The organism is Myxococcales bacterium, from assembly GCA_016703425.1.
Classification (GTDB): Bacteria; Myxococcota_A; Polyangia; order Polyangiales; family Polyangiaceae; genus JADJCA01.
The window spans coordinates 474,387-530,372 of the sequence record JADJCA010000008.1 but is presented as its reverse complement, the minus strand read 5'-3'; the positions used below and the strand labels follow the sequence as shown (position 1 = coordinate 530,372).

Below are 55,986 nucleotides of genomic sequence, written 5' to 3'. Positions count from 1 at the left end.
TTGCCTGAAACGTCCGGCACGTCTTGGTCGGTCCATCCGCTGCCGCTCATCGCCTGGATGTAGCTCGTTTCGACCGTGGGGTGGCGCCTCTTCGTCTGTCGCGCCGCGGTGACGAGGCGACAGCAGCCCGATCCTGTCGGTCCGACGGGCCGCGTGTTTCTCGGCGAATTGCGACGCCACGCGCGGGGCAACGTGGGTACGTCCCTTGCTGCGCCCACGGCATGCGCACCGCCTGGATCCTGGTCTTGTCGTCCGCCTGGGCCTGCGGCGGCTCGGCTGCCTCGACCGAGCTCGCGACATCCAGGCAGCGCATCGTGGGGGGCGCGCCATCCGACGCCACGCAGGAGAGCGTCGTCCGCCTCGACGTCGATGGCGAGTTCGCATGCACCGCCACGCTCGTCGCGCCCAACCTCGTCTTGACGGCGCGCCATTGCGTGGCCGACATCGACGAGACCCGTGGGGACTGCGGCGTGTTCAGCGCGAGCTTGAGGCCGGAGCGACTCACGATCTCGGTGGGCCGCGACGCGAAGGCCACGGGCGTGATGGGAAAGGCCATCTTTGCCGAGGCGAGCTCCGACGCGTGCGACACAGACCTCGCTCTCTTGCAGCTCGCCGCCGATGTGCCGGCGGCGAAGGTCTCGGCTGTACGACTCGACGTTGCCGTGCTCGGTGAGACGGCGAGTACGGTGGGCTACGGGGACGACGGCTCCTTCGTGGGCATCGAGCGACCGCGCGCGCAACGCGCCAACCTGCTCGTCGACGCGATCGGCCCGGCCTCCTACGACTACAAGGCCAAGGACGGCAGCGTGATTCCCGTCGACATCTCGGCCGGCGAGCTCGTGACCGGTGAGTCCACCTGCTCCGGTGACAGCGGGGGACCGCTCTTCGACGCGAAGAACGCCATCATCGCGGTCACGTCGCGCGGCGTCGACGACGAGTGTGTGGACCGGCCGAGCGTCTACGCTGCCGTGTCGGCGCATCGCGAGCTCATCGAGAAGGCCTTCGAGGCCGCCGGGCATCCGGTCGGCGCGACGCCAGCACCGAACGAGCCGCCGGCGGGATCGCCGCAAGCTGCTCCTGCGGCGCCACCGGCTCCGCCCGTCACGACCGGCGGCGAGATTTCCGTCGAAGCGAGCGGCTGCTCCGCGTCGCCCCGCTCGACTCCGCCTTTCGCCATCTGTTCGACGGTGCTCGCGATGACGTTGCTGGTGCGTCGTCGTCGCCGCTAACCGTTCGGTGGCTCGGTGCCGCGCCCAGCGGTGAGCCCCTTGCTCGCCGCGAGGCTCCAGAGCGAGAGAACCCTCGCATCCTGAGGCGCTGAGCTCCGCGCCGCATCGAGAAACTCGCGAACCTTCTCCTTGTCCGGTTCGAGCGCCGCGACGGCCTCCTCGAGTCCCGTCAGCAAGAGGTCGAGGGGCCAAAGCTTCGCAGGCAAGCCTGACAGGTACGCGGTGGCGCGGACGGGTTTTCGCACCTCGAGCCACGTGAGCAGATCGTTTGCCAGCGGCACCGTCGCGCTCTCCGCAAAGCGACGCGAGAACTGTTCAAAGACGTCCCGCACGTCAAGGGACGTGACGCCAGGCGCGGCCAAGAGGAGGCGCAGATCGGTCGTCGAGCCCTCGAGATCACCTGCGCCGATGCGTGCCGACGCGCGAGCGATGAGCAGCGTTGCGTCGCCCCGCACTTCGTCTTCGCCCACGGCTGCCAGCGCCGCGAGCGCTCTCTCGTATTCGCGCTTCTCGACCAAGGCGCGGATGCTGGTGCGCGGCGAGGGCTGTGAATACGCCGTCACGGCGAGGATCTTCTGCGCCCGGAGCCCGAGGCCTGCGACGTATTCGCAGTCGACCTGGACGTAGGTGCCCGCGGCGACGGCTGCGAGGGCCGGTCCGAGGTCGCCCACGTCGACGTCGCCATGGTGGAACACCAGCCTCACATCGTTGGCCGTTCGGTCTACCCGCAACGTGAGCGTCACCATGTCCGCATCCGAGAGGCCGGCGCCGTGTGAAAAACGCTAGCCTTGGCCGATAGTAACAAGGGGCCGAAAGGGGGGGCGGTTTACTTGCGCCCTCGCCCGGCAACGGCGTACCAGGGAAACATGACGCTCCTAAGCGGTGGCGACGAGCTCGGCTCTGCCGCACCCCATGACGCCGCCGCGCCTGCCGCGCCGGCATCGCGTTCGGCGTACCGGGTCGCACCGCTCCTCTTCTTCTCCGGTGCCTGCGCGCTGGTCTACCAGGTGGCGTGGCAGCGGGAGTTTCGGCTCGTCTTTGGGGCCTCGACGGCGGCATCGGCCGCGGTCATCGCGATCTTCATCGCGGGGCTCGGGGCCGGTGGCCTCAAGCTCGGCCGGAAGGCCGACGGTCATCCGCGCCCGCTCGAGCTCTACGCACACCTCGAGATCGCCATCGCGTTGCTCGCGGCGGCGACGCCGGCGCTCTTCTGGCTCGTGCGCAAGGTGTACACGGCGACCGGCGGCAGCTTCGCCATGGGGCAGGCGTCGGCGTCGCTCTTGCGGCTGGCGTTATCCACCCTCGTGCTTGCGGCGCCGACCTTCCTGATGGGGGGCACCTTGCCGGCGGCGGCCCGCGCCGTCGAGCGCGACGCCGACGCCAGCCGTCGCGACGTGGCGTTGCTCTACGGCATTAACACGCTCGGTGCCGTCTCCGGTGCCGTCTTCGCCACGTTCCTCTCGCTCGAGGTGTTCGGGACGCGCATGACGCTCGTGCTCGCTTGCCTCGTGAACGCGCTCCTGGGCGTCACGGCGCGGGCCGTCGCGCGCACGCTGCCGGAGACGAGCGTCATGCCGCAGGCGGAAGGCGCGAAGGCAGGCCCGACCACCGATCCCCGCGTCGCGCGCTTCGCGCTGGTGGCCGCGTTGCTGGTCGGCTTTGCGTTCTTCCTGATGGAGATCGTCTGGTACCGGATGCTCGGCCCGCTCCTCGGCGGCACGGTCTTCACCTTCGGGCTCGTGCTGGCGGTCGCGCTCTTCGGGATCGGTCTCGGAGGCGCTCTCTACGGTGTCTTCGGCGAGCGGCGCGAGGCCAAAATCAGCGGCTTCGCCGTGACGTGCCTCGTCGAGGCGTGCGCCGTCATCGTGCCCTTTGCGATGGGGGATCGGCTCGCGCTCCTGGCGCTCCGGTTGACCCCGCTCAGCGCCTTCGGCTTCTTGGGCCAGGTAGCCTCATGGGCGGTCGTCGCGGGCATCGTGATCCTCCCGGCAGCGGTGGCCGCCGGGTACCAATTCCCGCTGCTCATCGCCCTCGTGGGGAAGGGAAGGGAGAGCGTCGGCGAGCAGATCGGACGCGTCTACGCTTGGAACACCGTTGGAGCCATCGGCGGCTCGGTGGCTGGCGGCTTCGGCCTCCTGCCGCTCCTCTCGGCGACCGGATCGTGGCGACTCGTCGCGGTCGTGCTCGCCGCCTTGGGCGTCGCCGCCTTGGGACTGTCGCTCGTAAGCGAACGAGCGCCCATGTCGGCGCGTTTGCGAGAGCTCGTTGCACCGTGCCTCTGGCTTGGCGTCACGCTTCCCTTCTTTTGGGCCGACGGTCCGTCGGCGCTGTGGCGGCACACATCCATCGGCGTGGGCCGCGCCGACATGGCCGCGGCGGCGACACCCAACGACAGGAAGTCCTGGGCGACCACGACGACGCGCCACATCGTCTGGGCAAAAGACGGAGTCGAAAGCAGCGTCGCCATCGACAACCGCAACGGCATCGCGTTCATCGTCAACGGAAAGAATGACGGCAATTCGAGGAGCGACGGCGGCACGCAGGTCATGTGCGGCTTGCTCTCGACGCTGCTTCATCCGGCGCCCAAGAAGGGGCTCGTGATCGGGCTCGGAACCGGCAGCACCGGCGGATGGATGGCGAGCGTTCCGGAGATGGAGCGCGTCGACGTCATCGAGCTCGAGCCGCTCGTCCTCGAGATGGCGCGCCGCTCGGCGCCGGTGAATCAGAACGCCCTCCAGAACCCCAAGCTCCGCGTCCTTCTGGGTGACGGGCGCGAGGCCATGCTCACGCTCCCCGACCGCTACGACGTCATCGCCTCCGAGCCGTCGAACCCGTACCGCGCCGGCATCGCCAGCCTGTACACGAAAGAGTTCTACGAGTCGGCCTCGAAGCGGCTCACCGACACCGGCATCTTCGCCCAGTGGCTCCAAGGCTACGAAGTCGACGCGCAGACGGTACGAACGGTCATCGCGACCATCGCGAGCGTGTTTCCTTACGTCGAGATCTGGGAGCTCAAGAAGAACGACATCCTTCTCCAAGCGTCGATGAAGCCGCTGGTGTACGACGTGGAGCGATTGCAGAAGCGGACGCGCGAAGAGCCGTTTCGCTCGGCGCTGCGCGTCGCGTGGCGCACCGAGGGCTTGGAGGGCCTCCTCTCGCACTACGTGGCGCGGCCCACGCTCGCCGCGTCGATTCGAAAGGCCGAAGGCGACGCGCTCAACACCGACGACACGACGCTCGTGGAGTTCGGCTTCGCGCGTGGCCTCGTGCGCTCCTACGATCTCGCGCAAGAGCTCCGGCGTCTCGGTCGACAGCGCAAAGAGGACATGCCCGAGCTCGTGGGAGCCATCGACCCGGTGCGTTCCGCGGAGGAGCGCGCCGCGATGGTGACGACGGGAGGGAGCGGCGATCCGATGTTTCCGCCGGGGTTGCCACCGGCGGTGCTCGCGCGGCAGCGGGCGCGCAAGGCCTCGATGGATCGGGTCTACGGCGTCGCCGTTGAGGAGTGGAAGCGGCAAGAGGACGAGCCAAAGACCTATACGGACATCTGGCTCATGGCCGAAGCGGCGGCGGAGGTTGGAGCCCCGGAGGTCACGGCGCTCATCACGAAGCTCCGTGCTCTGGACCCGCTCGAGGCAACCTGCGTCGAAGCGCGAGCCGCCTGGACCGCGAAGAAATACGACGAAGCCACCGCCAAGACCGTCGAGTTTTTGCACGGCTTGCGCCGCGATCCATGGAGCGATCTGGCCCTCGGGTCCCGATGCCTTCAGCTCGCCGGCCTCTTGCCCAAGCGCGCGCAGCAGCCGGCGGCCCTCGAGGCGCTCGCCGAGGCGGTCTCGCAGCCCTTCGCCGTGAGCCTTCACGAGGTGCAGCGCCTCGCCGTGGCGCGTGAGATCGCCCTCGCGAGGCCGCGCGAACGTTGCGCCGCCGCCTTCGAGTTGAGCGAGCCGTTGCCCGAGTGGACCCTCAGCTCGCTCGAGCAGCGCGCGGCGTGTTACGGGACCACCGGTCATCCGCTCGCGGCGCAGGCGGCCGTCGACCTCCGCGCCTTCCTTCGCGAGGAGCCGCCGCGCTTGGGGCAGGGCCTCGACTGAGCGGCGCGTCTACTTCCCCTGGGACAAGAGCGCTCGGATGCGGCGGCTCGCGCCGTCGTCGGTGTGGTCTCTGAGAAAGGACGCCGACGCGCGCTTCGCGTCGTCTTCGCGGCCTGCCTTCATCAGCGCTTCGACGCGAAGCACCAGCGCTTCGCTTCGGAGCGCGCCCGCTGGGAAGGTCTTCGCGTAGCCATCAAGCAGGGCGAGCGCCTTGTTCGGCTGCCCTGCGCGAACGGAGCGTCTCGCCTGATCGAGCGCACCCAGCTCACCGGCGAGGTTGTCGTCCGCGGGTTTCGGCGCGGCCGCCTTCGGTGCCGAGGTGGCAAGGACTCCAACGGACCCGGTCGAGGTCGAGGTCGGGGTCGGGGTCGGGGTCGAGGTCGAGGTCGAGGTCGAGGTCGAGGTGGCTAGGGTCCTAGCGGACCCGTCGACATGCCTTTCCTCCGTCCCTTCGGGACTCCGTCCCGTCATGTTCGAGGTCGAGGTCGGCGCCGCCTTCGACTCGTCAACAGGAGGCGTCGGCCCCGACGCGGCCCAATAGAGGACCGCGCCCGAAACGAGCGCCGCGCCTGCCACCTTCATCAAGAGGCCACCGCTGCCGCCACCGCTTCCGTTGGCGCCTCCTTTGGCGGGTCCCGGCTCCGGCGGCGGGCCGCCACCGCCGAGGCCGAGGGCGTCGAGCGCTCGCGCCTTGCCCTCCGCCGGCACGACCTCGTCGTTGCCCGCATCAAAGAGGCTCCGCGCTCCGCCGTCGAGCGTGCCGTCGCCCGTGTCGTCATCCGTGCCGCGCCGAGCTGTCACTTGGCCCTCCCGCGAGCGAGGCGTCGCGCGAGGCGCTCCTGGAAGTCTTCGCGCGCGCGTCGCAGACGTGACGCCGCCGTTCCTTCCGGGATGCCGAGGAGCGACGCGAGCTCGCGCTTTCCGTATCCGTCCATTTCCGCCAAGACGAGCACGACGCGCAGATCGTCTTCCATTTCGGCGAGCAGCGAGTCGAGCAGCTCCCGCTGCTTCTTTTTGTCGAGGAGATCCTCTGGCGACGGCTTGTCGGAGGGCTCGCGCCCGGTCACGGGCGGCGCATCACGACGTGCACGCTCCTTGCGCAACCGCGAAGCGATCCGCACGGCGGTGCCCGCGACGAACGCCCGCTCTTTGCCCTCGTCGATGTCGCTCAGCCGCTTTGCCGCAACCATGAACACCTGCTGTGCACCGTCGTCTGCAGTGGCTCCGTCGAGGCCGAGTCGACGAAGGAGTCGCCAGGCGAAGTCGTAGTGGGCGTCGAAGATGGCTCGGAGCCGTTTCTGGTCCGCCCCCGCAAGAGGGCGAGCGGTCGGGCCCTCGTCCTGGTCCGCCTCGTCGGCGGAGTCGGAGGGCGCAGCGAGGCCCTGGACGGTCTCGCCGAACGATGCGTCCTGCGGAAGGCTGCTTTCGACGGGCTTCATGCAAGCGGGTGGGGCGGCGGATCAGGGAATCGTTACGGCCCCGGAAATCCCACCGGAAACGTACACGCTCGGCAGGCGAAACACCTCTCCTTGTAGCTCGATGCGAAACCGCTCTCGCAGCAGGTGCGCGTGACCCGACACGTCGGCCGCCAACACGAAGAGGCCGAAGTGGCGCTCGAGGCGTAGGCCCGCGCCGACGGCGACGAGCACGCGCAGCGCCGGCACGTCGAGCGCCGCGGACGTGGCGTGAACGCCCAAGAGCCACGTGGCCGCCGAGAGCGAGGGAACGAAGAAGAATCCGGAGCCGAGGTCGACGGCGTGCGGACTCGCATCGATCACCGCGCTGCTGCCACGGGCGCGAACGCTTCCCGCGGCGCGCGCCACCTCATGTCCAACGATCACGTCGACGTGAAGTGCGAAGACCGGGCGAAGGAGACCACGCCCTTGTCGCACGTCGGCGCGCGCCGAGAGCGGGAAGTCGACGCCTTCAATGGCGGTGGTCGCGCCGGCGCCCGCACCGACGGCCAACTTCCAACGTGGACCTTCAGGCGTGGCGGGCGGGCGCGCGACCGGTACGAGCGGGAGTGCTGGCGGAGCCGGGGCTGGCGGAGGAGCGGGAGTTGGCGCTGGCGCGGGCACGGGCAGGGCAGGGGCCGCTGCGGGGGGAGGAGGCAGCGAGGCTTCCGTACGCGCGCCTTCCGGATCCAGGAGGATCGCGGCCGTCAGCGCCGAAGCGCCGACGACCGACGCACACTGAGAGCCCTGAATCGTGCGCAACGTCGTTGCGCCCTGCTCGCGGATCACGAGCTTCGCGGTGAATCGACCCTTGGCCTCAGTGATGGTGACGGTGACGCGTCCGGCGGCCCTCTCCGTCTCGCGCACGAGTCGAACGCGCCCGGTTCGTTGGCTCAGCTCTTCTTCAAAGCGCGCGCCGTCGGGACAGCCCGCGGGTGCGGCAAACGTCACCGCGGTGTCGAGAAACTCTTCGGCGGCGGCGGTGCTTGCGCCGAAGACCGCGGCCACGTGCGCCACGAGCGCGAGGGACGCGCGCTTTCGGGCCACCCGTCGCATCGCGCGGCACGTTACCTCGGGCCGAGCTGCCACGCACCGCAACTCGCTCCAAAGAAAAACAGTCCAAAGGCATGGCGCGCCCTGCACACCGGCAGGATATCCTCGCGCGCCGTGGCCCAGCCGCTCACACAACCGTCCGCCGAAGACGTCGCGCGAAGCCAGATGACGGCCTTTGCGCGCTCGTTCGGTCGCGCGCTCGGTCGCGATGTCACCGACGCCGACGCGCTTCACCGGTCCTCCGTTGAGCACGCCGACGTCTTCTGGGGCCATCTCTTGCAGTTCCTCGAGCTCGACGTGGAAGGCTCGCGCGAGCCCGTCCTCTCGGGCACGAGCTGCGAGTCGGCGCGCTTCTTCCCGCGGCTGGCGCTCTCGTTCGCGCGGAACCTCCTGCGCGGCGAGGTCAGCGATCAGGAGCGCCCCGCCGTTGTCGCCGTCGATGAGACGGGGCGCCGTCGCACGCTCACGCGCGCAGCCTTGGCGAGAGACGTGGTCGCTGTCGCCTCGGCGCTCGCCACGCGTGGCGTCGGCGCCGGCGATCGCGTTGTGGCGGTGGCGGCCAATACGCTGGAGAGTGTGGTCGCGTGCCTCGCGGCGGCGGCCGTCGGGGCCTCGTGGTCGTCGGTGGCTCCGAACCTCGGCCTCGACGCGACGCTCGATCGCTTCGGCCAGCTATCCCCCAAAGTCCTCTTCGCGTGTTCGCGGTATCCCTACCAGGGCCGCGTCCACGATGTGAGCGAGCGCACAGCGGCCCTCGCTGCCCAGTTGCCGTCGCTCGAGCTGGTCGTCTCTCTGGACGACGCTCCAGCGACCTCGTCCGTCGACGCGCCGCGTTCGACCCGACTTCCTACCGTCTCGCTCACCGCGCTGGCGGACGAGACCGGCGGCCCCTTCGCGGCGCTCGCCGATCTGCCCACGTTTCCTTTCGATCATCCGCTCTACGTCCTCTTCTCGTCGGGCACGACGGGGCGACCCAAGTGCATCGTGCACGGAGCCGGCGGGACTCTCCTCGAGCACGCGAAGGAGCATCGCCTCCACTCGGACCTTCGCCCCGGCGATGTTCTCTTCTTCCAGACGGCGGCCGGCTGGATGATGTGGAACTGGCTCGTCAGCGCCCTCGCGTCGAAGGTCACGGTGCTCCTCTACGAAGGCTCGCCGACCTTCCCCACGGCCGACGCCCTCTGGCGCCTCGTCGCTGCGGAGCGCGTCACGGTCTTCGGGACCAACCCGGGGTTCTTGCAGCTCTCGCGCGACGCCGAGGTCGAACCGCGGCGCCTCGACCTGGGCGCGTTGCGCGCTGTGCAATCCACGGGGTCCGTGCTGGGAGACGACCTCTTTCGGTGGATCACGTCGGCAGTGAAGTCGGTCCCCGTGCAATCGATCTCCGGCGGTACCGACATCGTCGGCTGCTTCCTGCTGGGCCATCCGAACCTGCCCGTCTACGCCGGTGAGCTTCAATCAAAGAGCCTCGGCTACGACGTCGACGCGTTCTTGCCTGACGGCTCATCGGCCGGCGTTGGCGCCATCGGCGAGCTCGTGTGCAAGAGGCCCTTTCCTTCGCGTCCCGTGGGCCTCTTCGGAGACGACGACGGGTCGCGCTTTCACGCGGCCTACTTCGCCGATCACGACGGCGTCTGGACGCACGGCGATCTTCTCGAGCCGACGGCGAGCGGCGGCGGACGCATCCATGGTCGCTCCGACGGCATCTTGAACGTGCGCGGCGTGCGCATCGGCCCCGCCGAGATCTACCGGGCGCTCTCGGCCGGCGTGCCCGAAGTTGCGGAGGCGATGGCCGTTGAGCAACAGGCGCCGCACGAGATCGGTGGCAGTCGCCTCGTCCTCCTCCTCGTGCTCAAGGAGGGCCAGTCGCTCGGCGCCGAGCTTGAGCGGCGCATTCGCGCCGAGCTTTTCGCGCGGTGCTCCGCGGCGCACGTGCCCGAGGTCATCGTCTCTCGGCTCGACCTTCCGACCACCTACAGCGGCAAGCGCAGCGAGCGAGCCGCGCGCGACGCGGTGAACGGGCGACCCATCGTCAACCTCGGTGCGCTCAAGAACCCCGAATCGCTCGAGGGGCTGGCGGATGCCACGAAGCTCCCGGAGCACGATGCTTCGGCGTCGCCGGAGGAGCTCTCGCTCGAGCGGCTCACGAGGCTATGGGCCGAGGTCCTCGGCTTCGCCACCATCGCCAAGGATCAGTCGTTCTTTGACCTCGGCGGCACTTCGCTTGGGGCGGTCTCGCTCTTGGCCCGCGTCGAGAAGGTCTTCGGCGTGCGCCTCGCGATGTCGAGCCTCTTGGCCACGGCCGCGACGCCAGAGCGCATGGTCCAAGCGCTCCGCGCGGACGACGGCGCGCGGGGCGCGAGCCACATCGTGCCGATCCGAATGCCCGCGGGGCGAGGAGCCTCGGTTCCTGCCTTCTGGCTCCCTGGTGGCGGAGGCCTCAGCGTGCTCGCCTTTCGCGAGGTCTCGATGCGCTTTCCCGAGGGGCAGCCGGTCTACGGCTTCGAAGCGAAGCTCTCCCTCGAGGACGCACCGAAGAGCATCCCCGAAATCGCAAGGCGGTACGTCGACGATCTCGTGCGCTCGTTTCCCGACGTGCCCTATCTCCTCTTCGGCTTCTCCTTCGGCAGTTGGGTCGCCTTTGAGATGGCCATCGAGCTTCGCCGGCGCGGCAAGGAGGTCCCGCTTCTGTGCGTCTTCGACAGCGCGATCCCCGTGGCTCGCTCGCTCGGGGCGCGCGCCGTCATCGCCGCCGAGCGCGCCTCGTACCACGGCAAACAGGTGGCGCGCCTCGCCGCCCATGAGCTGCCCATGTACTTCTCCGGAATCGTCGACCTCGCGTCGCGCCGCGCGAGAGAAGCGGCGTCGCGTTTCGGCCTCGACCTCGATCCGCGTCGCACCACGGAGGCGTCCGGTGACACGGTCTTCGATGAGCTCGACCGGCGGAACCGCGCCGCCGCCCTCCGCTACGTGAAGGGGCCGCTGCCGACCTTCGACGGAAAGATCACAGTGATCCTTGCGGAGCGCACCTCGCAGTCGGCGGTGCGGCCCGAGCTCGACGATCGCCTCGCCATCGGCGCCTACGCCGCGCGCGGTCTCGAGGTGCATCGCGTCCCCGGCGCGCACCTGACGATGCTCGAGCCTCCCGAGGTCGACGGCCTGGCCGAAGTCCTGCGTGGCTGCATCGCGCGCGCGCTTGGTTCTTGAGCGGCCATGTAGGTGCAGAGCGTCGGAGGCTCGGCCGGCCCTGGCGCGCGTCTTGTATCGCCTTGCGGTATCCTCTCGGGGCGCTTCTGAAGTGCACGAGATCCCGACGATGCCGATCGCTCTCTTGATGCGTAGTGCCCCCAAAGCGCGGCCTCTCGCCCGCATGTTCTCCTGCGCGTTCGCGCTCGCCGGGTTGACCTCGTGTGTCGACAAGGACGAGAACCAAGTGCTCTCGCCGGTCGTCGTGGGGATGACGGCGAACACGCCGTCGATCTACTCCGACGGTCAGCTCACGCTGTTTCAGGTGCAAACGCCGGTGCGTCTCCCGATGCGACGCGCCGAGGACGGCGAGCGCACCGCCTTGGGACAAGCGCCCCCGCTTCCTAGGATGCCCCTCACCGTCGCGTCGGACGTCGAGATCACGGTCCGCTTCACGCTCGTCAACCTCGACGACGTTCCCCGCACGGTGCAACTCCTGCTCGACCCGTGGAACGAGTTCGTCCGCTACCGCCCCTTGGTGCAGGTCGTGAGTGAGGACGAGACGACGCCGGACTTCAGCGGCTTCGACAAGTATTTCATCTTGGCGCCGAAGGAGCGCCTCGAGGGGGTGATCACGCCCGACGACACCAAAGAGATGGCCATCGATCTCGCGACCGCCCAAGTGCTCATCGCCAAGCCGCCGTCGACGGCCGCCGGCGCGGTGAACGGCCTCGTGAACCGCGCCATGAACCTGCAGAACCGTTCGTCGGGCTTCGATCCGTTGCTCTCGCCCATCATCGCGACGTTGCCCGCGGTGCCGGCGCTTGTGGGCTTCGACTTGAGCCTTCGCACCACGGAGAAGGCTACCGTCGCCGTCGAGGTCATCGTCGACCTGCGCGACCTCAAAGGCGACCGCATCTTGCCGCCGGGCGACGAGCGAAGAGCCGTCGGCGTGCCGGGCACGATCTTGTCGCCACCGCCGCCGGCGCGGCAGTAAGCGCGCTTCTAGTGGAGCCGGACCTCGCGGCTGCGCGGCGTGTCATCGAGGCGCTGGGCAAACAATGGCCCGCCGCAGAAGAGCCCAGTGACGATCCGGCTGAGCAGGACACCGATGAACTGCTCCGCAGCTACGACGCCATCGTCATGGAGCAGGTGACCAACGGAGAGAACCGCGCGCCGCTTCGGTTCTTGCCGCCGTCGTTCCATCGGACCGACTTTCGGGACTTTCTTCGTGGCATTGTGCGCGACCCGACCGAGGCCATGCGGCTCTCTCGGCACGCGCTCGCGCGGTCGCCAGAACATCGACCCGAACCGGAGGGCCTTGGCGCGCGAATGCGCTTGTCGATGAAGGCGTATTGGGAGGGGCCTCGGCAGGGCTCCGTCTTCGATGTCGTCGGCGAAGCCCTTGCGTCGTTCAAGGGAGGGTTGTTTCCACGGGCCGAGCTGTCGCTCGACGCGCGCGCGTTTCGTGTAGGGCGACTCTGCATTGCCACGGCAGATGTCCACCACTTTGAGGCGGTCCACACGTGTGCGACGAGCCCTCAACACGAAGCGGTCGAGCGCGACCCGGGTTTCGCGCTCCGGCTCGGCATTCGGCCCTGGCGATGTGCCCGTGGCGCTCCTGCGCGGGGAGCCGTCGCTCTCGACTGGGGTCAGCGTGCCTATCCGGGCGGTTCAGGCGCTCAACGAGGTGCTCGTGCAGCTGCGGGAACCGATGGGCTACCGCGACGGGTGAGGAGTGTCGACCGTGTCGTGAGCCAGCGGTCGGCCTGGTACATTGACGCGGCGACCTCGAGCGCGCTTCCGATGACGCCAACGCCATCACCAACCCCGCGCTCCTCGTCGAGGTGCTCAACCCCTCAACCGAGGACTACGACCAAGGGGAGAAGCTGCGCCACTACCAACAGATCCCCAGCCTCGAAGCGGTCGTCTTCGTCTCGCAGAGTGAGCGCATGGTCAGCGTCGTGCGTCGCACTCCGAGTGGCTGGCTCCGCGCGGAACATCGGGACGCGTTTGAGCTAGAACACACGGGCACCATCGCGGTCACGGAGCTCTATCCCTAAACGCGTGGGCCCCACACGCGCGCGGCCTGGGCCAGCGCCGCGGCCTTTGTTCACGGTGCCTCAGTTGATCTTCTGCTGCTCCGTGGCGCAGCCGAAGACGATGTCGATCTTCGCCGTCGAATCGTTGCTGACCTGCGCGCACGTCGTGGGGCAGAGCTTGATGCTCTTGGGCGCCGCCGGGTTGTCGTAGGTCCAGCCGAGCCCGTTGCCGCCGCAGCCTTGGTTCTGGCCGATGGCGCCTTTGCCAGCGAAACCGGTGAACTCGACGTTGACCTTGGTGGGATCGAGCGTCTGATTCGCGGGCGCCGCGGGCACTTGGTATTCGCAGCCGACGGCCGCTTGACGGATCGAGTTGAGCGCCGCGGCGACGTATTGCCCCACGAGCTGCGGGTTCGTGGTGCTGGCGATGAAGGCTTGTTTCGTCCCGCCGGCGACGGCGAGCTGATCGAGCGCTTGGAGCTGGTTGCCGACACCGATGACGTAGGTCGGGATCGTTGAGGCGACTTGTGCTGCGAGCTGGGCCGACGCGCCGATGTTGTCGGCGTCGTTGCATCCTGCAGGGATTCCGTCGGTGGCCATGAGGGCCGCCACGCGAGCCGGCGTTGTCAGCTGCGCGGTGATCTGCTGGGCCAGCGAGAGGCCTCCCGTGAGCGCGTCGTACGTGGGCGTGTTGCCGTCGTTGCTCGAGGCGCGCGAATCGATGTTGAAGAGGAGCTGCCCGGGATCGGGCAACGGGGCGAGCTGCGAATACGTTTGCTTGTAGAGGTTCGCATTGCAGTTGTTGCTGCCGCCGCCCGCTTGCGCCGGAAACTGCACGGTGGTGATCGTGATGCCGGCCGACGCCGGGCTCTGGAAGAACGCAGCGAGCGCGCCGCGGACCTGTTGCCACTTCGACGCGGGGTTCTGGCAGTTGCGATCGCTCGTGTTGTTCGGGTTGAACTCGCACATGCTTCCCGAGCGATCGAGCATGAGGACGATGTGGAGCGGGAGCTGCTTCGCCACGTCTTGACCGGTGCGGCAGGCCTGGATGCTCGGAGGCGTCGCTTGCGGATTCGCGAAGATGCCCGCGTCGGCCTTGTTGCCGCCGGCCGCGGTGGGACCGCCGCCCGCGCCGTACGCACCGGGATCGAAATCCGTTTGGCTGCTGCCGCAGGCGACGGCCGCTGCCGAAAACATCGCGGCGAGGGCGAGGACGGTGGCGCGCTTCATAAGGAGGGACGCAGCAATGACCGTACCGTCGCGAAGTTCACGTTGCGGGCGGCGGCTCCTCAATTCACCCGCGCTTTCTTGCTCCTGCGCACCATGTGCTCCAAACGCAGTTGGATCCGGTCTCGTGGATCCAAGGCCGTCCATTCAGGGAAATTGCCAAGCCGCTGAAACCCTGCTCTTTGTGGGACAATGTTGGCCTTGTCGCACATCCGGTCGTTGGCTTGCCTCACGCTCGTCGCCGGCTGCGCCGGGGCAGCTCCCGAGGCCGCGTCAGTCCCTCCGAGCCTGCCTCCCCGCGCGAGCGCCACGGCGACCCCGCCCCCGCCGGCGCCAACGAGCCCCTCCACCGCTTCCAGCGCAACGGCCGACGCCCCGCCGGCGAAGCCCAACGCGACGAGCGAGAAGGCGTCGCCACGCGCGGCGCTCGTGACATGGCTCAAGGCGCACATGCCTAGTGGTGGCGAGGTCGTCGATGAGGCCGACAAGCCCGTCGGCGTCGTCCACGTCGCGAAGGCTGGCGAGCTCTACGAGCTCATCGCGCGCGCGTACGTCGAGCTGACGGACATCTACCTGACCGCCGATCTTCACAAGGAGCTTCGCAAAGCCAACAAGCTCCCGGGACCGAAGAACGCGGCAAAGGCCGGTGAGCGCGTCGTGATCCCGGCGATTGTTCCCGAGGCGCCGAAGAGCGCCGACGAAGAGCGGCTCGGTTGGCCCGAAGACAAAGTGCTGAAGGGCGTCTACGTGCGCGGCGGCCCCGCGGCCTCGCGGCTCTACTTGGAGATCCTCGAGGAGAGCAAGAAGCGAGGCATGAACCTCATCACGCTCGATGCGAAAGACTACGACGGTTGGGTCACGTACCCGTCAAAGGTGAAGCTCGCCGTCGAGAGCGGCGCCACGAAGAACGCCCCCATCCGGAGCCTCGCGCGGACCATTCGCTTCGCGCACAAATACGGCGTTCGCGTCGCCGTGCGCATCAGCTGCTTCGAAGACGAGATCCTCGCGAAGTTCCGTGGCGATCTCTCCATCCAAGCCAAGTGGGGCAAGCCCTACAAAATCGGCTGGCTCGACCCGGCAAACCCCGGCGGCCAGGACTACATCATCGAGCTCGCGAAAGAGGCCATGGACGCCGGCGCCGACGGATCCAGCTCGACTACGTCCGCTACCCGGTGCTCGGGATCAAGGGCGCCGACTTCAAGCTCGAGGAGCGCAAGACGACCAAGGTCGAGGTCATTCGGAACTTCGTGCGCCGCGTCCATGAGGTGACCAAGCCGCGCGGCGTCGCCCTCTCGCTCGACATCTTCGGCGTCGTCGCCGAAGGCAAGCGCATCGACATCGACATGCTCGGCCAAGATCCGGCGATGCTCGCGCCCGAGTGCGAGGCGCTCTCGCCGATGGTGTACCCGTCGCACTACTCCGTCGGCTATCGCGGCTTTCAGAACCCCGGCAACCATCCGGAGATCGTCGGCTACGGAACCAAAGGCGTCATCGAACAGATCCGCGCCGGCGGCGTGACCGGCGGCGCCGTCATCCGGCCGTGGCTTCAAGGCATGTCGTACAAGCAGGACAACTTCAGCCCCAAGTACGTGGCCGACCAGATGAAGAGCTCCGAACAGAACGGCTCGCACGGCTGGCTCATCTGGAATCCGGGGCAGGGGTACGCAGCCACCTGGTCTGCGCTCCGGCCGCTCGCCGAGGCGAAACAAGAGCCCAAAGAGAAGCCGAAGCCCCGGTCGTAGGGGCAGCGTCCAGCGAGACCTTGGTCCCCTTCAGCGCGCCCGCCTCGCCGCGATGTGCTCGTCGACGATGGCCTCGAGCACTTGCAGCTTGATGGTGCCCGAGCCGAGGACTGCGTCGTGGAACGCGCGGATGTCGAACCGTGCGCCGAGCTCTCGCTCCGCCTTCTTGCGAAGTTCGGTGATCTTCTTCTGGCCGATCGTGTAGGCCAGCGCCTGACCCGGTAGGAGATGTATCGGTCGATCTGCCCCTCGGCCTCTTCGCGCTTCATCGGCGTGCTCTCCATGAAGAACGTCACCGCCTGTTCGCGGGTCCAGCCCTTGGCGTGGAGTCCCGTGTCGACGACGAGCCGTGCCGCACGCACCGCCTGCCAACCAAGCATCCCGAAGCGCGCTGCCGGCGTCGAATAGAGGCCCGCTTCGTCGGCGAGGCGCTCGCCGTAGAGAGCCCATCCCTCGACGAAGGCCGTGGACCACATCGACCTCAGGTACTCCGGCCGCGCCGGCAGCTCGTCGGCGATGGTCAGCTGAAAGTGATGGCCCGGGATGGCCTCGTGGAACGCTGTGCTCTCTCCGCTGATGAGCGAGGTCGTCTCGGCCTCTTTTGTGCCGATGTAGTAGCGGCCCGGTCGCTGCTCGCGGGCCGAGCCTTCGCGGTAATAGGCGTCGTTGGGCGTTGACGACGACTCGGCGGGCATCGACACGCCCTCGACATCGGTGGCCGGCAAGCGCCCGAAGAACCGAGGCATGGCCTCCTTCGCGCGGCCAACGGTCGCGCGCGCGAAGTCGAGCACGTGCTCTTTGGAGCGGTAGAAGTTCTCGGGCGCGCTGTTCATGCGCTCCACGATGACGGCCATGTCTTGGGTGCCGTAGGTCGCGGCGCCGACCTCCACCATTCGCGCTGGATGCCCTGGAGCTCTGCCATCCCGAGGTCGTGAATCTCGCTCGCGGTCAGCTTCGTGTCGGTATGAAACTCGATCAGCGCGTCGTAACACTTGGCGCCCTCGGGCAACGCCGCGAGGCCCACGGTCGCCCGTGCGCGCGGCGCGTAGGTGCCTTCGAGAAACTCGACGTAACGAGCGAACGAAGGTCGCAGCTTGTCGTCGACCAGGGCCGCGGTCTTGCGCTGCGCTTCCGTGCGAGCGTTGGCCGACAGTCCGTCACCGAAGGTCATCGAGGTCACGATGACCCACTGGTCACTGGGGAGCGCGACGAGGGTCTTGTACCCCTTGAGCAGCGCGTCCACTGTGGCGCGCGGCAGCAGGACGTTTCGCGCCAAGCCCGAGCGAAGGTTGGCCTCCGTCTGCGCGATCAAGGTCGGCATCTTCGCGGCGCGCGTCAGGAAGCTCGCGACGTCGGCTTCGCTCGTGAGGACCTGCCCCGACGCGATGGCGTCGAGATCGCTCCCGAGGTTCGCCATCGTGGACTCGCGAACGAAGGGCGACAGGTTGTCACACGCGGCGCTTACACGAGCCGCGACGTCAACGTTGGCCTTCAAGAGGTCGAACGAGAGTCGGTCTCGCTCTGGGAGCCGGTCGCGCCTTAGAGAGCGGAGCTGGCTGCTCAGGTTGGTGATGCCCTCGCGCCACGCGCGGACCGCCTCTGGTGAGCGGTCGTAGAGCTTGCCGTCGTATTCGTGATGGCCGATCGACGTCGCAAAGACCGGGTCGTCGTTCATCACGAGTTTGAGGTACTGCTCGCCTATGCTTGCGAGCGTTACCGAGCCGGCTCGCAGCTCGTCTTCCGCGAGCGTTTCATCGTGAGTGCTCGCGCAAGCGGCAAGCGCCGACGTCAACAGAACGGCCAAACAAGAAGAGCGACGGGGGGACATGAGGTTCTCCTCGCGGCCACGCTGCAGTCCCCGTGCCGAGCCTCTCGGAAGCGTAAATGCGTCGGAAATCGGCCCGAGGAGCTTCGTGCGATTAACGGAGGGAGAGTCGCCCCTAGCCCAGCTTCCGACGGTGCGCCCTCGCTTCGCTTGCCGCGAACGGGCAGGGTAAACGCGCTATTCGATCACGTAGTCGTAGAGTACGTCGTCGAAGAGGACCTTCGAGGGCACTGCAGCCGGGCCCCCGCGATAGAGACCGAAGTCGAGAGCCACTTCGTTGCCCGTGAGGGCCGAGACCGTGAGCGCGGTGTCGATGATCGTCGCGCCGTTCAGCTTCACGGTGCCGTGCGGCGCGCCCGAGAAGGTCACGTTGAGCTCCACTTGGACCCACTGGCCCGCTTGGATGGACCCGGCGGGACCGTGAAACACGACGTTCGTTTCATTCAGACGAAGCTGGGTGCCGCCGGAGAGGAGAAGTTCGGCGCGGAACTCACCGGTCGACGTCTCCACCGGGAGCACGACGAGTGGATGCTCGTTGGTGGGCACCGACTCGACGAGAAGAGCGAACGAGACCCTCGCGCTCTTGGGTCTCCCCGCCGCTCGATGGAGCAGCTGGGCGGCAGGATCGGCGCCGTTGCTTGCCGCCGTCTCGACCCGCAGCGCCCGCGGAGCTGAGCGACCGCCGTCGCCAATCAGCAGCTTGACGTTGCCCACTCGGTTCTCTGAGGTCCAACGCGTGCCGAGCGCCACTCCATCGAAGTCGTCGCACAGGCGAACCGAGGCCCCGAAGGTCGCGCAGTAGCCCGCGTCCGCCGCGGGCGTCGCCCCATCGGCGAGGCCGGTGACGCCGCTCACGGGGCCGTCGGACACTTGCTCCGCTGCGGCGTCCGCGGACCCGGCGTCAGCGCCCGCCGGCGCCTCATCGAAGAGCAAGAACGCTTGGCAAGCAGCGAGCGGCGTGACCGCCAAAGCCGCCCCCACCGTCCATCGTCCGAGCATCCGCTGAGTGTATGGGGACATGTCGCCCGTGGCATCAATACCTGACGATGACGTTGGGGCCGCGTTGGTCCCATCGAGCTCCCTTACGAAATGCGGAAGGGCGCCTCCGTGGTCCGCGGCCACGCCGAATGCGCACGCCGCTAGAAGATCGACCAGCCGGTGCGCGTCGTGAACGCGTCAAGCGCATCGACGCCAGCCACACTGTTGCCGCTCTTGTCGAGGGCGGGTCCCCAGACGCCGAGGCAGCCGCGGCCGGGGAGCACCGCGAGGATGCCGCCGCCGACGCCGCTCTTGCCCGGGAGACCCACGCGATACGCGAAGTCTCCGGCCGCGTCGTAAGTGCCGCACGTGAGGAGAATCGCGTTCATCCGCTTCGCTTGGCTCCGCGTGAGCAGCTCCGAGCCATCGGCACGGCGGCCGTGGCGTGCGAGAAAGAGCCCCGCTCGCGCAAGGTCCACGCACGACAGCGACAGCGCGCACATCCGGAAGTAGTGATCGAGCACCGTGTCCACCGGGTGCTCGAGGTTGGCGTGGCTGGCCATGAAGTGCGCAAGTGACGCGTTGCGATGCCCGTGTTCGGCCTCCGAGCGAGCGACGGCGCTGTCGCAATCGAGGGCCGCGTTTCCGCTCTCCGCGCGTAGGAACTCGCGCACGGCGCCGAAGGCGTCGCCGCGAAAGCGCGAGCAGACGGTCGACGACCACGAGGGCGCCGGCGTTGATGAACGGGTTGCGGGGGATGCCGTGCTCGTATTCGAGGAGCACGAGCGAATTGAACGGCGTTCCCGAGGGCTCGCGCCCCACGCGGTGCCAAAGACCGCCTTCGTCGGCGGCGAGCACGAGCGCCAGCGAGAACGCCTTTACGAGGCTTTGCCCGGAGAAGACGTCGCGGGCGTCGCCGCTCGCGTAAACGTCACCGTCGACGGTCGCGAGGGCCATACCGAAACGCGTCGGCGAGACGGCCGCGAGGGCGGGTATGTAGTCAGCGACGCGACCGCGAGGTGGCTCGCGAGTCACCTCGTGCGTGATGTCGTCGAGCAGCGTTTGGAGGTCCACGGGCGCAGTATATTCGGCGCCTCGACGATGACGCGCCTTTGAGCGTGGCGCGGTCACGCTTGAGGCGCGTATCCTCCTCTGGATGCGCCGACACCTCTTGTCGTTCGCCGCCGTGCTGACCTCCGCCGCCCTCGTCGGTTGCCAAGGCAAACAGACGCTCTACGTCGTGGCCGATACGAGCGAGCCCATCGAAATCGACGTTGGGGGCAAGGCCATGCCGTCGCCGGTCACGGAGTTTCAAGCCTTCTCGCGCCTCAAGCTGACGAAGGGCGCGACGCTCGTCGCGACCAAGGGCGGGCAGGAGATTGACCGCGTCGAGCTAGGCCCAGTTCAGGAAGGAGACTCGGCGATCTACGTCGTCAAGGCGTCCGACCGCATCAAGCTCGTGGACTTGAGCCCCCTCGCCGGTGTCGGCCGCACGAAGGACCGCGGCGTCGCAGGGCCGCTCAAGGCCAGCGAAGTGACGCTCTTCGGCGGAGACACGACGCCGAAGACCATCACCCTCGACGAGCGCTCCGTGGTGGTAGGGCCCTCGGCCGCGGTGCCTGCCGGCGGGCAGGTCACCCTCGGAATGGAAAAGCTGCCCATCGTTCGCGCCGAACGGATTCCCGACCACGTCACCGATGCGCGCGTCTTCGTCGCCGCGAAGCTCTCGAAGGAGCTGGGGTACGATCGCTTGCCGGGCACGGCGCGTTAGGTGTGTTCCCCTCCGACGCGCGCGTCGCCACCGCGCCCTTCTGGGCGCTGAACAGCGCGACGACCTTGGTGATGTCTGCGTCGGCCACGCCGGCGCCCTTGAAGGCCACCTGGACCGCCTGCAAATAGGCGCTGAAGTCGTTCTCGTTGAGCCCAAGGCGTCCGTCGGTGCCGGCCAGCGTGGCGTGGGCTTCCGCCATCGAGCGGCACGCGCGGCCCGACGGCGTCGCGCTCGCCAGTGGCGGATAGCTCACGCCGGCACAGCGGAGTTTCGCCGCCAGCTCCGCTTGCATGCATGCCTTGACGTCCGTCGCGGCGGTGGCGCTGAGGCGCGTGAAATAGGTCCCGACGCGGCAGTCCGCTTGAACCTTGGCGAAGAGGTCGTCCGCGATGCGGCGCACGGCAGCCTCGCCGCCACTCTTCTCGCACAGCGTCGGGCCCGCCGCGGGGCCTGCATCGAGGAGCGTCGCCTCGCTGGCCTCTACCGAGCCGTCGACGGGACTCGGTGTCACCACCGGATTAGCGCCGAGCGACTCGTCGTTGGCGCAGTGCACCAAGCCCGCCGTTCCCAGCGCCGCGGCCATGGCTGCCGTGCGCCGCATCGCGACCGATCTCGGGTGCCGCCTCATGCAAGCGCACCGGTGACGATCTTGCCCTTCTCGATCTGGTCGTCGAGGACGGTGGCCGGCACGCCCAGCGCGGCGCCGAGCGTCTTGCTCGCCGCACCGAGCGAATCCTCGAAGGAGATGTCGCCGCCGGGCCCTCCGGCGCCGGTGGCCGAGGCGATGGGGACGGCCTTCCAGTCGGCGCCCTTCTCGTTCTTGGCGACCCCTCCCACGATGCCGCCCTTGAGCTGCTTGCCGATCATCACAGTCACGTGATGGTTGCCCAGGTGGTCGCGCCCCGCGGTGCCCTTTGAACTCAGGGTGCGGCCGAAGACGTTCATCGTGGCGAAGGTCACGCGATCGGCGAGGCCCAGCTCGGTGAGCTTTTGGAAGAGCAACGCGATGGTGGCCACGCCGGAGACCGTCTCCCTCGTCTCCTTGGCGAGGTCGGCGTCGCTGTGGTTGTCGCCGCCAAAGGGAACATGCACGGTCACCACCGGCGTCACGTTCATCTTGATGAGGATGGCCGCGGCGGCCACTTGACTGGCGGCATCGTCGCTCGTGATGGCCGAGAGGCTGTCTAGGAGCTGCTGCGAGATGGCGCGCGCCTCGCGTTGGCTTCGCGCCATGCGGTCGAGGTAGGCGCGTTGAACGTTGGTCCCCTGCTCCTTGAAGATGGCGTTCAAGCGATCAAGATCAGCGTCCCTCAGCTTCTGGAGATCGGTGAGGGGCCCCGCCGTGTTCGTCAAGTTGGCGCGCAGGCCGCGCGGCGAAAGAGAAGGAGCGAACGCCCTTCGTAGAAGACGACCTCTGCGGGGTTCCGCCCAGCGCCGAGGGAGACGGGCGCCATTTGCACCGTGTCGAGGCACGTGGCGAGGTGTTTGGCGTAGACGCTCATGATCATCTCGGAACGCTTCGTGGCGCCCATCGCCCGGAGGACTTTCGGATGATTCGGGTGCGCCGACGTCAGCGTGCCGTGATGAAAGAAGCAGCTTCGGTCGAGGATGTTTTGCGGCAGCTCGGCCCAGGGCTTCGCGGCTGTCGTTGCCTTGCCCGCGAGTGAGAGCGCCGTCGCCGCCATGAGCGGATCGGGCGAGTGGGCGATCTCCGGGCGCATCGTAGGTTCCGGGGACGTTCGCGTTGATGGGATCGCCGGCCTCGGAGGCGCTGAGGATCAGGTATTGGGCGCGCGCCTTGTCCGTGCATTCCGCCCGCGCCGAGAGCGGGCTGAGCAGCACGGCGGCGGGAATCCCGGTGGCCAAGGAGCGTAGGCCCAACATTCCCGCCCCGAAGAGGCCGCGGACGAGGGCCTCGCGGCGGCCGAGGAGCCCGAGCGACTGCAAGACTTCGTCTTCGTGTTTCATGGGCGACCTCCTCAAAGACCGATGGAGACGGCCGAAGGCGCCGTGCATGCAAGAACGAATGTCGAGCGGAGCGCGTCGATAGGCTTCGCCTTGGCGGCGACGGCCGCGGCGTGATGCTCCTTCAAGACTGCGACGGAGGGAGCGTGGCGCGGGTCGGACGTGGGCAGTCCCATCACGATGCGCACGAAGTCGACGATGGCGCCATCGACGTTCTTGCTCGACCAGCGTGCCTGCGGCGTTTCCACCACGGCGGCGGCCACCTCGCGACACAGGTTCTCCGTGCTGGTTCGGAAGAAGAGGCTCACGTCAGACGTGAGAATGGGGCTCTCGGCGCCGCGGCCGTAGCCGTCGCGGGGGATGTTGAGAGCGATCTGCTGGGCGTTCGTGTTCATGGCGCAGGCGTCTACGCCGAGGCGATTCTTGAGCGCCTCGCACAGGTGGCCGTACCGCGCGATGCTGACGAGCGGCTCTCGCTCCTGAAAGGTTCGAGTCGCTTTTGCGGCGGTCACGAGCGGCGACGCGAGCACCTCGCGCAAGAGCACGCGGAAGTCGAAGCTCGACGCCCGAAACGCCTCGGCGATGCGCAGGGCCTCGGGATCGAGGCCGTTCGCCCCGGCCGAATCGGCCCAGAAGCAGAGCTTCTGCACCCACGCCATCGCGAAGTGTTCGTCCCCTGGAGCGTCTTGGCGAAATCGTCGAGCGTCGTGCCCTTCGCCTGCGTCGCTCCGATGGAGAACGAGCCCTCCTCCGTGGTCATCTTGGGGTCGAGCTGCTCGTGGTAGCTGAGCGTCAGGTTTCTCCGAAAGTAGGGACGCATCGGATCGAGCACGCGGTGGCATCCGTAGCAGGGCGAGGTCGGATCGGCGTGCTCCTTGTCGAGCCCCGTTTCGCTCAGCGGCTGCGTGCTGTTCTCTGACTCGATGCTGTAGCCGAGCGCCACGATGAGGGTCTGGTTGATGGTCACGCGCGCTTGGTTGCTGCTGTTCGTCCGCCACCCCGCCTGAAAAGCCAGCGTCGAGAAGAACCCGACCCGCGGAATGTCCAACAGCAGCTCGCTGTCGCTGCGCAGCCGGGCCACATCCCAGAAGTCGTGGCGGCGTTCGGTGCCCGTGGGCTTGCGGACGGTGACCGCCTTCCACGTGGTGAAGTCTTCCGGTGTGAAGATCGGCGTCACCCGCTTCTGGTTGTCGCACGGGCCGCCCACGGGACCGACCTGCTCCACGAGGCCGAGGAAGAAGCGTGCAAGGCGCACGGAGTTGCCCGCCGACGGCGCATAAACGCGCTCCGTGCAACCGGCGCCCAGGTCGCCGGCGGTGTAGAAGTTCATGTAGTTCGGGCTCGCCGGATCGATCGACGCGCTGAGCGCGACCGGCGTCGTGTTCTGCACGCGGTAGCCGTTGTTCTTTCCGGAACCGACCGACCACTTGTCGTTCAGCTTGCCGTCGTCGCCGCTGTGTCGGATGTCGATGAGCGCGTAGAGCGCCATGAGCGCTGGCGTCATCAAGACGGCCGGCGTTCGCACGAGCTCGGAGAAGTTCTTTCCTTCGCGCGCGACCTTGAACGCCGTGCGCGCGAAGCTCTCTTTGACGTTTGCGAGGAGCTCGCCCTTCTGCGTATCCGGCAGGCGATTGTCGCCGCCGATGAGGTCGACGAAGTCGGTGTCGACGAGCTGCGTCTGTTGAAAGGCCGTTCCCAAGAACTCCGTGAGCTTGCGCTCGCCTTGCGGCGAATCGGCCCAAACGTCGATGAGGTCCTTCAAGAACGCAGGGTCTTCGGCGACGGCCTTGATCTCTTCGTCGGTGGCCGGCAGCCCCGTCAGCAGGTTCTTGACCTTGGAGACGTAGACATGGGGAGGCACCGCCTCGAAGGGGAGGAGCTCGGGGTTCACGGGGCCGGCCGCGTCGCCTGCGTCGGCGTCCGCCGAGCGCACGCTCTCGGATGGCGTGGTTGCAGGCTCCTCGCCGCAATGCAGAAGCGGCGCCGCGCACGAAAGCGCGAGGAGCGTCGACCAACCCAACACGCTGCCGCGAGCGAGTCCCATCCAGAGCCTCCCGGTCAATGCGGTGACCAGGCGTCACCGTCTCGACGAGTCTAGCCGCGAACGTCCCGCTGTCCGTCACGTTTTCGCTGGTGACGTGCACCCTGCACGTATCGAAATAGCCTCCTCTGTAACCTTGTGTGCCGCCGCATCGGGGCCGCGACCTGGAGCCACCGGGTAGGCTCATTCCGCGCGTGGGCCACGAAACGTGCGCGACCGAGTCACACACGATGCCGCATCAATCGCTACGTCGCACGACGTTGACAGGGTACCCTACCGCGATGACTTCGCGACGCTCGCCCCTGCAGGTCCTCTCGTCTCTGGCCGTTGCCGTCGCGTCGTTCGCGAGTTGCACCTCCAGCACCGAGGGCGGCAGCCCCGGCGTGGGGGCATCGCTCGACGCATCCCCCAACGACAGCGCCGTCGGCGACGCAGCGTCGCCCAACCCGGCGGTGCCCGACGCGGCGAGCGTCGATGCCTCCGCGGAGACCAGCAGCGCGTGTTCCGGCGGCGACCCTGCGCTCGTCGACGGCCTCACGAAGGCCATGGGGCTTTGGCGGTGGTCGGCCCAAATCTCCGGCTCCACCGAGACGCCCGTCGATGCCTGCGACGGAAGCCTGCACTACCGCGTCGGGCCGGAGCTGTTCGTCGCGCCCTCCACGGTGAACGGCTATGCCGCGTGCGCGATCGCTCAAGGGGGGACCGTTCCGGTGAGCGCCGGCCGCGTGAATCCACCCTGCGCCGACATCGGGTGCAGCGGCGGCAAGATGGGGCTTGTCTGGTCGTCCGCCAAGAGCGGCGCCGTCTACGAGCTCGACGCCAACGGCAAACCAAAGGGCGCCGCCGCGTTCCTACTCACCGTGCGCCCAAGCGTAAGCTTGCCCGGCTACGACCTGATTTGGTCGGGTGTCTCGGGCATTGGTGGCTACGTGATGAGCGGCCCGGACCTGGGCGATACCGTGGTCTTGAGTTGTCACTGACACCTCGCGGCAACGCGAGCACGCGCAATCGAGAGCCTCAACGCTCGCGTAACGGCTCGCTGGACCTGGCACCCAGAGCTCGGAAGGCAGTGCCGTCGAGACCTGGCCGAGCCCGCGGCGAGGGGGCGGGGGCGTGGGCGCCTGTGGCCCCACGAACTCAAGGCGGCCGTGCCGCCACCCAGAGATCCGCCCCTCCCTGACCGCCGGGGGCGTTGTCCTGCACCAAGTAGAGGCGGCAGCCATCGGGCGAAATCCACAGCGGGTGCTTGCGCGCCGCCGCGGGGAACGAGAGCGTCGCGCCGGTGAAGAACGGCGCCGAGAGCGACGTTCGCTTGGCCTCGAGGATCTCGGCGCTCACCCCGTCGCCGCTCGCGTAGTGAGACCCCGGCACCCCCCCCCCCCGGGCCACGCCTCGCTCCCCCCCCGCTGCCTGTGTGTTGAAGAACAAGAGCGGCGTCGGCGTGCGATAGCCGCCTCCGTCGGCCAGTCCGGCCAAGAAGAGATCGAACTGCGGGCCCGACTGCACCCCGAGGTAGAGCGCGCCGCGAGCTGACGCGAACACCTGCTCCTCCGGCTGGCTCCAGCTCTCGAAGCTCACCAGCGCGGCTGGCGCGAAGGGCGCCGTCTTCGACGCTCGTACGGCGCGGTACAGATCTCTCGGTGGCGCCTTGGCGGTCACCAGCAGCGTGGCGCCGTCGGCCGAGAGCGACACACTCCAATGCGGCGACGGAATGTCGCGCAGCTCCTCGACGACGGTTCCGGCCGAGAAGTCGACGTCGCGCGTCTCGCGCGTTGCGCGATGCACGAGGGCGCTCCCCGGTTGGGTCGTCGTGTAGAAGATCTCGCGCTCATCGCTCGACAGCGTCGCGCTAAATTCGCCGTTCACCGTGTTGAGGGAAGTCAGCGGCGACGGCGTGTCGAAGGGCTTCGCGAGATCGCAGCCGCCGTCGCGGAGCGCCGCGTCGACGGCCGCGTCGCTCGCTGCGCCGCCGTCTTCGTCGGTCGTCGCGGGGCGCGCCGCCGGCCGTGGACCTGCGTCGGGGGATGCGCTCCGCATCTCCACCCCGATGATCACCTGGCAGGCGACGAGCAAGGACCCCGCCACAGCGACGACCGTCGAAGGCCAGACCCGAGGCCGCTTGTGATGGGGCTTTAGCATCCTCGCTCGCGAGCCTTCGCTGGTACTATGCCCGCCTCCTCACCATGTTGGAAGTCGTGCCCGAAGAGCTCGCGCCGGGCCTCGTGGCGGCGGGCCGATTTCGCCTCGAAAGGCGCATCGGCGGCGGCGGGATGGGGGAGGTTTGGGCGGCGACCCAGCTCGTCACGGGCAAGAGCGTGGCCCTCAAGTTCCTCAAGCCCTCGCGCGCCGGCGACGCGCGGAGCCACGCTCGCATGGCCCTCGAAGCGCGCGCCGCGTGCGCCATTCGTCACCCAAACGTCGCCGAGATCCACGACGTCGCAGAGCTCGACAGCGGCTTGCCGTTTCTCGTCATGGACCTCCTTCATGGCGAGACGCTCGCCGCCAAGCTCGAACGCGAGAAGGTCCTTCGGCCGGAAGAAGCGGCGCGCTTGATGCTGCCGGTTGTCAGCGCCGTTCAGTCGCTCCACGCGGCGGGCGTCGTGCACCGGGATCTGAAGCCCGAAAACGTGTTCCTGTCGCAGGAAGGAGAGGGGGATGGCGTTCGGGTGCGCGTCCTCGACTTCGGCGTCGCCAAGCTCGTCAACGCGGCGCACCTCGAGGGCGAGGCGCCGCTGACGGCCACCGGAGACGTGACCGGGACCTCGCTGTACATGGCGCCAGAGCAGCTCTTCGCCGAGACCGATCTCGATGGCCGCGCCGACGTCTGGGCCCTCGGGGTCATGCTCTACGAAATGCTCGCAGGACAGCGCCCCACGCAGCGCGGCTCCGTGGGGCAGGTGCTCAAGGCCATCACGACCGACGAACTCATTCCGCTGTCGCGCGCGGCGCCGGCGACCCCCGCGCCGCTGGCTCGCCTTGTCATGCGCATGCTGGCGCGCGACCGGAGCGAGCGGCCCGAGCTCGGCGCCGTGGCGGAGGTCCTTGGCGCTGTCGGCGCATCGTCCACCGCCCGTTCGCGTCGGTGGCCTTGGGTCGCGGTCGCGTCGGCGCCGTTGCTCGCCCTTGCTTGGGGGGTGAGCCGAGGCTCGGCCCCGGGGGTCGCTCTGGAGCATCACGTTCGCAGCGTGGCGAGCGCGGAGGAGCCGCGGTCCGTGGTCCCGACGATCAGCGTCGCGCCCACGCAGCCCGAGGTCCCAATGGCCCCGTCGGCTGCGACGCCACGCCCGTCTGTTGCGATCAGCTCCGCCGCCCCCGTTCGGAACCGCCCGTCGCTCGCGTCGCCGCCCGTGCCGCTCGACGGAGGGCCTATGCCGAAGGGGAGCTCGTCTGGCATCATCCTCACGCATGATCGCAAGTAGCCGTCGTTGGGGCCTCGGGGCGAGCATCGCCCTCGCGGTGCTCGCGCTCGCGCCGGCCGCTCGCTCCGAGCCACGAGCATCGGCGTTGGCGCAGGTCCTCTTCGAAGAAGGGGTCGCGCTCATGGGGGAGGGGCACTTCGCGGAGGCTTGCCCGAAGCTGGCCGAGAGCCAGCGTCTCGATCCCGGTGGCGGGACATCGCTCAACCTCGCGTCGTGCCTCGAGCGCCTCGGCCAGCTCGCCTCATCGTATGCAACATACAGTGAAGCTCTGAGCGCCGCGATACGCGACGGACGCAAGGAGCGCGAGGCGATTGCGCGTGAGCGCCTCGCCTCGCTGCAGGGCCTCGTGAGCCGACTCGAGCTTCGCGTCCCCTCCGCTACGAAGGGGGCGGATACGAAGGGGGTCGTGGTGACGCTCGATGGCACACGCCTCGGCGCCTCCGCGTGGGGCTCGCCGCTGCCTATCGATCCAGGCTCCCACACGGTCGTGGTCGCGGCGGAAGGTCGCGCGCCCTTCGAGCGCACCTTCGACGTCACGGGCAACGGACAGCGTGTCGTCTTGGATGTCCCCGCGTTGGCGGTCGCGCCGCCGCTGCCGCCGCCGCCGGCACCAAGAGCACTCGCGCCCGCGGCGGCGCCCGTGGGCCTCATCGACAGCGGCGGTGGACGACGCCGCGCCGCGGCGGTCGTCATTGCCGGAGGCGCCACGTTGGTTGTCGCGGGCGGCGTCCTTGGGGGCCTCGCCCTCATGAAGAAGGATGAGAGCGACCAGGGATGCCCGACGGCGACGACCTGCAGCGACGCTGGCGCCGAGGCCATGGGAACGGCAAACACGCTCGCGTGGGGCGCCAACGTGGCCGTGGGCGTGGGGCTCATCGCAGTGGCGACGGGCGTCGTGCTCCACCTCCTCGCGCCGCCGGTGATCCGTTCGGCAAGGCCATCGTGGCCCGCTGCGGTGCGCTTCTGATGGTGAACGACACCCTCGACGAGACCGGCGACGGCGCGCGACGCGCCGCGACGCCCATGGCCAAGGCGCTTGCCGTCGCGTGGTGTGTCGATGCGTCGCGTGTCGGCGAAGTGCTCTTCGTCGACGAGACGCCGCACGTCTTTGGTCGCGGCGACGCGGAGGATGGCGACGGCCGTCCGCGGGCTCGCCTCGTGCGGCAACGGCCACACGAGACCACCGCCGCGGCGCCGCTCGAATTGCCCGCCCTGTCGCGGGCGCAACTCGAGCTTCGCCTCCAAGACGGGCGCGTTCATGTGCAGAATCTCGGCAAGCGGCCGCTCCTCGACGGTGCCGGCGAGACCGCGCCTGCTCTCGTCGTCTCGCCTGGCGACGCCTTCGAGATCAAAGGGCAAGTGGTCTTCGTCTGCGTCTCGCGGGAACGGCGCATGGCGCCGCTCAGAAGCCTCGCGAGCCCCGCCTTTCCCTTCGGCGGGAGCGATGTCCACGGGCTCGTGGGTGAGAGCGCGGCGGCCTGGGAGCTCCGCGAGCAAGCGGCCTTCGTCGCGGCGCGGGCGGCACACGTGCTCGTCCTCGGCGATAGCGGCAGCGGCAAAGAGCTCGTCGCCCAAGCGATCCACGCCGCGTCGAAGCGCGGGCGCCGCCCCATGGTGGCACGCAACGCGGCGACCATCCCGTCGGGGCTCGCCGACGCCGAGCTCTTCGGCAACCTCGCGAACTACCCCAACCCGGGGATGCCGGAGCGCAAAGGGCTTGTCGGTGAAGCCGACGGCTCGACGCTCTTCTTGGACGAGATTGGCGAGCTGCCAGAGGAGCTCCAGGCGCGGTTGCTTCGCGTGCTCGATGAGCGCGGTGAGTACCAGCGGCTCGGTGACGCCAAGCCGCGCCGCGCGGACATCCGGCTCCTCGGGGCCACCAATCGCCCCGTCGCGGCGCTGAAGCATGACGTCGCAGCGCGCTTTCGGCTTCGCCTTCGCGTGCCTGGCTTCCAGGAACGCCGCGAAGACATCCTGCTCATCGCCCGCCACTTGCTGGCGCGGGTCGCTGCCACCGACGCGGAGATCGGCGAGCGGTTCTTCGATGGCAAGGGTGAGCCGCGCATCGCCGCCGCGCTCGCTCGGCGCCTCGTGCGCCACGACTTCCGAACCCACGGGCGCGAGCTCGACGCTTTGCTCTGGCGCGCAATCGCCACGAGCCCCGAGGACGTCCTCGAACTGACGCCCGACGTGGAGGCCGAGCTCACCCAGGACACACCGGCCCCGGTCACGTCGCGCCGCCTGCCGGTGGAGCTCAGCGCCGAGGAGATTCGCGCCGCCCTCGCGCGCGCCAACGGCGTGCAAGAGCGCGCTTGGCGGGAGCTCGGGTTGGCGAACCGGTATGTCTTGAAGCGCCTCATCGCCAAGATGGGCATCGCGTCCGGCGGCGACGGCGGCCCGTAGGGAACGCCTCAAAGGCTTCCCATGTAGGCGATCGTTGGGGCGCCGCCGCCTTGGGGAAAGAAGATGCGCACCGGCGCCACGTCGCTTCCGCGACGCCGGATGAAATAGTCGACGACGATTCCCGCTTCAAAGGCGTCGTGAGCTCCGATGCCCGTGATGGCGGTGGCCCCAACGTGCACGACCTCGACGGGCCTTTTGTAGTGGGCGGCGTTGTCGTGCGCCTTCTTGAAGCTGTATCGCTTCAGGTCGGCGTGGAGATCGTCCCCCTGTGCGTTCTTGAGGCTGCGGTGAACGAACGGCAACGTGGCCTTGGCGCTCCTCGCGAAGTCCTCGATGAGCAGGGCCGCAAGGAAGGGCTCGAGGAGCTCCACGACGGGGCTTGTGCTGCGTGCCTCGGCGCGACCCGCTTCCGAAGCCAACAGCGTGGCCGCCAGCGAGAGCACGGCGACGCTCGAACGGGCGAAGCGCGCGCGGATGGGGGAGGCCACGGCACCACGCTCACTTCTTCACGAAGGTGAACTTGTAGTCGAAGGCGTTGGAACCCTTCGCGTCGACCTTGACCACGCCCAGGTACCCGGTGCCCTTCTCGAGGGCCACCGACTTCTTGGTTCCGGGTTTGTCGTCCTTGTCGAAGGAGATGGACTTGGCGACGAGGCAATTTTTTCCGTCGCTCAGCGAGACGTTGACGTCGGCACCGCCGCCGCCCTGCTTGGTGAGCTGCAGCTCCCATTTGTCGGTATCGAGCGGCGCTTGCGAGACAAACAGGCGCGCCCCGCCGGCGATGACCTTGCCGTCGTTCAGCGAGCCGTCGGTCATGAGCGGGCGGGGCCCGATGGTGGCCCACGAGCCCTGCGACTGCTCGTTCCAGAAGCTGATCATTTCGCGAAGCAGCTCTTCCTTCTTCTGGGTGTTGGAGAGGCACTCCTCGGAGGTCTTGCAGGCCTTCGCCTTGATGCGATCGCCCCATCGTCCCCAGATGGCCTCGAGGACCTTCGCCCCCGAGTTGCACGCCGACTGCGCGTGAGCGGCGCCGGCAAGAGAGACGCCCATGGCGACGGCGAGGGATGCACAGACGAGCTTCTTGTTGTTCATGAAAGACCTCCGTGACGCTCGACTGCAGCTCCCGTACCCGCATCCGGCTGCCGTCGACCTTCGGCAAATCGCGGGCGCGGCGGCCCGCCACCGATGGGCGCGCCCAGGGCGCCCATCGGTCGCCCATCGCACGGAGGCGCGAGCCTCGTCAGTTATCGGGGCGTTTGCGAGCCATCCCGCCCTCTTTGCTACGGGCACGGCGGCTGCTTGAGGAGCCTCCGAGGAGAGCGCACCTATGAAACAAGGCTTGGTTCTACTGGCTGCATCGTTCTTCGCCGTCGGCGACATGGCCCTCGATCCCGAGGTGGCATCTGCGAGCACATCCTACGAGGGCTATGTCCGTTGCGAGGACCTCAAGGTCTCGGACTTGGTGCCGCTCCGCAGCAACCATTCGGTTTCGCTCAAGGCGAAAACGACGCTCGGGTACACCACCGTCGAGAAGAAGGACGTCATCACGCCGGACGAAACCAAGAACGGTCGCGCGACCTCCTTCGGACTTCCCGCCACCAAGACCCACGCGCATCAAATTTTCGGCTCATCGACGGCCGGCTACGAGGTCGCCATCGAGCGCGACTCGAAGGACAGCGCCGCCTTGGACGTCACCATCTGCGTGGCCTACAAGCGCCTGAGCCCCGACGGCGACGACCAGAAGAGTGAGACGGTGGGGAAGGCGAGCCTCCTCGCTGGCGAGTCGAAGCAGCTCGTTTGGTACCGGAAGAGCGCGCAGCCCGAGGGGCAGGTTTACGTCGTGCTCGTGCAGCCCCGCTCGCTGAACACGTCCACGACGTACCACCTCGCGTTTCGGCGCCGCTCGTCCTGAGCGTACGCCCTCACCGTTTTACCCAATTGAGCCGCCGTGTGCGGCGAGGAGAAACTTTCATGAACGTCCGTAGTCGGCTCTTTGCCATCGTTCTCTCGGCCGCTGCCGCCAGCGCTCTCTCGATCTCCGCCCCGACGCCCGCGGAAGCGGCGCCCGGTGACATCGATCTCGACAAGGCCGACCCGCGCGCCATGGCCTTGCTCGGTGACCTCTTTTCTGCGCTCTCCATTGCTGACGAGAACGAGAGCGCCAAAGCGTGCCTCAAGATCGTCCATGTAAGTCTCATGAACCCGTCGCGTTCCGATCTCTCGAAGGACCTTCGCCGCTTCAGCTTCAAGAAGGCGCACGACAACGCGAAGTTCTACGCCAACCCGGTGAAGGTGACGCGCATCCGCCCAAAGGCCATCACGGGCATCGGAGCCAAGTCCAACGGCACCGCCGAGCTCGGGCAGGTCGTGGATTACTTCGTCTCGAAGAAGGAAGGGGCGGGCGGGCTTCCGGCGCCGGTGCAGGTGTTCTTCCCGCAGGGCGGCGGTGAGCCGAAGATCGCCTACCTCGGAAGCATCTGAGCCTCTTGTGTGACGGCGCGAACCATCGCACGTTGGGGCCGCATGCTTTCCGGCTCTCGGGGTCTCAGCGCGCGAGCCTGGCTCGCGGTGTGCGTCGTTGCGGGCGTCGCCGCGGGAGCATGCACCGTCTCCGAGTCAGCGCCCACGATTGACGTGGCGCCGAGCGATGCGTCGGCGACGGAGGCACGAGACGGGGCGTCGCTGGCCGACGCGACTGTGAACCTCGACGCGCCGCTCGACTCGGGGCTCGACGGCTCCTCCTCGCTCGACGCCGCCGAGGTTTCCGACGCAGCGCGAACGGTCATCGGGCCCGACGGTGGCGTGCTCTTGGGGCCCGACGGCGTATCGGCCGTCGTGCCCATGGGCGCGCTCGCCGCCGACACCTCGTTTCGCGTGGAAGGCATCGACGCGCCGGGGGCCGATGGCGGCGTCGAGCGCATCTACCGCTTCTTGCCGCCCACGCTCTTCGCCCGACCTGTCACGGTTCGCCTGCCGCTCGCCGCTGGCAGCACGAGCGGCGAGCTCTACTGGTCGAGGGTCGGTGGCCTCGGCGGCTACGACCCGATGGGGGCCGTATCGGGTGGCGCCCACGTCACGGCGACGGTTGTCCACTTCGGCGCAGGATACTCGGGAGCCCTCGGGCCGACGCGCACCGTGGTGGGGTCCAACGTTCGCGCGCACCTCGCATCGACCTTCGAGACCTTTGGCCCGCGTCAGATGGGGGCCATTCCACTCACCGTCTTGGTGGCCGAAGACGGAGGCACACGGTCCATCGCCGGGCAGGGCTACGTCGACGGCACCTTTCGCGTCGCCGACGTCCCGCGGGGCCCGTACCTCTTGCGCTGGGGGGCGGCCGATCACTACTTCCGCGACGGGGAGAGTGCCATCGATCTCGGCACTGCCGTCGACGGTCGCCCTGCGGTGTCGCTCAGCGCACCTGCCACGGGCACCACGACGGTCACCTTCAACGTGACCAACCTGGAGCCCTGGACCGCGGGCTCGTCTCTCGACATGTTCTCGACGCAAGCCGGCCTGGCGGCGCGCGGCGTCGAGAGCGAGCCCTTGGCCAAGAACGTCCCGCAGGCCGACGCCGGCGCCACGGCGCTCGTGAACCTCACGGTTCCGCTCCGCGAGCGCGACGGTGCCCCTGCGCGACGCGTCGAGGGAACCAAGGGCGACAGGCTCCACCTCTTCCAGCTCTCCTCCCGAAGCTCTTCGACGGGCGTGGCTGCGCTCGTCCTCACACGCGAGTTTGACGCGCCCGCCTTTGACGCCACCTTTGGCAGCGACTCGCCCCTCGCCGGCGCGTTCACCGCGCTGCCGCTCTCCAACAGCCTCGACCTTACGGTCAAGATGAGCGAATTCTGGGCGCAGCCCGCCGAATATGGAGGTGCGGCGGAGACTGGCGTGGTCTTGCTCTCCGTGCGGGCTCAGCCCTTCACGCTGCGCCACGGCTTCCCCGAATCGGCGCCTCGGCTCGTCCAGATGCGCCTCTTGTCGGCGCCCGTCGGCACGGACGTCACCACCGGCCTCGTCCCTTATGGGCTGCCGCTCGTGGGCACTTGGGCCCCCTTCGTCGACCTCGCGATGCGAGCGACGCGCGACTACGCGCTCCCAGGAAACGCGCCCGTGAGCCATGTCTTCAACGCCTTCAGCGAGCAAGCGGCGCTAGCGCCCACCGCCGTGATGACCCTCGCACCGAGCGTGTCTCCGCCGCGCGCGGTGCGCGTCAATGGTTCCCCGCTCACGCTGCCTGCCACAGCCGTCGGCACCACGCCGCTCTTCGAGTGGGACCCGCCACGCGTTGGGGCCGCCGCGGGCTATCGCGCCTACCTCTTTCGTCTCACGAGCGCGTCGAGCACCACGAGCCTCGCTTACGTTGCGACGCTCGACACGTCGGAGCCACGATTCCGCATCCCGGCGGGTCTTCTCTTGGCGGGCTCGACCTACTTCATCGAGCTGCGCGCGCGACACCGACCGAGCGTGAGCCTCGCGCGTTCGCCCGAGCGTGACGAGATGCCAGCGGCGGAGGCGACGATGGTGACGGAGCCTTTCTCTCCGTAGGCTTCCCCGACCTGAGGGCTCGAGCGGCGCCCCGAATGGCGATCGCGGGTGCCTGCTGAGGACCTGGTCCCGTTCGAGGCGTCGCGCGACGGGGCTCGGTGTGCCTCACAGAGGCGGGCTGAAGCGATGCAACACGGCGACCTCTTCGTCGGCCCAAGGTCCGACGAGTGTTGCCCACGCTCCAATGGGCGCGCCGCCGCCGCTCGCGAAGAGCTGCAAGCAGCTCTCGGTGATCTTGCCGCGGAGACGCAAGGGCGCGTTGGCGAAGCGGAACCGCAGCTCGCCTGGCACGGCCGAGCCCGCAAACACAATCGTGTACTTTCCACACGTCACGACGCCGCTCTCGTCGACACCGCAACTCGTGTTGTCGTAGGCGCTGCTGGTGATCACCGGCGACGTTGGGTAGTTGGGCCCGCCCAGGTAGACCCAGCCGGCGGTCGCCGGGTTCGGCCACGGATAGACGGCCACGCCAGCGCTGGCCCGGTCATTGACGTGCTGCCCCGCGCCATCGATGCGCTCTACCCAACGGTCTGTCTCGCGGAAAGGGCCGCAGCCGACGCCCTTCGCGGTGCAACCACGCGAGCGGTAGCGAACGAACGTGCTCCCCAACTCGCGCGCTTTGGTCCCGATGCGGGCGAGGAGCTCGGAGCCCTTGAGGGGCGTGCCGTCACATGCGAGCGGATCGAAAGGGTCGTCGTTGCCGCCGGCGTCGACACCAGAGGTCCCGCCGTCGACGACGCTCGCGTCGGATAGTCCACCCGGCGAGGCGTCCGGCTTGACGGGCGAGCTCGCGCCGCCATCGTTGGTCACATCGAGCGGCGCGACCGTCGTAGGGCCGTCGGTGGCGCTGCTGCCGCACCCGCCCAAGACACTCGCGAACAGCACCAAGCCTGGGGATAGGGTGCGGGCCACGCGTCTTTTACGCAGGGTTGCGCGCCGAGCCTTCCCCCACGCCGCAGAAAGACCTCCCAGACGCCGAGAGCGCTCGCTCTCCAGTTGTCATGGGTGCCGCGATTCCGGGGAAGACCCGCCCCGTTCGCCCGTATCTGAGGGCACTGCCACCATGGCCGACGCTCGCCTGAATTCATTCGGGAAATGGAGCGCGCGCGGCAGCGAGGAGTAGATCGATGTTTTATCTCAGTCGTACGGGCAACACGGAAGGTCCCTTCACCGATGTGGTGATCGCGGACATGATCCGCAGCCGGCTCGTCGATGACGGGCACGTTTGCCCCGTCGGTGGCAGCGAGTGGACCCTCCTCTCGGCGCATCCGTCGTTCCAAGCGGCCATCGAGGAACGTCGCCTCCGCGAGTCGGCGCCTCCGCCGGCGGTGGCTGCCTCCGCGGCAGCGCCTGCGCCGCCCGTCGCGACACCCGCGAGTGTTCGCCCGGGATCGCCCAACGCGCCGCCGCTCCCGGTTCGCGCATCGGCGGTGCCGCTGCCGCCGGCCCATCCGACGCCGCCCGGCGGCCTTCAAGCGATGGCGATGCAGCCGCAAGCGGCGCCGCCCGTTTCGCCCGCTTCGATGGGACCGATGCCCGCCGCGCAGCCGGCGCAGCCCATGGCACCGAACGCCGGCCCGATGGGTCCCGGCTCGATGGGCCCGATGGGCCCCGGTTCGATGGGCCCGATGGGCCCGAACGCGGGCCCGATGGGTCCCGGTTCAATGGGCCCGATGGCGCCGAACGCGGGCCCGATGGGTCCCGGCTCGATGAGCCCCATGCCTCCTCACGTCGCCATGGCCCAAAACGGGATGCCCTACGGCCCGCCGCCCATGGGCGGACGACCGAGCGGCGGCTTCGCCGGCTCCTTCTCGGTGCCGCCGCCGGAGCCGAAGTCCAAGGCCCTCGTGATCGCCGGCGCCATCCTTGGCGTGCTCCTCCTCCTCGGTGGTGGCGGAGCCGCGCTTGCGTACTTCCTTGTCTTCCGTTCTGCGACGCCGCTCGCGCAATATTTCCCCGAGGGCACCGAGGTCTACGCCGAGGTCGCGAACGTCAAAGGGTCGGCCTTGAGCGCCGTGCAAATGGGCTTCCTCGACGCGTCGAAGATCGACGAGAAGAAGAGCCTGGAAGATGCACAGAATGGCTTCGCCAACGCCTTCGACCTCTCGAAGGTCGACGCGGCGCGCGTGGCCTTGGGCATCGACGGCATCGCCTTCGGGGGTCACGACCTCGACAAGAAGGGCGCCGTCGCCATCGTCGTCACCTGGAGTGACGCGAAGGCCGCCGAGACGCTGTTCAAGTCGGCGCGCTTCAACGCCGAGGGCGACTCCGAAAAGGGCGGCAGGCGCTACTCGCTCAAGAAGCGCGACGTGTCCTTCGAACAGAAGAAGGGCATGAGCCTCCTTGAGAGCTCGCTCTCGGGCCTCAGCCTCAAGGCCTCCGACAAAGACGACCAGCTCGTCTGGTACCCGAAGCAGAAGGTCCTCGTGCTCGCCAACGAGCGCGGCCTCAACGAGATCGCGCCCGTCGTCGATGGCAGCCAGAAGCGCACGCTCCTCGCGGCGCCGGCCTTTGCGGCTCAGAAGTCGCGCTTCGGTGGCAAGGGCCTCACGGCTTGGATCGACACCTCCGTCGTCAAAGGCGAAAAGGCCAAGGACGTGCAGAAGTACCTCGAAGGCACGAGCCCCATCGTCCTCTCGGTGGGCGCGGAGAAGGGCGGCGTCCGCATGACCATGACCGGCGAGGTCGCCGGCCTCGACGACCAGCTCGGTCGCCTCGAAGGTTGGCTCGACGCGCCCGGCCTCACGCTCGGCAAGCGGCTCCCCAAGGAGACCGTGGGGTACCTCGCCTTCTCGTCGCGCAGCAAGCTCTCGGGCAAAGACGCCCGCGACGCGTTCATGAAGAGCCTCGACAAAGAGGAGAGCACCAAGGGCTTCGGCAAGAGCGTCGAAGACGGCGAGAAGGCGCTCGGCGCCGAGCTCACCACGATCTTCGATGCGCTCGGGGACGAAGGCGCCATCGCTGCCGTCGCCAAGAGCGGCTACCGCTACCAAGTCGGCGCGACGCCGTCCTTCGATGACCTCGCGGTCGTCTACGTGCAGAAGCTCAAGGACAAGGCCGCGGCGAAGAAGCTCGTCGACACGCTCAAGCAGAAGATCGCTGGCGGCCCCGTCAAGATCACCGGCTCCGGCGACGACCTCGTCGCGGAAGGCGAGAAGCCCATCCCGCGCGTCGAGCTGCGCTTCGTCGACGGCGCCCTCGTCGTCGTCGCCGGCCCGAAGGAGCTCGCCGACAGCACCTACGCGGCCTTCGGCGGCAAAGGCAGCCTCGACGGTGACGCGGCGCACGCGGTCGCGGTGTCGAGCCTCAAGGCGAAACACGCGGTGCTCTGGTTCGATCTCGGTCGCATCGGCGACACGGCGCTCGCGGCCTTGCCGCAAGCGAAGGACCAAGCCCAAGCGATGGGCGTCGACCTCGGCGCCATTCAGCTCACCGGCGACCGTCGCATGACCGGCGCGCTCGGGATTACGTTCTCCAAAGAGGGGAAGAAGCTCGCCTATACGGTCGATTCGATGAACATGCCCGTCGTCTTCGGCGCGGCCGCGGCCTTCGGCATGCAGAAGAAGGCCATGAAGGGTCTCTCGGGTCGCAAGGACGACGACGACGACGTCAAGCCGGCCTTCGGCAGCGGCTTCGCGCCGGCGCCGGCCAAGGCGACCATGACCTTGACGGGCGGCAACGGCTCGCTCACGGCCAAGGACCCCAACGACAAGAACAAGGACACGAAGGACTCGGCGCAAGCCAAGGCTGCGGCGACTGGCGGCGGCGACTTCCCGGCCATCTGCGAGACGATGTTCGAGCGCTACGATCACTGCGTCTACAAGGCCGTCTCGTCGGCGCACCGACCGGGCCTCATCAAGGGGCTCCGGTCCTCGGTCACGAAGCAAGACCCGAGCTTCCGTCCGCGCATGTGCCAGTCGATGCTCGAGGCAGCGGAGCGTACCCACCCGGGTTGCAAGTAGTCGACGGGCGGGGGGGGCCGTGAGCCACGGCGGTCGGCGCGAGGTCAGAGCCGACCGCCTAGTCGCGGTGCTCGGAGGGCAGAAGGAGAAGGCTCGCCGTCGCAGTGTCGCCGACCGCAAGCTTGGACACCGCGTGACGCGCCGAATTGAGTTGCTCCTTCACGCAAGCCGCCTCGGGGCTGCGAGGAACGACGTCCAAGTTGCCGGGCCCGAGCATGCTCACGCGCAGCCGAGTCGGCGCCGCCACCCGGCAAGTGGCGGCGAGCTTGTTCTCAAGCGCGTGGAGCTCCTCCGCAACGATGGCCGGCGTGGCTGTCTGACGGCGCTGCACCAGCACGGCGGGGGCGACGATGGAGATTGGGACCGCCACGATGGTCGCCAGGATGAAGGTCCTTAGGCTCGATGGGACGCGCAAGCTCTGGCCGCGTGCCCTCGCGTCGAGCGCCCGGTACCACTCCATGGCGGCCGCTCGCCGCTCCTCGTTGACGTTCAACCCATCAGCCATGGCTCATGGACCTGTTCCCAGCAGCGCCATGTCGACGCCAAGGCCGCTCGCCAAATCGCGAGAGTTCAGTCGTGATCCGAGCACCTGCTCGATGCATGCGCCGAGGCCCGCAGGGGTTCGCGGGGTCCAGACCTTCACCTTCACTCCGCCGCTTGTCTCGTGAGCCAACACGGAAATCTGCGCGTACCCCGGAGCCTTCAGGCAGTGAGCGAACGCAGGTTCGGCGTCACGCACCCGGGCGGCGAGCGTAGCGACCGCGTCCCGCCGTGCGAATTGACGTCGCTCATGAACATCGGCGGCCAAGGCGGACAGCGCGGCGAGCACCGCGCAGACGCCAGCGAGCGCGAGCCACGCCCGGCCGCCGAGCCCCGCGACGACCGCCGCCACGAACCGATCCATGACGGTGCCTTCCTCACGCAGGCGCTCGATCCGCGCCGTGATCGCCTCCGCCGTCTCGTCGTCGAGGCTCTGGGGCTCGTGGCGTTTCCGGTCAAGTGACAAGGTCCGTTGAGCGTACTGCCTAAGCAGCCGAGCGTGCATACCTCCTCAGGCACCCCGGCGCCTTCGTCCTGCCAAGCCGCTCGGATGTCGTCCACGATCCCCGAGGCTCCCGTCGAATAGCTAAGCGGCAACTGGCTCCTCACGCAGCTCATCGACCCGTTGGGCACGCCGCACAAGTTCCTCTACGACTTCTCGGGGCGGCTCGTGAGCGACTCGAATGTCTACGCGTCGGGCGATGAGCGGGCGATCACGCTTCAGGGCGTCTCTTCGTCTACCGGCGGCCGCTTCGTGCGACGCAAGAGCCCCTTGGGCCGCACGATGATTCGCCACATTGAACGTGGCGCCGCCTTGGGCGATGTCACCGAGCGCATTTCGACGACTGGCGAAGACGGCCTCATCACGGTGAGCGAGCGCAAGGCCAGCGGCACGAGCGTCGTCACGACACCTGACCGCACGACGGTGACTACGACGGTGGCGGCCGATCCGCGGCTGGGCTTGTCGGCGCCGTACGCGTCGAGCGTCGTCACGCTCAACCAAATCGGCGACGGGGGCGTAGACGCCGCCGCGACGGTCAGCTTGACCGAGACGCGCGTGCGCGCCGCCGGTTGGGTGTCGCCGGCTCTCACGTCGACAACCTCCGTGACAGACACCGTGACCTTCAACGGCTCTGCGGGCACCGATGTCGCAGGCGGAGGCGCACCGGATGTAAAGTCACTGACGCAAATCGAGGCGCTCACGAACATTCAAACGGCGCCGACGTTGAGCGTCACGCGAGGCACGCTCAAGCGCGCAACGGTATTCGACGGCGCGGGGCGCGTCACCGCGGTGCAAGTGCCAGGGCTTCACGACGTCGTGATGGCTTACGACACCGAGGGGCGCCTCTCGACCGTGACCCAATCGGGCCGCTCGACGACCTTCGCGTACGACGCGGTCACGGGGTACCCGACGACCGTCACGGTAAACCCCGGAGCGATCATCACGAACGTCACCTCCCGTGACGGCGTGGGTCGTCCGAAGTCGATGACGCTGCCTGGTAGCCGTGTGGTGGACCTTGGTTACAACTTCGCGGGTCGTCAATTCACTGTGACGCCGCCGGGGACGAAGCAATCGAGCGCCGTTGCGGAACAGCGCCCCGCGCACGTCTTTGGGGTCGACGCGGCGGGCTTGCTCACGGCGTACACGGCGCCTGACATCGGGGCGACGGTGCCTCGCGTGGCGACGCACGGATGGGACAAGGACAAGGCGCCGATGGGCATGTTCTTGCCGCAGCCGGCGAGCTTGCCAGCGCGGACCACGTTCGTGAGCTACGACGAAGCGGGGCGCGTGAAGGGCCTCGGTCACAGCGCCACGGGGTCTGTGGCGGCGCGGACGGCGGAGATCACCTACGACGGGATGGGTCGTCCGAGCGTGCTCACGAGCAAGGTCGGCGGGTCTGTGACGTCGACGGCGACGACGACGTACACGAGCGGTCTAGTGACGCAGGTGTCGACGGCGATCACTGGAGCGACGACGGTGCCGATTGCGTACCAATACGATGGGTTCATGCGCGTGAAGACGCGCACCATCGGCGGCGCGGTGCCCATCGCGTCGACATGGGACTCAGCGACGGGGCTTCTCACGGGGACGGGCGGCGTGGGCATCACGCGGACGGGTCTCGTCGGAGGCTTCCAAAGCGGTCAACTGGCGGGCCTGACGGCGTCGGGAGGGCGGACGTACACGGTGACCTACCCGGCGACGCCGTCGTACGGCGAGCCGCAAAAGCTCGAGGCGAAGTTTGGAGCAACGTCCAAGTACTCGGTGGACCTGACGAGGGACGGCCTTGGGCGGGTTCAGACGCGCCACGAGGTGAACGAGACGACGACGACCGATCGGTACTACGAATACGACACGGCTGGCCGGCTGTGGCGAGTGCGCAACGGCCTGCTCGTGACGTCGCCGATCATTGCAACATACACGTACGACTCGAACGGGAACCGCACGGACCAGGCGTACGCCTACGACCTTCACGATCGGCAGACGGGGTTCGGAACCGGGGTGACGTTCACGTATGACGCCAACGGTGAGCGCAAGACGCGCAGCACGCCGGCGCAAACACTGACGTACGACCCGCAAGGGCAGCTCGTGAGCGTGGATGCGGCGGGAACGGTCATCACGTATGAGGTCGACGGCCTCGGCCGGCGCGTGAAGCGCACGAAGAACGGCGTGAGCGAGCGGTACCTCTGGGATGGCTCGCGCATCGCCGCGGTGCTCGACAACGCAGGCGTGGTGCTGCGGCGCTTCGTCTACGCGACGAGCGGCCATGTGCCGGACGCGATTCTCGAGGGCTCGGCGGGGACGCTCTACCTCGTGGTGAAAGACGAGCGCGGCAGCGTGCGGCAGCTCATTGACCCCGCGGGGCTCGTTGCGGAGAAGTACGAGTACGACGAGTGGGGAAGGAGCTGCCGGGCGCTCCGGCCGTCAGAAAGAGCCTCTTTGGCTTCGCGGGCGGCGTGTACAACCCCGACACGGGGCTCGTGCGCTTCGGCGCGCGAGACTACGACCCTGCGGTCGGGAGGTGGACGACGGGGATCCGATTCGTTTCGGCGGCGGTTGGAACCTCTATGGGTACTCGGACAACGATCCCATCAACTACATCGATGTTGACGGGAAGAATCCGGTCGCGATCGTCGTAGCCGTTGGCCTCGTGATCGGGATGGGCATGAGTCTCTCGTCCGATTCGGACGTATCGACGCTCGATGTGCTTGGCGCGATGGGCAACGTGCTCGGCCTGCGCGGTCTCGGTGCCGGGGCTTCTGCGGCGCGCGCCGGCGCTGGCGGAGTCGGGACACCACTTGGTATGCAGGAACTCGGCGGGGTCTGTGGCGCGGGCGGAGGTGGCAAGGCAAGCCCGTTCTCGTTCCATCGGCTGCACGGCCTGTCAGGGGGCGCGTCATCGCGGAATGTTGCGAAGATCGAGCGCAGCATGAATGCTAGCGGCTGGAACGGCCCGCCCATCAAGGTCTTTGAGCACAACGGGACGAAGTATGTGCTCGATGGACATCACCGGCTCGCAGCCGCTCGCCAGGCACGGCTACCCGAGGTGCCATACGAATCGATTCCAGTTTCCGAGCTTGGCTCGTTCGGATACGCCAGCGCCGACGACGTGCTCATGGCAGCAAGCGAGGCATTTGGGCGATGACAAACGAGGACAATAGGGTCCTGGCCTTGATCAGGCGGTACGCGGCATTGGTGAGCGAGCACGTTGCCGATCTGCGCAATGCTCTTGGACAGTCCGACTTGCTCATGGCGGCCAACTCGCGACTCATCCCGCGCTCGGGCGTCCTGCCCAACGGCGTCGAATACTTCTTCCACGGCGTCGGTTGCACGGTGGAAACGCCCGACTACACGCTCGACTTTGACTTTGGTCCTATTGAGCGCGTCGGCGGCTTCGACGCATGGCGCCTGTCGCGACTGGCGAGCCAGCTCGACGACTTTGGTGAACTGAGCCGGGAGGAGATCGAGGAAGCCCTGGAACGACTCTCGGCCGCGGGGGTCGTCATCGCACCCGGACTGCCACCGTCGCCGCATCTACGATATTTGGCTGGGTCATGAAGAGCAGTCATCCGAGGGCGCCTTCTCCCGGCCGTGCCGCACCGAAGGATGCAGCATGACGGTCGCTACCCAGCTCGCGGTACGCGTAGCAACTCGGCGGCGGAGCGCTCGCTTGCCGATCCGGTTTTGCCCGTATTGCGGGACTGACCTGCGCGCACAGATCGACGCAAATGCAGAAGAGTTCGACGAGTTGACCAAGAAGCATGCGCCCTTTGATCCAGGCTGGGGCACCGAGTTGCCGGGGCGAACTTCAAGGTGAGTGCCGCCCGCTCTCGCACGGTGCGGGCAGAGAGGCGCGGACTGAGGGCCGTTGCCGTAGTGACGGTTGGGCTTGCCGGCGCCCGCATGTGCGCCTGCGGTGGAGAGGTCGCGCTCGAACGGGGCGGTGAGTTCGACGCTGCGTCGTCGTCGGCACTCATGATGGTCGACGGAGCTATTGTGTCGAGATGATGCGCGTTGCGTACGCGGGGCCCGCACTTGGCGGTCGGACCACCTCGCTCGGCCATGTCCTGCGCCTTTCAGGGCAGGGGAAAGACGCCTGGCAGATCGGTGCCGACGTGCACCTCGTCGAGTGGCGTGGCGATCTCACAGAAGCCTTCGTCTCGCGCAGGAGGTCTATGGTCGTCAACGACCACGTAGACCCAAGCGATTCTCAACTCGCCGCTGAGATCGAGCTGTTACGTGGCACGGCCGCGGTGCTCTACGTGGTGGACTCTCAAGTCGAGCGCCTCGAAGCCAATCGCGAGCACCTCGACCTACTCCGGCGAGATATGGCGCATGTGGGAATCGCGTTGGACGAACTTCCGGTCGTATTCCAACTCAACAAGCGCGACCTGCCGAATTCGTTGCCGGTCGGGGACTTAGTCGAGGCATTCCGGACCGGTTGGTGTTGCCACGTCGAGAGTGTCGCGAGGACGGGAGTTGGCGTCGTCGAAGCGTTCGAAGCGCCAAGGAAAATGCTTAGGGAGCGTGGCTAGTGGCGGGCTTTCCCCAGTCGCTGACGGTAGCGATCGCGTTCTTGCTCATCCGGCTTTCCGCCTGCGGTGGCGAAACTCGCGCTTGAGGCAGTCGACGAAGGGGATGCTGGTTCGCTCGTGGCGGAGGCCACGCCCGGCGCGCCCACGGACGCGAGTTCCCAGCTGATAGCCCAGGACTCCGGTTAGCGCGTCGGCGGCGCCGCTCGATGGGCGCATCCTGCCCTTTCGATGCCAGGAAACCCTGAGCGACGGCGGCGCGGACAATCGGCGCTCGCTCCGCGCAGCTGGCACGCTTGCGCGTCGTGCAACGTGGCCGCGGCGTCGCCTTGAGGTGCATCGGCGAGCCCCTCCTTTAATAGGGACCTACTAGGCAGAGGCCAGGCAGCCAGCCAACGAAGCTTGGCCTCCCGACAAAGAGACGCTCCCCGCCGTCACGGAGACGTCGGCCTCGGTGACGCAAGGGTGCTCGCCCGCGCGCGAAGGTGCGTCGTCGCAGGGGAACGCGCCCCGGCCGGCGCGGGGCGCGGCGGTGGCCAAAAGGTAGTCGTGCGACGCAACTTCTCCGGCGGTCCTGCCGACGCAGGTGCCGGCGGCGATCACCGGAGCGACGACGGTGCCGATCGCGTACCAATATCCGTGAGCGCGTGCGCTTCCCTCGAGAGAGAGACGTTGGAATGCGAGGCTAAAGGCCTACGACCCGACCGCTGCTAGCCTTTCGCTATGACCGCGAAGACGACACCGGTCGACCCACGTGCCGCCCAGCCGCGGGCGGAGGATCTGCTAAGGTGGGAGAGCGATGTCGCTGAAGGCGCTCAAAATTAACGTGGACGTGGGAGCGGACCACACGGTTCGGCTTCCCGACGAAGTTCCCGTGGGGCCTGCCGAGCTGATCGTTCTCCTGGCTGACGCCGGAGACGGGGCCAAGGAGTGTCCTCCTAGTCCGATCGGTCTCTTCAAGGATGAGCCCGAACTCGTGGACGAGATCATGGACCACGTCCGCGACATCCGCGGGGAGAGTCGCCTGCGACCGATGCCGTAGGGAATGGCACCGTGGATCGCGTTCTCCTCGACACCGACATCTTCTCGGAGATCTTCAAGCAGCGCGACGCTACCGTCGCGGCTCGCGCGCTCGCTTACCAGACGGCGCGTGGGGCCTTCACGATCTCGGTCATCACGGCGATGGAGATCACGTCGGGGCTGCACCGAATCAGGCGGCGAAACAGCTCGCGCGCTTCGAGGCCATGTTGCGAGGGACCCCGCGTAGTCGAGCTCCTCGACCGACGCGACGAGGACGACGCCGGCGGACCCCGTGCAAGCGGCTTTCGATGTCGCTTGATGGCCGAGCGCAGCTTGAGAAACATCGGCCGCTCATGAGGGTCTGCTGTTCGATCGCAGAGGTGCGCGCGGTGTCGCGCTTGCCGAGCGCCGGCGGCCGAAGCTCCGCGCCCGATCGGTGAGGTCGCGTGCCAGCGCCGAGAGCCACGCGCCACTTTTCCGAAGCTCTCCGCCGGCGAGCGCGCCTCTGCGCCGATTCGGCGATCCCATGCGCCAATTCGCCGGAGCGCTCCGCCGCTTTCGCAAGGTCTGTGGCAACAGAGCCGTCCCCTGCGCCGATCGTCGGAAGGTCCGTTTCACTTTCCCGATCCTCTGCGCCGATTTCCGGCGGTCTGCGCCACTCTCGTGATCCTTCGCGCCACTCTCGCGATCCTCTGCGCCGGTTTTCGGACCCTCTGCGCCACCGGCGCTTAGGCGATCCCGAGCGGCGCGAAGGTCCTCGCGACGTGCGCGGACCTTCCCGATTCTGAAACACGCCTTCTTGGCCTGGCGCATGCCCAGCGACCGCTGCAACACGGCTTCCCGCTGCTGACGCGAGGCTTCTGCCGGCATCCGCGATGCCACCCATCTCGGCGGGCGCCCATCACGTTCCTGCGCAGACCTTCGCGCGAGCGGCGCGGGGTCTGCACTCGGCCGCGCAGAGCTGCTCACGCCATGCGCAGCGCCTTCGCTCCGGTCCGCGCGCCTTCTCGGCCCGGCGGAGCGGCTACCTTCTGCTCTGCAGGCCCTCCTGACGGCTCTGCACGACGATCCGACTGCTCCGCAGAGCTGCCCGACTGCTCTGCAGCGCCTCTCCATCCGTTCGCAACGAGGTCTCGCGCACTTGCAGCGCTTCCGTCTCAACGCGCGCCGTCCGTCTCGAGTCTCTCGCGACTCGTCTCAACTCGCCGTCTCAACCCGTCCTCTCAAACGCTTGCGAAAGGGGAGCGGCGGTGCCCCGAGGCGCATCGGCGAGCCCCTCCTTTAATAGGCGGCGGGCAGCAGCGAGACGCCGATGCCTCGTTGCCCGAGCGCGAGGTGAAAATCCGAGAGCGAGCGCTTCCGCTTCGCTTCCGTGTCTTCCGTGTCCGGGGCGGAGGCATGCGCGTCGCCCGCCGAAGCCTTCGTCGCGAAACGAAACGCACGACTCGCCGAAGGTGAAGCCTTCGCCGCGGCCGCCGAGGTCTCGTAAACGATCGTCAAGCCGACCTTGCTGGAGGGGCGACCGTGTCGCGCATGGGGCGCGCTTCGTTTTCGAGAGGCCAGTCCTTCTTGTTCCGCGGAGAGCCTTCCGTCCGCGCGTGCGCGCCTCGTTCTCGAACCGGGACACTCCGCGCACGACGGCGGCGCCTTCACGCTCGGAGTGCCATGCTTCGTTGTCGGCGGGGAGACCTTCGCAAACCGGCGGAATCCTTTGCGCCGTCGTCACGTGGGTCTCGTTGTTCGCGGGATCACCTTCATGCGCGTCGGCGCACGCTCGCGTGGTGAAATGCCCGCATGGGCGCGCGTGCACGAAGCTTGGGCTTTGGAGCACGACGCCGTGCGTCTCCGACGTGAGCCTCGAGGGACGAAAAACGGAGGCGGAATTTCCGAGCCGAACCGCGTGGTTGCCGCGAGGCAAGCGAACGCCCTCGAGAGGCGAGCTCGTCGCGCCGTCACGGAGCCGTGCGCACCGCGACGCGCGCTTGTTCTTTTGCGCGCGAGGGTCGTCTTTGCGAGCGGCAGTGCTGCCTCCGCGAACGAAAAGGTCGCCCCGCGACGAGGGAGGTCACCCTTCGGCCAACGAAGCTTCGCCTCCCGACAAAGAGACGCTCCCCGCCGTCACGGAGACGTCGGCCTCGGTGACGCAAGGCTGCTGGCCCGCGCGCGAAGGTGCGTCGTCGCAGAGGAACGCGCCCCGGCCGGCGCGGGGAGCGGCCGCGCTGGCCAAAAGGTAACGGTGCGACGCAACTTCTCCGGCGGTCCTGCCGAAGGCTGATTCATGGTCTCGTTTGAGCATGAGGTGCTGCTGTCGCTGTTCCAGGCTTGGAAGCCACCAACCGGCGCCGTCCGCGCGACCGTTGTCGTCCCCGTGTCCGGCGCGGTACGCGCGTACCGCGACACCGAGGAGGCGCACAAACTGTCGAGCCTGACGGCGTCGGAACTGGCAGGCTGCCTAGGCATCCGCGAGCGCGTGCTCCGCTTCCCTCGAGAGAGAGACGCCGGACGGCGAGGCCAAAGCCCTACGACCCGGCCGGTGCTAGCCTTTCCGCTATGACCGCGAAGACGACGCCCGTCGACCCCGTGCAGGCCGCTTTCGATGACGCTCCTATCGGAGAGCCCGAGACGGAGGAGGAGCGGCGCCTGGTGGCGGAGGCTCGCGACGACATCGCCGCTGGTCGTGTGCGCACGCCCGAGCAAATCCGCGCCACCATCGAAGGCATGCGCAGACGACAAGAAAGCGAATGAGCGTCCAGGTCGTCTGGGCGGCGGCGGCCGAGACGGATCTCTTGGCCTTGCCCGATTGGAACCTCGCGGCGATCGTAGACGCTGCCGTTGCACGGTACGCGGCGCACGGGATTGGCTTCGTCCTTCACGTGCCGAGTCAATCCGGCGCGGACCAGTTTCGACTCTTGATCCCCCGCACGCGAACATACGTCCGCGTGCGCCGCAGCCCGACGACGCTCTACGTGGAGCGCGTGATCTACCGTCCGTAGTGACGCGGGTCCCCTGCGCGCATCGTGGCGGTGCTCGACAACGCGGGCGCAGTGCTCCGACGCTTCGTCTACGCGACGAGTGGCTACGTGCCAGACGCGAACGAGCACGACGAGTGTGGGAAGGAGCTGCCCGGCGCGCCGGCCGTGAGGAAGAGTTTCTTTGGCTTCGGGGCGTGGTCTACGACCCCGACACCGGCCGGCGCGGGGAGCGGCGGCGCTGGCTAAAAGGTAACGGTGCGACGCAACTTCTCCGGCGATCCTGCCGAAGAGTGTTGCATGGTCTCGTTTGAGCACGAGGTGCTGCTCTCGCTGTTCCAGACGCGGCCTCTCTTGGCGGCGGAGGTCTTGCGCCTCCTCGGCGTCGCGGTGCCGCCGTGCTCCGTCTTGGCGCACGGCAAGGAGCCCGAAGGAGCGCGCATCGCACTCTCGGCCCTGAAGGCTGTGGCGACGTTGGCGAGCGATTCGCAGATGCTATATTCCGACGTAATTCTGGGAGCGGTGGGCGCTGCTGCGAAGGTCGCGCTGGAGGAGCAAATGGACATCCGAAAGTACGAATTCAAGAGCGACTTCGCGAAGAAGCACCAAGCGAAGGGGCGCGAGGAAGGCCTCGCGGAGGGCGCCCGCTCGGCGCGCGTCGCGGCCCTGCTCGCGATCCTCGATGCCCGTGGCCTCGCGGTTTCTGCCGCGGAAGAAGACACGATCCGCGCCTGCACCGACGACGCTGCGCTCACGCGCTGGATCCGCAAAGCGGCCACAGCGGCGACCGTCACGGAGGTCTTCGCAGAAGGGTGACAAGGCGCGCAAGCGAGGGGCAGTACGCCAAGACCTGCGCCAACCTTTGCGTTCTGAGCTCAATCACGAGAAGCGCGGGGAAGGCGAGTCGTAGAGCACGACCGGCGGCGAGATCTCGAGGAGATCGTCCACGGGCACGGGCGCGTTCCCGTGTACGGGGCGAACGGGGTTCAGAGATGCTTCACCGACGCGTCGAGCACTTCCTCCAGGCCAAGGATGGCCGTGAGAAGTTCGGTCGGCGCGTCGCCGCCTAGGCGGATCGTCGCGACGGCGGCCTTGGCCCCGGCGAAGATCGTGTTCGACATCTCCTCGACGTTGAGCCCGTATTGCTTGATGACGCCGAGCACCGACGCCAGCACGCCGACCTTGTCCAAGTGACGAACGATGAGCTGCACCTTCGCCGGTGAGGTTCGCTCGATGTTGACGACGTGGGGCACGTGCCCCGTGGTGACGAAGGTGCGGCAGATGCGGACCGCCTCGGCGGCGATGGCGTGTTGCGCTTGCTCGGTGCTGGCCCCGATGTGATGGGTGCCCACGAATCCCGGCACCTTGCACAGCTCGTGGTCGAAGTCGGCGGTGCCGCCGGCCGGCTCGTTCTCGAAGACGTCGAGCGCGGCCTTGATGCCGCGCTCCTTCATCGCGCGCAAGAGGGCCGCCGTGTCGTGGAGACTTCCGCGGCTCGTGTTGATGAAGGTCGCGCCGGCCTTCATGCGAGCGAAGAAGGCATCGCCGAACATGCCCTTGGTCTCGCTCGTCTGCGGCATGTGCACGCTCACGACGTCAGAGCGCTCCGCGAGCTCCCACAACGACGAGACGACCGAAGCGCCTTCGCGCCTTGCTTCGTCTTCCGTGAGGCCCAACGACCATGCGAGCACGTTCATCTCGAAGCCCAAGGCGCGTCGCGCCACTTCTTTGCCGATGGCGCCGAAGCCCGCGATGCCGAGCGTGCGCCCCTTGAGCCCCGCGGCCTTGGAGTATTCCTTCTTGTTCCACTTGCCCGCGGCAAGGTCGCGCGTGCCGTCGGGGATGCGCCGGTCGACCGACAACATGAGCCCCATGGCAAGCTCGGCGACGGCGACGCTGTTTTTGCCGGGGCAGTTGGCCACGTAGATCCCGCGCTCGCTGGCCGCGGCGACGTCGATGGTGTCGACGCCGGCGCCGGCGCGCAAGATGAGCTCGAGGCGCGAGGCCCCCTCGATGGCGGCGCGGCTCACCTTCTTGCTTCGCACGACGACGATGTTCGCCTTCGCCAAGGCGAGGCCGAGCTCTTCTGCCTTCACGTCGGGGCGGTAGTCGACCTCCAAGCCCATGTCGTGGAAGTCTGCGAGGAAGAGTTCGGGAAAGGCGTCGGCGACGACGAGCTGCATGAGTCTTCTCCGTCTGTCAGAACTTGTCAGAAGCACGGGCCCGCGAACTGGCGACTAGCCGGACTCGGTCGGTAGCGCCGATCCGCGCACGATGGCCGCCGCGTACTCCGGGTCCTTCTCCGGGTCGTAGTGCGAATCGGGCTCGACGAAGATGCGCGTCAAGTCCGGGTGGGCGGCCACGAGGGTCTCTTCGAGCCTGTTGGTGCAGTCCTCGACCTCCGCCAAGGTCATGGTCGGCTCGAAGCGCACCTTCAGCGCCAAGAGCACGCTCTTGGGGCCCAAGTGCATCGAGAGAAGCTGCGTGACATCGAGCACGCCCTTCACCTTGCGTGCGAGGTCGCGGATGTCGCTTCGCATCTCTTCGCCCACGCCTTCGCCGATGAGGAGGCTGTGCGTGTCTTTCGCGAGCACGAGGCCGATGGTGCAGAGGAGCACGCCAATCACGATGGACCCGACGGCGTCGATGGCCTCGTTGCCCGTCAGCCAGGCGAGGACGATGGCCACGAGCGCGATGACGAGGCCCGCCATGGCGCCCGTGTCCTCGAGGAGCACGAGCGGGATCGTGGGATCCTTGCCGCCAAAGAGCGCACTAAAGAAGGGCTTGCCTCCGCGCGACTTGTTGAACTCCTTGAACGCGACGAGAAAGCTGCCGCCCTCGGCGGCGAGCGAAACGACCAGCACGACGACGGGCACGAGCAGCGAGTGCTTCTCGCCGGAGCTGCCCATCTGAAGCTTGTGCACCCCTTCGTAGATGGCGAAGACGCCGCCTACGAAGAAGAGCAAGAGCGAGACGATGAAGGCCCAGAAGTAGGACTCCTTCGTGCGGCCCAACGGGAAGCGAAGCGGGTCCTTGCGCGCCGAGAGCGCCATGCCCACGAGCAAGAGGCCCTGGTTGGAGGTGTCCGCCACCGAGTGGACGCCCTCGGCGAGCATCGTGATGCTCCCGGAAACCCACGCAGCGCCGAACTTTGCGATGGCGATGATGAGGTTGCCGACGAGGGCGGCCATGACGACTTTTTTCGGATCTCCACCGCCGTGAGCCATTTCGCGCCCCGAGGCTACAGGATGGCGTCAGGCGAAACGACGGGAAATCGGCGACCGTCGAGCGACCGCCGCATCGCCGCTTCTCGCCGCGTCGCGGTGCGCTTATGAGGGGATCCATGTTTTCCCTGATCGACGTGCGGGTCGACGCCTCGACGGGCCCGTGCATCGATGGGCTCAGCTTCGAGGTGGAGGCCCCGCGCGCGCTCGTCTCGGGGGCGCCCTACGAGCTCTTCCTTGCCAGCATCGGTGCGCTTCCACTTCAGCGCGGCACCCTTCGCGTGGCCGGGTGCGCTCCTCGCGAGGCGTTGGCCCGCGGCCTCGCCACGGCGGCGGCCTTCTCGGCGCCGCTGCCGCTATCCATGACGCCGCTCGAATACGTCGTGTGGAGCGCGCGGCTCGGCGGTACGCCAAAAGCTGCGGCGCAAGCGCAAGGCGAGCGCGCCCTCTTGTCGCTCGGCCTCGAAGCCGCAGCCCTCAAGGCGCCTTTGCGTCGGCAGTCGGCGATCGTTCGGCGCGCGACGGTGCTCGCGGCGGCGCTCTTGCCGGAAGGCGCCACGGTGCTCATGACCGATCCGCTCGTCGATCTCGAGCCGGAGCTCGTCGATGCCTTCGACGCGGCGGTGGCGCGCGCGCTCCAAGGCCGCTCATTCATCGCCTTCGCGGGCCGCACCCTCGCCGGCGGAGCGCTCGCGACGATGGCGTCGGAGGTCATCCTCCTGCACGAGGGCGACGTCGTGTTCCGTGGCGCGCCGGGCGCCGTCGCCGCCCGCTCGAGGCGATTTGCCGTGTCGGCGACGGGAAACGTCGACGCCTTTCGTGAGGCGCTCCAAGCACGCGGCATCGGCTGCGTCGTCTCGGAGCCAACCGTCTCGGGGCCCGCCGTCACCGAGCACGCCATCTCCCAGCACGCCATCTCCCAGCACGTCTCCCAAGACGTTGGAGCGGGCATGCCGCAGTTCACCGTCGACTTGGGGACCGCTGCGTCGTCGGACGTATTTGTCGCGGCCGGCACCGCGGGCGCCATCGTTTTCGCGATGCGTCCCATTTCCGGCGTATTTTCGTGAGAGACTGACGCCGATGGATCCGCTCACCAAAGGCACGGAAGACACGGACATCGTGCGCGCCAAGGAGGCCGGCGGCGGCCGCATGGGCGTCTACACGGCGCTCGGCGCCCTCTCGGGCGTCTTCGCGCTCCCGTTCTTGCCCGACACGCTGGCGCGGCGCGTCCGCGGCGCCTTGGCCCACGACCTGTGCACCCGCGCCGGCGTGACCCTCACAGAGGAGGCACGCGCTCTCTTGTCGGAGCCGGAGACCGATCTGCTCAAAGGTCCTCTTGGGCAGGCCGCTCGTTTTGTGGCGTCGCGGTGGCTTCGGCGCTTCACGCCGCTCGGCTTTCTGCCTCCCGTGCGCACGGCCATCACGACCTTCGCCCTCGGCCACCTGCTCGGGCGCTATCTGGCCCGTCATCGCAGCGAGCGCGCGACGCGCATGGACGTCGACGAGGCCAAGAAGGTCAAGCGGCTCATCGACCGCACCCTCGTGGACGTGCTTCGTTCGGACCTGGCCGTGCCCCGAGAGCACGTGGCCCGCGGAGAGGACCTTCGCGATGGGGTTACCCAGGTCGTCGACGGCGTCGTCATCGCCATCGCGGGCCTCCCCGACATGGCGGTTCGCCGCCTCGACGCGGCCTTCGACGCCGCCGTCAGGCGAGAGACGCCGTGACCGCGCGAGACGGTCAACCGCGCGCCGCCGTCGCCGCGGCTCGTCGCGTCGTGGTGAAGATCGGCTCCAAGACCCTCGCGAGCGACAGCGAGGTCTACGGTCGCATCGCCCAGAGCTTCGAGAAGGCGCAAAAGAAGGGCCGAAGTCTGGTCTTGGTGTCCAGCGGGGCTATCGCCCTCGGCTACAAGAAGCTCGGGTATCGAGCGCGCCCCAAAGAGATGGCGCGATTGCAGGCGGCCGCCGCCGCGGGCCAGAGCTTGCTCATGCGCGCCTACGAAGAGTCGTTTGCTGCCCGCGGTCTTCGCGTGGCCCAAGTGCTCCTCACCCACGCTGATCTCGCCGACCGGACCCGCGCCAACAACGCGCGCGGCGCGCTGGGGGCCCTGCTCGAGGCCCACTGCGTGCCGGTCCTCAACGAGAATGACTCGGTCTCCGTCGAGGAGATCAAGTTTGGCGACAACGACCAGCTCGCGGCGATGGTCGCGCCGTTGGTCGACGCCGATCTCCTCGTGCTCCTCTCCGACGTCGAAGGCTTGCTCGACGCGAGCGGACGACGCGTGGCGACGGTCACCGACGCCTCCGTCGCGCAATCGCTCGTCCGCGCCGGAGGCTCCGACGTCGGGACCGGAGGCATGGCGAGCAAGATCGAGGCGGCGCGGCGCGCGACGCTCGCCGGCGCGGAGGTCGTCGTGGCCGACGCGCGAGCCCCCGGCATCCTCGATGACGTGCTCGCCGGCAAGGACGTCGGCACGCATTTTCTCGCGGCCAAAAACCGGCTCTCGGCCCGTCGTCATTGGATCGCCTTCACGCTGCGGCCCCGCGGTGACGTCATCCTCGACGTCGGCGCCGCCGTCGCCGTGCGTGAGAAGAAGAAGAGCGTCCTCTTCGTCGGCGTCCTCGGCGTGCGCGGTGATTTCGCCGAGGGCGACGCGGTCCGCCTCCTCGACGGCGCCGGCAAGGAGCTCGGCCGCGGCCTCGCGTGCGTGGGCGCCGCCGACGCCGTGCGCCGCGCGGGTCACGGAAGCGCCGACGGCGCCTCCGAGCTCGTCCACCGCGACGACCTCGTCGTTTGGGACGTTACGTCGTAGCCACCCGCTGGCGCGGCAAGCGCACGGTGAAGCGGGCCCCGCCCGTTTCCTCGTCGCGCGTGGCCTCGATGGTGCCGCCGTGCCGCACCACGATGGCGCGCGAGATGTAGAGGCCGAGGCCTGAGCCGGTGCCCGTCTTGGTGGTGATGCCTCGCTCGAAGAGCGTCTCGACGATCGCCGGGTCGATGCCTGGGCCCGTGTCTCGGAAGACAACCGCGGCGCTGTCGCCGTTTAGGTGAGTCTCGACGATGAGCCGCCCTGCGCCCATGGCTTGCGCGGCGTTCAAGAGCAGGTTCGAGAAGACCTGCGTCAGCTGCTTGCCGTGACCGTCGACGGCGCCCACGTTGCCGAAGCGAAGGTCGAGCTGGACGTGTCGGCTGTTGGGCGAGGTGGCATGGAGCATCGCCATGCTTTCGAGCTCGGCCTCGATGTCGTACGGAGCCACGGCGCTCTCTTGGTTGATCTCCAAGAACCACGCCAGCACACCACGAATCCGCTCGATGCCCACGCGCGCCTCGCGCGCCGCCTGCGACAGGTCGGTGATGGCGACGCGGGCCGGGTCATCGGCCGTCTCCGCCAGGTAGTCGAGGTTCGAGACGACCGTCGTCATGGGGTTCTTGATCTCGTGAGCGAACTCCTGCACCGACGGTGAGAGGCGGCGAACGCCGGCGTCGACGATGCCGGCGCGGAGCGCTTCCATCGCGTCGATGGTCTCGCGCATGCTGGCGTTCTGCTTCTGGAGCTCGACCATCGAGTCTTCGATCTGCTGCGTGCGCTCCTGGACTCGCAGCTCGAGCTGTTCGTTGAGCCTCGCCAAGGCGTCGTAGCGGAGCTTGAACTCGCGCTCGTTCTCCTCGAGGAGGCGGCGGTGGTCCTCCGTCACGCGTCCCATGTGCCGTCGTTGCGCGGCGGTGCCAAGCTCACGCCCGGCCCAGAGCCCGATGGCTGGCGCGAGCGCCCATAGCGAGCTGGGCCAAACGGCCAACCCTGCGAGCGACACAGCGGCGCCGGCAGCGAGGCCGTGTAGGCCGAAGGCCGGCTGGGGCTCGAAGCGCACCCGATACGAGCACGCGTCGGCGCCGTGCGCGTAACACGCGACCTCCGTGACGATGGCCGCCGGTCGATCGAACAGAAGAGGGATCGACAGCAGCACGCCCCAGCCGACGTCGCAGGAGTCGCGCCGCCGCGGGACATCCTTGCGGTAGCGCAGCGTGACGTCGACGTGGCCTGCGCTGACGGGCGTGACCTCAAAGAGGAGGTGGTGCGCGAAGAAGCTCCGCGCCCGATCGAGAAATCGGTACATCAAGGCCGGCGACATGAGCGCGCTCATGCTCATCGCCGAGAAATCTCTGCGCACCGGGACGGCCCACGTGAACGTGTCGCGGACGAAGCTCTCACCGAGGAGCGGCCGGTAGCCGTCGGCGACGGCGTGGAACGTGGCGAGCGAGACCCA

53 protein-coding genes and 1 pseudogene (2 of these 54 running past the window's edge) are annotated in these 55,986 nt (G+C 68.1%); 28 read left to right on the top strand and 26 right to left on the bottom strand.

Features of this window, described 5'->3' with window-relative positions; all coding sequences use genetic code 11:
- Nucleotides 1-50, bottom strand: the start of a protein-coding gene (locus IPG50_17310; GenBank protein ID MBK6693944.1) for an SDR family NAD(P)-dependent oxidoreductase. The gene continues 883 nt to the left of window position 1, outside the view; 50 of the gene's 933 nt are visible here — the first part of the coding sequence; it begins with the start codon at nt 48-50; its stop codon lies beyond the left edge, outside the window.
- 171 nt (nt 51-221) lie between these two features.
- Between IPG50_17310 and IPG50_17305 the strand changes: the two genes are divergently transcribed.
- Nucleotides 222-1,229, top strand: a complete 1,008-nt coding sequence (locus IPG50_17305; protein MBK6693943.1) for a S1 family peptidase — start codon at nt 222-224, stop codon at nt 1,227-1,229.
- Here the strand turns inward: IPG50_17305 and IPG50_17300 are convergent.
- Nucleotides 1,226-1,975 (bottom strand): hypothetical protein, encoded by a 750-nt coding sequence (locus tag IPG50_17300; protein ID MBK6693942.1) that lies wholly within the window; start codon nt 1,973-1,975, stop codon nt 1,226-1,228. The two genes, IPG50_17305 and IPG50_17300, sit on opposite strands and share 4 nt — an antisense overlap.
- A 120-nt stretch (nt 1,976-2,095) precedes the next feature.
- Here IPG50_17300 and IPG50_17295 point away from each other — a divergent pair, with 120 nt between their 5' ends.
- Nucleotides 2,096-5,323, top strand: coding sequence for a fused MFS/spermidine synthase (locus IPG50_17295; GenBank protein ID MBK6693941.1), 3,228 nt, complete (start codon nt 2,096-2,098; stop codon nt 5,321-5,323).
- Between the two features lie 9 nt (nt 5,324-5,332).
- Here IPG50_17295 and IPG50_17290 read toward each other — a convergent pair whose 3' ends face one another.
- Genes IPG50_17290 through IPG50_17280 form a run of 3 tightly spaced genes read right to left on the bottom strand, consistent with a single transcriptional unit; the run spans nt 5,333 to nt 7,833 of the window.
- Nucleotides 5,333-6,124 carry a hypothetical protein gene (locus IPG50_17290; protein ID MBK6693940.1) on the bottom strand — a complete coding sequence of 264 codons (792 nt, stop codon included), beginning with the start codon at nt 6,122-6,124 and terminating at the stop codon, nt 5,333-5,335.
- Complete coding sequence (locus IPG50_17285) at nt 6,121-6,762, bottom strand: sigma-70 family RNA polymerase sigma factor (GenBank protein ID MBK6693939.1); 642 nt, start codon at nt 6,760-6,762, stop codon at nt 6,121-6,123. The genes IPG50_17290 and IPG50_17285 overlap by 4 nt, the downstream gene beginning before the upstream one ends.
- Before the next feature lie 21 nt (nt 6,763-6,783).
- Nucleotides 6,784-7,833, bottom strand: coding sequence for a hypothetical protein (locus tag IPG50_17280; GenBank protein ID MBK6693938.1), 1,050 nt, complete (start codon nt 7,831-7,833; stop codon nt 6,784-6,786).
- 111 nt (nt 7,834-7,944) lie between these two features.
- On the opposite strand from IPG50_17280, the gene IPG50_17275 reads away from it, so the two are divergent.
- Together IPG50_17275 and IPG50_17270 are read left to right on the top strand one after the other, a co-directional pair.
- Nucleotides 7,945-11,037, top strand: a complete 3,093-nt coding sequence (locus tag IPG50_17275; GenBank protein ID MBK6693937.1) for an acetoacetate--CoA ligase — start codon at nt 7,945-7,947, stop codon at nt 11,035-11,037.
- A 109-nt stretch (nt 11,038-11,146) separates the two neighbouring features.
- Nucleotides 11,147-12,013 carry a hypothetical protein gene (locus IPG50_17270; GenBank protein MBK6693936.1) on the top strand — a complete coding sequence of 289 codons (867 nt, stop codon included), beginning with the start codon at nt 11,147-11,149 and terminating at the stop codon, nt 12,011-12,013.
- 8 nt (nt 12,014-12,021) lie between these two features.
- Here the strand turns inward: IPG50_17270 and IPG50_17265 are convergent, their stop codons facing one another.
- Entirely contained in the window at nt 12,022-12,222 is a 201-nt protein-coding gene (locus IPG50_17265) for a hypothetical protein (protein MBK6693935.1), read from the bottom strand.
- A 614-nt stretch (nt 12,223-12,836) separates the two neighbouring features.
- On the opposite strand from IPG50_17265, the gene IPG50_17260 reads away from it, so the two are divergent.
- Entirely contained in the window at nt 12,837-13,079 is a 243-nt protein-coding gene (locus IPG50_17260; protein ID MBK6693934.1) for a Uma2 family endonuclease, read from the top strand.
- 60 nt (nt 13,080-13,139) lie between these two features.
- Here the strand turns inward: IPG50_17260 and IPG50_17255 are convergent, their stop codons facing one another.
- Nucleotides 13,140-14,288 carry a VWA domain-containing protein gene (locus tag IPG50_17255; protein MBK6693933.1) on the bottom strand — a complete coding sequence of 383 codons (1,149 nt, stop codon included), beginning with the start codon at nt 14,286-14,288 and terminating at the stop codon, nt 13,140-13,142.
- 198 nt (nt 14,289-14,486) lie between these two features.
- Here IPG50_17255 and IPG50_17250 point away from each other — a divergent pair, with 198 nt between their 5' ends.
- The gene (locus tag IPG50_17250; protein ID MBK6693932.1) at nt 14,487-15,554 is read left to right on the top strand and encodes a hypothetical protein; all 1,068 of its coding nucleotides are present in this window, start codon (nt 14,487-14,489) and stop codon (nt 15,552-15,554) included.
- 277 nt (nt 15,555-15,831) lie between these two features.
- On the opposite strand, the gene IPG50_17245 is transcribed toward IPG50_17250, so the two are convergent.
- The 4 genes and pseudogenes from IPG50_17245 to IPG50_17230 all read right to left on the bottom strand — a co-directional run bounded on the left by IPG50_17245 (nt 15,832) and on the right by IPG50_17230 (nt 19,904).
- A complete protein-coding gene (locus IPG50_17245; GenBank protein MBK6693931.1) occupies nt 15,832-16,920 on the bottom strand; it encodes a DUF885 domain-containing protein in 1,089 nt (362 codons plus the stop codon).
- Nucleotides 16,857-17,855 (bottom strand): DUF885 family protein, encoded by a 999-nt coding sequence (locus IPG50_17240; protein MBK6693930.1) that lies wholly within the window; start codon nt 17,853-17,855, stop codon nt 16,857-16,859. The genes IPG50_17245 and IPG50_17240 overlap by 64 nt, the downstream gene beginning before the upstream one ends.
- A gap of 174 nt (nt 17,856-18,029) precedes the next feature.
- A complete protein-coding gene (locus tag IPG50_17235) occupies nt 18,030-18,851 on the bottom strand; it encodes a hypothetical protein (GenBank protein ID MBK6693929.1) in 822 nt (273 codons plus the stop codon).
- 140 nt (nt 18,852-18,991) lie between these two features.
- Nucleotides 18,992-19,904: pseudogene (locus IPG50_17230) on the bottom strand (glutaminase).
- A gap of 82 nt (nt 19,905-19,986) precedes the next feature.
- Between IPG50_17230 and IPG50_17225 the strand changes: the two are divergent.
- Nucleotides 19,987-20,601, top strand: a complete 615-nt coding sequence (locus tag IPG50_17225; protein ID MBK6693928.1) for a hypothetical protein — start codon at nt 19,987-19,989, stop codon at nt 20,599-20,601.
- On the opposite strand, the gene IPG50_17220 is transcribed toward IPG50_17225, so the two are convergent.
- From IPG50_17220 to IPG50_17200, 5 genes are all read right to left on the bottom strand, one after another.
- Complete coding sequence (locus tag IPG50_17220) at nt 20,522-21,202, bottom strand: hypothetical protein (GenBank protein MBK6693927.1); 681 nt, start codon at nt 21,200-21,202, stop codon at nt 20,522-20,524. The two genes, IPG50_17225 and IPG50_17220, sit on opposite strands and share 80 nt — an antisense overlap.
- A 23-nt stretch (nt 21,203-21,225) precedes the next feature.
- Nucleotides 21,226-21,954 (bottom strand): DUF1501 domain-containing protein, encoded by a 729-nt coding sequence (locus IPG50_17215; protein ID MBK6693926.1) that lies wholly within the window; start codon nt 21,952-21,954, stop codon nt 21,226-21,228.
- Nucleotides 21,951-22,322: a hypothetical protein gene (locus tag IPG50_17210; GenBank protein MBK6693925.1), complete on the bottom strand. Its 372-nt coding sequence runs from the start codon at nt 22,320-22,322 to the stop codon at nt 21,951-21,953. The genes IPG50_17215 and IPG50_17210 overlap by 4 nt, the downstream gene beginning before the upstream one ends.
- 258 nt (nt 22,323-22,580) lie before the next feature.
- Nucleotides 22,581-23,111 carry a hypothetical protein gene (locus IPG50_17205; protein ID MBK6693924.1) on the bottom strand — a complete coding sequence of 177 codons (531 nt, stop codon included), beginning with the start codon at nt 23,109-23,111 and terminating at the stop codon, nt 22,581-22,583.
- On the bottom strand, nt 23,075-24,610 hold the full coding sequence (locus tag IPG50_17200) for a hypothetical protein (GenBank protein MBK6693923.1): 1,536 nt from the start codon (nt 24,608-24,610) through the stop codon (nt 23,075-23,077). The genes IPG50_17205 and IPG50_17200 overlap by 37 nt, the downstream gene beginning before the upstream one ends.
- Nucleotides 24,611-24,888: 278 nt before the next feature.
- On the opposite strand from IPG50_17200, the gene IPG50_17195 reads away from it, so the two are divergent.
- A complete protein-coding gene (locus tag IPG50_17195; protein ID MBK6693922.1) occupies nt 24,889-25,587 on the top strand; it encodes a hypothetical protein in 699 nt (232 codons plus the stop codon).
- A gap of 157 nt (nt 25,588-25,744) precedes the next feature.
- Here IPG50_17195 and IPG50_17190 read toward each other — a convergent pair whose 3' ends face one another.
- Nucleotides 25,745-26,746, bottom strand: a complete 1,002-nt coding sequence (locus IPG50_17190) for a hypothetical protein (GenBank protein MBK6693921.1) — start codon at nt 26,744-26,746, stop codon at nt 25,745-25,747.
- Between the two features lie 44 nt (nt 26,747-26,790).
- Here IPG50_17190 and IPG50_17185 point away from each other — a divergent pair, with 44 nt between their 5' ends.
- The 3 genes from IPG50_17185 to IPG50_17175 are packed head-to-tail and all read left to right on the top strand — an operon-like array spanning nt 26,791 to nt 30,429.
- Nucleotides 26,791-28,026, top strand: a complete 1,236-nt coding sequence (locus IPG50_17185; protein ID MBK6693920.1) for a protein kinase — start codon at nt 26,791-26,793, stop codon at nt 28,024-28,026.
- A complete protein-coding gene (locus IPG50_17180) occupies nt 28,013-28,993 on the top strand; it encodes a hypothetical protein (protein ID MBK6693919.1) in 981 nt (326 codons plus the stop codon). The genes IPG50_17185 and IPG50_17180 overlap by 14 nt, the downstream gene beginning before the upstream one ends.
- Complete coding sequence (locus IPG50_17175; GenBank protein ID MBK6693918.1) at nt 28,993-30,429, top strand: sigma-54-dependent Fis family transcriptional regulator; 1,437 nt, start codon at nt 28,993-28,995, stop codon at nt 30,427-30,429. Before IPG50_17180 ends, IPG50_17175 begins: the two co-directional genes overlap by 1 nt.
- A gap of 8 nt (nt 30,430-30,437) precedes the next feature.
- Here the strand turns inward: IPG50_17175 and IPG50_17170 are convergent, their stop codons facing one another.
- Nucleotides 30,438-30,917 (bottom strand): hypothetical protein, encoded by a 480-nt coding sequence (locus IPG50_17170; GenBank protein ID MBK6693917.1) that lies wholly within the window; start codon nt 30,915-30,917, stop codon nt 30,438-30,440.
- A 10-nt stretch (nt 30,918-30,927) separates the two neighbouring features.
- Nucleotides 30,928-31,521: a hypothetical protein gene (locus IPG50_17165; protein ID MBK6693916.1), complete on the bottom strand. Its 594-nt coding sequence runs from the start codon at nt 31,519-31,521 to the stop codon at nt 30,928-30,930.
- Between the two features lie 235 nt (nt 31,522-31,756).
- Here IPG50_17165 and IPG50_17160 point away from each other — a divergent pair, with 235 nt between their 5' ends.
- The 3 genes from IPG50_17160 to IPG50_17150 are packed head-to-tail and all read left to right on the top strand — an operon-like array spanning nt 31,757 to nt 34,974.
- Entirely contained in the window at nt 31,757-32,341 is a 585-nt protein-coding gene (locus IPG50_17160; GenBank protein MBK6693915.1) for a hypothetical protein, read from the top strand.
- Between the two features lie 59 nt (nt 32,342-32,400).
- On the top strand, nt 32,401-32,910 hold the full coding sequence (locus tag IPG50_17155; GenBank protein ID MBK6693914.1) for a hypothetical protein: 510 nt from the start codon (nt 32,401-32,403) through the stop codon (nt 32,908-32,910).
- Between the two features lie 42 nt (nt 32,911-32,952).
- Complete coding sequence (locus IPG50_17150; protein ID MBK6693913.1) at nt 32,953-34,974, top strand: hypothetical protein; 2,022 nt, start codon at nt 32,953-32,955, stop codon at nt 34,972-34,974.
- Between the two features lie 105 nt (nt 34,975-35,079).
- On the opposite strand, the gene IPG50_17145 is transcribed toward IPG50_17150, so the two are convergent.
- Entirely contained in the window at nt 35,080-35,859 is a 780-nt protein-coding gene (locus IPG50_17145) for a hypothetical protein (protein MBK6693912.1), read from the bottom strand.
- A 242-nt stretch (nt 35,860-36,101) separates the two neighbouring features.
- Between IPG50_17145 and IPG50_17140 the strand changes: the two genes are divergently transcribed.
- Nucleotides 36,102-38,936 (top strand): hypothetical protein, encoded by a 2,835-nt coding sequence (locus IPG50_17140; GenBank protein MBK6693911.1) that lies wholly within the window; start codon nt 36,102-36,104, stop codon nt 38,934-38,936.
- A 58-nt stretch (nt 38,937-38,994) separates the two neighbouring features.
- Here the strand turns inward: IPG50_17140 and IPG50_17135 are convergent, their stop codons facing one another.
- Together IPG50_17135 and IPG50_17130 are read right to left on the bottom strand one after the other, a co-directional pair.
- Nucleotides 38,995-39,441, bottom strand: coding sequence for a hypothetical protein (locus tag IPG50_17135; protein MBK6693910.1), 447 nt, complete (start codon nt 39,439-39,441; stop codon nt 38,995-38,997).
- Between the two features lie 3 nt (nt 39,442-39,444).
- Nucleotides 39,445-39,942: a hypothetical protein gene (locus IPG50_17130; protein ID MBK6693909.1), complete on the bottom strand. Its 498-nt coding sequence runs from the start codon at nt 39,940-39,942 to the stop codon at nt 39,445-39,447.
- Nucleotides 39,943-40,101: 159 nt separating this feature from the next.
- Here IPG50_17130 and IPG50_17125 point away from each other — a divergent pair, with 159 nt between their 5' ends.
- The 6 genes from IPG50_17125 (at nt 40,102) to IPG50_17100 (ending at nt 45,884) form a co-directional block, all read left to right on the top strand.
- Nucleotides 40,102-42,585, top strand: a complete 2,484-nt coding sequence (locus IPG50_17125; GenBank protein ID MBK6693908.1) for an RHS repeat protein — start codon at nt 40,102-40,104, stop codon at nt 42,583-42,585.
- Nucleotides 42,497-43,120, top strand: a complete 624-nt coding sequence (locus tag IPG50_17120; GenBank protein ID MBK6693907.1) for a ParB N-terminal domain-containing protein — start codon at nt 42,497-42,499, stop codon at nt 43,118-43,120. The genes IPG50_17125 and IPG50_17120 overlap by 89 nt, the downstream gene beginning before the upstream one ends.
- Entirely contained in the window at nt 43,117-43,533 is a 417-nt protein-coding gene (locus IPG50_17115; protein ID MBK6693906.1) for a hypothetical protein, read from the top strand. The genes IPG50_17120 and IPG50_17115 overlap by 4 nt, the downstream gene beginning before the upstream one ends.
- A gap of 446 nt (nt 43,534-43,979) precedes the next feature.
- Nucleotides 43,980-44,510, top strand: a complete 531-nt coding sequence (locus IPG50_17110; protein ID MBK6693905.1) for a hypothetical protein — start codon at nt 43,980-43,982, stop codon at nt 44,508-44,510.
- A gap of 796 nt (nt 44,511-45,306) precedes the next feature.
- Nucleotides 45,307-45,549, top strand: coding sequence for a hypothetical protein (locus tag IPG50_17105; GenBank protein MBK6693904.1), 243 nt, complete (start codon nt 45,307-45,309; stop codon nt 45,547-45,549).
- A gap of 11 nt (nt 45,550-45,560) precedes the next feature.
- Nucleotides 45,561-45,884 carry a hypothetical protein gene (locus IPG50_17100; GenBank protein ID MBK6693903.1) on the top strand — a complete coding sequence of 108 codons (324 nt, stop codon included), beginning with the start codon at nt 45,561-45,563 and terminating at the stop codon, nt 45,882-45,884.
- A gap of 924 nt (nt 45,885-46,808) precedes the next feature.
- Here IPG50_17100 and IPG50_17095 read toward each other — a convergent pair.
- Complete coding sequence (locus IPG50_17095) at nt 46,809-47,027, bottom strand: hypothetical protein (protein ID MBK6693902.1); 219 nt, start codon at nt 47,025-47,027, stop codon at nt 46,809-46,811.
- A gap of 1,050 nt (nt 47,028-48,077) precedes the next feature.
- Between IPG50_17095 and IPG50_17090 the strand changes: the two genes are divergently transcribed.
- The 4 genes from IPG50_17090 to IPG50_17075 are packed head-to-tail and all read left to right on the top strand — an operon-like array spanning nt 48,078 to nt 49,312.
- Entirely contained in the window at nt 48,078-48,272 is a 195-nt protein-coding gene (locus IPG50_17090; GenBank protein MBK6693901.1) for a hypothetical protein, read from the top strand.
- On the top strand, nt 48,269-48,520 hold the full coding sequence (locus tag IPG50_17085) for a hypothetical protein (protein ID MBK6693900.1): 252 nt from the start codon (nt 48,269-48,271) through the stop codon (nt 48,518-48,520). Before IPG50_17090 ends, IPG50_17085 begins: the two co-directional genes overlap by 4 nt.
- 24 nt (nt 48,521-48,544) lie before the next feature.
- Nucleotides 48,545-48,745, top strand: a complete 201-nt coding sequence (locus IPG50_17080; protein ID MBK6693899.1) for a hypothetical protein — start codon at nt 48,545-48,547, stop codon at nt 48,743-48,745.
- 9 nt (nt 48,746-48,754) lie between these two features.
- Nucleotides 48,755-49,312 (top strand): hypothetical protein, encoded by a 558-nt coding sequence (locus tag IPG50_17075; GenBank protein MBK6693898.1) that lies wholly within the window; start codon nt 48,755-48,757, stop codon nt 49,310-49,312.
- Nucleotides 49,313-49,482: 170 nt separating this feature from the next.
- On the opposite strand, the gene IPG50_17070 is transcribed toward IPG50_17075, so the two are convergent.
- Together IPG50_17070 and IPG50_17065 are read right to left on the bottom strand one after the other, a co-directional pair.
- On the bottom strand, nt 49,483-50,679 hold the full coding sequence (locus IPG50_17070; protein MBK6693897.1) for a hydroxyacid dehydrogenase: 1,197 nt from the start codon (nt 50,677-50,679) through the stop codon (nt 49,483-49,485).
- 54 nt (nt 50,680-50,733) lie between these two features.
- A complete protein-coding gene (locus tag IPG50_17065; GenBank protein ID MBK6693896.1) occupies nt 50,734-51,687 on the bottom strand; it encodes a cation diffusion facilitator family transporter in 954 nt (317 codons plus the stop codon).
- A 152-nt stretch (nt 51,688-51,839) separates the two neighbouring features.
- Here IPG50_17065 and IPG50_17060 point away from each other — a divergent pair, with 152 nt between their 5' ends.
- The 3 genes from IPG50_17060 to proB are packed head-to-tail and all read left to right on the top strand — an operon-like array spanning nt 51,840 to nt 54,533.
- A complete protein-coding gene (locus IPG50_17060) occupies nt 51,840-52,787 on the top strand; it encodes a hypothetical protein (GenBank protein ID MBK6693895.1) in 948 nt (315 codons plus the stop codon).
- Nucleotides 52,788-52,800: 13 nt separating this feature from the next.
- On the top strand, nt 52,801-53,445 hold the full coding sequence (locus IPG50_17055) for a hypothetical protein (GenBank protein ID MBK6693894.1): 645 nt from the start codon (nt 52,801-52,803) through the stop codon (nt 53,443-53,445).
- The gene (gene proB / locus IPG50_17050; protein ID MBK6693893.1) at nt 53,442-54,533 is read left to right on the top strand and encodes a glutamate 5-kinase; all 1,092 of its coding nucleotides are present in this window, start codon (nt 53,442-53,444) and stop codon (nt 54,531-54,533) included. The genes IPG50_17055 and proB overlap by 4 nt, the downstream gene beginning before the upstream one ends.
- Here proB and IPG50_17045 read toward each other — a convergent pair.
- Nucleotides 54,523-55,986, bottom strand: partial view of a HAMP domain-containing histidine kinase gene (locus IPG50_17045; GenBank protein MBK6693892.1) — the 3' portion only. It continues 228 nt past the right edge of the window; 1,464 of the gene's 1,692 nt are visible here — the last part of the coding sequence; the start codon falls outside the window, past its right edge; the stop codon is at nt 54,523-54,525. The genes proB and IPG50_17045 overlap by 11 nt on opposite strands.

Excerpts from the sequence above, each read along its gene's own strand:
- IPG50_17210 (MBK6693925.1), bottom strand. The coding sequence starts at position 22,322 with ATGCGCCCGGAGATCGCCCACTCGCCCGATCCGCTCATGGCGGCGACG.
- IPG50_17295 (MBK6693941.1), top strand. The coding sequence starts at position 2,096 with ATGACGCTCCTAAGCGGTGGCGACGAGCTCGGCTCTGCCGCACCCCAT.
- IPG50_17135 (MBK6693910.1), bottom strand. The coding sequence starts at position 39,441 with ATGGCTGATGGGTTGAACGTCAACGAGGAGCGGCGAGCGGCCGCCATG.
- IPG50_17155 (MBK6693914.1), top strand. The coding sequence starts at position 32,401 with ATGAACGTCCGTAGTCGGCTCTTTGCCATCGTTCTCTCGGCCGCTGCC.
- IPG50_17200 (MBK6693923.1), bottom strand. The coding sequence starts at position 24,610 with ATGGGACTCGCTCGCGGCAGCGTGTTGGGTTGGTCGACGCTCCTCGCG.
- IPG50_17280 (MBK6693938.1), bottom strand. The coding sequence starts at position 7,833 with ATGCGACGGGTGGCCCGAAAGCGCGCGTCCCTCGCGCTCGTGGCGCAC.
- IPG50_17240 (MBK6693930.1), bottom strand. The coding sequence starts at position 17,855 with ATGTCCCCCCGTCGCTCTTCTTGTTTGGCCGTTCTGTTGACGTCGGCG.
- IPG50_17060 (MBK6693895.1), top strand. The coding sequence starts at position 51,840 with ATGTTTTCCCTGATCGACGTGCGGGTCGACGCCTCGACGGGCCCGTGC.
- IPG50_17165 (MBK6693916.1), bottom strand. The coding sequence starts at position 31,521 with ATGAACAACAAGAAGCTCGTCTGTGCATCCCTCGCCGTCGCCATGGGC.
- IPG50_17255 (MBK6693933.1), bottom strand. The coding sequence starts at position 14,288 with ATGAAGCGCGCCACCGTCCTCGCCCTCGCCGCGATGTTTTCGGCAGCG.
- IPG50_17285 (MBK6693939.1), bottom strand. The coding sequence starts at position 6,762 with ATGAAGCCCGTCGAAAGCAGCCTTCCGCAGGACGCATCGTTCGGCGAG.
- IPG50_17305 (MBK6693943.1), top strand. The coding sequence starts at position 222 with ATGCGCACCGCCTGGATCCTGGTCTTGTCGTCCGCCTGGGCCTGCGGC.
- IPG50_17225 (MBK6693928.1), top strand. The coding sequence starts at position 19,987 with ATGCGCCGACACCTCTTGTCGTTCGCCGCCGTGCTGACCTCCGCCGCC.
- IPG50_17105 (MBK6693904.1), top strand. The coding sequence starts at position 45,307 with ATGTCGCTGAAGGCGCTCAAAATTAACGTGGACGTGGGAGCGGACCAC.
- IPG50_17180 (MBK6693919.1), top strand. The coding sequence starts at position 28,013 with ATGATCGCAAGTAGCCGTCGTTGGGGCCTCGGGGCGAGCATCGCCCTC.
- IPG50_17300 (MBK6693942.1), bottom strand. The coding sequence starts at position 1,975 with ATGGTGACGCTCACGTTGCGGGTAGACCGAACGGCCAACGATGTGAGG.
- IPG50_17160 (MBK6693915.1), top strand. The coding sequence starts at position 31,757 with ATGAAACAAGGCTTGGTTCTACTGGCTGCATCGTTCTTCGCCGTCGGC.
- IPG50_17175 (MBK6693918.1), top strand. The coding sequence starts at position 28,993 with ATGGTGAACGACACCCTCGACGAGACCGGCGACGGCGCGCGACGCGCC.
- IPG50_17150 (MBK6693913.1), top strand. The coding sequence starts at position 32,953 with ATGCTTTCCGGCTCTCGGGGTCTCAGCGCGCGAGCCTGGCTCGCGGTG.
- IPG50_17065 (MBK6693896.1), bottom strand. The coding sequence starts at position 51,687 with ATGGCCGCCCTCGTCGGCAACCTCATCATCGCCATCGCAAAGTTCGGC.
- IPG50_17110 (MBK6693905.1), top strand. The coding sequence starts at position 43,980 with ATGATGCGCGTTGCGTACGCGGGGCCCGCACTTGGCGGTCGGACCACC.
- IPG50_17185 (MBK6693920.1), top strand. The coding sequence starts at position 26,791 with ATGTTGGAAGTCGTGCCCGAAGAGCTCGCGCCGGGCCTCGTGGCGGCG.
- IPG50_17195 (MBK6693922.1), top strand. The coding sequence starts at position 24,889 with ATGACTTCGCGACGCTCGCCCCTGCAGGTCCTCTCGTCTCTGGCCGTT.
- IPG50_17220 (MBK6693927.1), bottom strand. The coding sequence starts at position 21,202 with ATGCGGCGCACGGCAGCCATGGCCGCGGCGCTGGGAACGGCGGGCTTG.
- IPG50_17245 (MBK6693931.1), bottom strand. The coding sequence starts at position 16,920 with ATGGTGGAGGTCGGCGCCGCGACCTACGGCACCCAAGACATGGCCGTC.
- IPG50_17265 (MBK6693935.1), bottom strand. The coding sequence starts at position 12,222 with ATGGAACGACGGCGGCAAGAACCGAAGCGGCGCGCGGTTCTCTCCGTT.
- IPG50_17085 (MBK6693900.1), top strand. The coding sequence starts at position 48,269 with ATGAGCGTCCAGGTCGTCTGGGCGGCGGCGGCCGAGACGGATCTCTTG.
- IPG50_17090 (MBK6693901.1), top strand. The coding sequence starts at position 48,078 with ATGACCGCGAAGACGACGCCCGTCGACCCCGTGCAGGCCGCTTTCGAT.
- IPG50_17235 (MBK6693929.1), bottom strand. The coding sequence starts at position 18,851 with ATGCTCGGACGATGGACGGTGGGGGCGGCTTTGGCGGTCACGCCGCTC.
- IPG50_17270 (MBK6693936.1), top strand. The coding sequence starts at position 11,147 with ATGCCGATCGCTCTCTTGATGCGTAGTGCCCCCAAAGCGCGGCCTCTC.
- IPG50_17140 (MBK6693911.1), top strand. The coding sequence starts at position 36,102 with ATGTTTTATCTCAGTCGTACGGGCAACACGGAAGGTCCCTTCACCGAT.
- IPG50_17190 (MBK6693921.1), bottom strand. The coding sequence starts at position 26,746 with ATGCTAAAGCCCCATCACAAGCGGCCTCGGGTCTGGCCTTCGACGGTC.
- IPG50_17070 (MBK6693897.1), bottom strand. The coding sequence starts at position 50,679 with ATGCAGCTCGTCGTCGCCGACGCCTTTCCCGAACTCTTCCTCGCAGAC.
- IPG50_17055 (MBK6693894.1), top strand. The coding sequence starts at position 52,801 with ATGGATCCGCTCACCAAAGGCACGGAAGACACGGACATCGTGCGCGCC.
- IPG50_17115 (MBK6693906.1), top strand. The coding sequence starts at position 43,117 with ATGACAAACGAGGACAATAGGGTCCTGGCCTTGATCAGGCGGTACGCG.